Here is a 57,671-nt window from a genome sequence, read left to right as displayed (position 1 = left end):
AGGCTGATCTCGTCTTCCGTGAGGACCGGCCAACAGCCGGGCAGCGGCAGCGCAGCCAGTTCGACGGCGGACTGGGGTTCGGGAACCTTGGTGATAAAATACCGCCGGAGCGCCGTGGAGCGGCGAGCGGCGTCCACGACAAGGTAGCGAGCGAGGTCGTTGGCGCGGTCAGTCATGGCCGCACCTCCGGGTCGGACGATAGGCCGCCGCGTAGCTGGCCAGAGCACGCTTTAGGTCGAGAAGGCGGCAGAGGTCGAAGGCGCGGTTAAGCGCGATAGCCGATCCCACACCCTCACTTCGTGGCAAGCCATCCTCACCACCCCCACCCACCCCTATAAGGGGGTGGTGGTGAGGAGTTTTTGTCCTCACTTCCACACCGTTCCTCACCTCACCTGGGGAGGTGGGGAAAGGCTCATTCGCCAGCATCTGAGGCATGCTTGCCGACCTCCACAAAGTCCCGGTTGTTGCCCTTCGCGTCCTTCCCCTGGACGACCGCGAACATGCCCGTCTCAATCCACACTTTGAGCATGCGGTTGATCTTGCTGCGGTGAGCCTTGTCCTCGTGGTTGAGCTTAAGTGCGCGAGCGATGGGGATGCCGACCCACTCCGGCGACTGCAGGTTCAGCCGGAAGCGCGCACCAGCAGCCGTACAGCCAGCCACCTCGGCCTGAGCATCGCGCAGCTCGTCGGTGCCTACGCCCTCGAACGGGTCTGGCCATTCCCAGGGTTTGACAACGGCAACCTGATCGCCGCAGTCGTAGAAGTTAGGTGGCCCGTTGCCGAGTGACACGGACACGAGCTGAAACCAGTCGCTCTTGTCCGGCGGTGGGGCGAGGTTGGCCTTGCCGTTATCAACCCGGAAGAAGCCCCGGTTCGTCGGCAGTCCAGCCTTCTCGGCTTGGTCCTTGGACATGAGGTTGAGCACGCGGGCTGAGCGTGCCGCCGCGAGCAAGGCGCCGGCTCCACGGCCATCATCGACAGTATACTCGCCCTGACCGGCCTGACCTTTCCGCACGTGGTGCACGAGTTCGATCGAGGCGTTGCCGGCCTCGGCAACCCGGTTCCAGGCTTTGGCGACGATGTCGATCTCGTCGTTGGCGTTCTCGGTAACGCGATGGGAAGAAACGAACGGGTCAATCGCGAGGTGGTCAATCTCGTTCTCGGCCATGCTGGCAATAACGTCCTCGATCACCGGCTCGGCGATCTTCACACCGTCACGCTGCCGGGTCGCGATGATGATCTCGGCCGTGCGTCCACTGTCGAGGAAAAGGCGGCCTTCCAGCTCGCGAGCATCAATCCCGTAATGCAGGCAGATCGCAGCGACGCGGCGCTCGGTCTCTTCCAGCGGGTCCTCTAGGTTCACGTACCAGACGCGCATGCAGCGGACCGGCATAACCCCGAGCAAAGCCCTGCCAGTGACCATGGCGATGGCCTCGACCAGCACGAGACTTGATTTGCCGACCGCGCCGGGCGCAACGGTCGTGCTGAGGAAGCGGCGGATCAGGTGCCGGCCATAGACCCACTCGCGGGGCGGGATCAGGGATGGGTCTCGGTAGACGAAGGGCGTCGCTCGGATGCGCTTCCGCTCGCTAGCGGATGCTGTCTGCGCAGTGAGCGCATCACGCGCCCCATCACTGTTGGCCTGCTCGCCACCCTTCCAGCCGATGTCTTCTGGCCGGGTGCCCAGGCGCTCGCACAACCACAACGCAGCAGCTTTGGCACTGTCGGCTGGGAGGTAGTCGCGAACAATGTTGATTGGCGTCCGAGCGCCGCCACGGTCATCGCCCATGTCTCCACAGCCGAAATCTCGGATGCCGTCTGGGTGGAGCGATAGATCCTCTTCGTATCCCTCGTCGAGGTCCCGCTGGCTGACTCGATAGGCGCCGGTCCCGGATTGGTATCGGGCACGCGGAAACACGTACTGCACCCACGCGCCAAGGTTAGCCAAGGCGCGGTCGTTGACCGTCTTCCAGAAGTCCGGCCCCTCATGAGGGCCGCGCTCGCGGGCTGGCGCCGAGGCGCGCTCGCTGGTGGTGCGCTTGGGGGGCTCCTGCGCCTGTCTCTCGGCCTTCTTGCGTTCCAATTCGCGGACGCGTTCAACGGCAGCGCGCTCGGCTTCCCGGAACTGCTCGGCCCGCTCGCGTAGGAAGGCGAGCGTCCTAGGTGCCTCGCAGATTTCTTCCGGGGTGCCGGGGACGTGCTGGCCCGTGATGGTCAGATACCGGCCGTCAGGATAGATCTCGACGTGAGCGGCATCGTTTTTCACCGTCTCGGTCTTGCCGCGCATGAACAGCCGCAAACCGGCGCCGGAGGGCGAGACTTCCGTGTAGGTCTCTGCGAAGTCCACAACCGTCTGAGCCCAGGCGTGCAGCTTACCGGTTTGAGGATCTCGGCACTTGTCGAGGTCGATGCCGCTACGCTCCTCCTCCTTCGTCAGAGCATAACCAACACCGGCCAGCCGCTTAGCCTCAACATGACGTGCCGCGCGGTCATAGGAAGCCCATGTGGACGGATCATTGGACTTGCCCGCCAGCCCCGTCTTGGCGTCGACCGGGGGCTTGTCCCACTTCTGCTTGTCCTCCTTCCATACGTAGTCCCAGGCCACCCACTGCGGTTGGCTCTGAAGCTCGCGAAGAGCAGCAAGGTCCGGCAAGCCAGCGAACGGCGGAACCCATGGCTTCGACGGTCGCACGGTATGTTCGTGTCCGGCCATCATGCGGCGGAGCCTCCGATCTTCGAGGACGAAAGCGCCGCGCCGCCCTGCGTGATGACTCGGTCAAGCCGTTCTTCTTCGACAGCGTTGAGGGTGGCGCGGAGGACGTGGGCGAGGTCGTCAAGATCCGCGTCGTCCATGTGATCCGGCGACAGGAAGCCGGGGATGCCGACGACAGTGAGAGCGATAGCGCGGCCGAAGTTCATGCGCGGGGCCTCCCGCGTTCGAAGACTATCGGGGCGAGCATCAGCGCTTGCTCGACTGAAACGCCGAGACGACGGCGAAGCCAATTTGCTTGAAGGATGAGGGCGGGTGCTGTATCTCTGGTGGTGTCAGCGGCCAAGCAGACACAGTTTCCAGAGCCCTCGCCGTTTGCCCCGGCGAGGGTTTTGACGTTCTGGGGCATGCGATTATGCGGCCTCCACGCTGTAGGAAGCGCGAGTCCGCGCCTCAAGCCAAGACATGACTTCGCTGCGGCGATAAGCGATGCGCTTCTCACCAAGGATAATCGGGGCGGGAAACTTACCTTTGCGTCGGAGCCGATAGATCGTTGGCTCGGACAGTCGGACTAACTCTCTGACTTCATCGGGTAGAAGCAGTTCGTTGCGCATGAGCCGTCTCCAAACGTTGGACGGCTTTTTTGGTATTCGTATGCTTTCATCGAAAAGAGGGGGTGGTCAGGGCAAGTTCTGCCCTCGCTTCGGCTTGAGACGACTCAGCCGTGGGTCATCCACTCTGAGGCGCCGCCATTCAGCCGCAGCATCCTTCACTTCCTCGTGGTTAGGCGGATCAAAACCTGCCGCCTCATGAACCAATTTGATAAAGTCGATAAGGACAGGCTTTCGGCGCTTTCCTGAACGCGGTTCTATTGAGTAGCTGACTTTCTTTCCCGAACGCTCCCATAGATAAAATAGTCGGCGCCATAAGCACGCTTGTATTGGCGACTTGTTAGGATGTTCGCCAGGCGATAATCCCACCGCTCTTCTCAAAAATTCTCCCTGCTTGGACATAAAACGCGCCTGTTCGATGATGTTCGATAACGTGTTTTGCAGAAACATTTCATGGTCTTGTATTTCTCCTCTCGAAATCAGGGAAAGCGGCCTGTCCGGTCCGGTGAGCAAGAGTTCTGTTAAATTGCCGCTCTCCCCAAGACCTTCGGACAATGCTTCAGCAGAATTGATAATTTTCGTCAGAAGACGTTTTGCATCTCTTTGCGTGCTTACTACTCGGACGGACCGTTCCTCGATATCTATCTTGGTTTTAAAGACGGCATCGGCGATCATGTTCAGAAAGTCGCGCGTCTCAATCATGCCTTGAAGCGAGATGTCGTGACCAAGCAAATATCGCAGGCTTGAGATCATGTCCGGCGAAAACATGCCTGCATAGTTCTGATTATCTTCGCTCACTGAGCCACCTTCCGGACCAGCGTCCCCTGAAGTTATTTTACAAGCGCAGCTAAGTGCTCTTCCCAAGTCACAAGTGCGCTCCTCTTCTCGCGTAGGCGTTCGTACTTGTCGTAGTGTTGGCCATGTACGTCACCCTCAATGTGCGCCAACACGGCTTTGCGATCCTCACGGGGTACGCCGAGGCGCGCCAGCCCGGTCGCCAGAGTGCGCCTCAGGTCGTGCGGCGTTGGCGGGCTTTCTTTCAGAGACCGACGCGCCTCGCTGTCCGGCCCGTCTACCGGTAACCGCTGGATAACTCGGGACAGTCCGTGTGACAGGCTGTGGCGCGCTATGGTCTTGCGCGACGTGAACTTGCTGGCGAAGACGCTTTGGCCGTCGCCGTCGATTGCTCGGCGGCTAAGAGCGCGCTTGAACAGCTCCATGCCCATAGGCGGAAGAGGGACGACGTGAGCGCGACCGGCTTTCGTGCGCCCAGCTGGAATTTCCCAACGAGCATCGACTGCGTCGCCAAGCTTGATAAGTTCAGATTGCAACGCACCAGCCACCTCGCCCGGTCTCTGTCCGAGCACCAAGATAAGTTTAAGCGCGTCAGCAACGTCGTCGGACAGGCCGCCTGCTCCGTCGAGCTTCTGCCACAGCACCCGGATCTCGGGATCGCTTAGCACTCGCTCTTTGGCCGTTTCCCTTGCTCGCTTCTTGAGACCGGCAATTGGGGTGGCTTCGAGAAGCTCCCCTTCGACGGCCCAGTTGAACAAGGTGGTCAGAATCGTGTGCGTGCGATTTGCGCTAACCGGGGCTTCAGCCCTGATTGCGTCGAGAAGCGCGATGACATTCCGCCGCGTGATCGTACTAGCCGCTCGGGCGCCCCACGCTGCCTGCGGCCGCTTTAGATAGCCCTCATCATTGCGCCAGCTTTTTTTGTTGGGCTTGGCGTACTCATTTAAGTAGCGCTGCGCGAGACCGTCGAACGTGAGGGCCTGTGACGCGGCGTGACGTCGCGCTTTCCGCTCGCCCTGAGGATCACCGCCATCGGAGACCGCGACGCGGTGGCGGAGCACTCGCTCCCGTGCCTCGGCCAGCGTGAGCTCGTTCAGCTTGCCGAGCGTGATGCGCTGGAATCCCGCTCCCTCGCGGGGGCGATAGCGGAAGGTCCATGTTCCCTGACCCGTAGGACTGACGCGAAGGCAAAGCCCCGCAGTCAGGCTGTCCCAGTACTCCACTCTTCCACTATCGGGCGGCTTTGAAGTTAGAGATCGGATGAACGCCGCTGTCATGTTGACTACCGCCATGCTGAGTCCCTAGTCACCGGCTCTGGGGTTCAGCGGGGGTTCAAAAAACCGACGCTACCCGAAACCTCCTGACAGCAGATGACAACGAAAAGCGCGACATCACAACCGCTTACGAAAGCGAGTGATCGGGGATGACAACGCTTAACGGTGTATATGGCTAGTCTGGGGGACTAGGGGTCGGAGGTTCGAATCCTCTCGCTCCGACCATTCGAACTCATTGCCCCCCACAATGAGACGCCCCCCACAATCAGATATCCGCCATCCTGACCGATGATGACGGGCCGGGCCTGCGCCCGGATGCCGGCCTCTGCCCGGTGATCGCGTGACGCGCCCGCGCCCGCGCCTCGGCACACTCCACGAACACGAAATCGTCAGTCGCCCTGCGCCCCACGAGGGTAGGGTCGTCGTCACCCGTGGCGTTGCGTCCTCAGCGGATTGACTCGTGCTCAAGCTTGGCCCTCTCACTCCCTCCGGTGCAGGGCGCCCCCAGGCGTGACCGCCCACCTGTGGCACGCCCACCAGCGAGAGGGACATCGAGACGATCGTCGACGCGGGCGCGCGACTCCAATCTGAAATTTGCCACGAATGGCGTCACACAAACAGGACGCGACTTGGCTAAGACAGTCGCGGCCGGAGCCCTCGACCTGTCCGATCTTCGGACGGGACGGACTTTGATTTGGCGAGACCCGTATTCCTGAACACAGCCTACCGCAATCCTCAGCATCCGGATCGCCCGATCAGGTCGTCCGGGCCACCCGCACGCCTCCAACCTGACCACTAGCGGCCAACCCGAAAGCACTTCTGCGGCACATGACCGGGACAAAGCGCACGATCGCGACCATTCTCGCGCCCCTCGGATTGCTGATCTGCGTGGTGGTCGCCGTTAGTCTCTGGCCCGCTCCGGTCATCAGCGTCGTTACGGGGCTGAGCGCGGCGATTCGTGAGCGCCTCGGGACGAGCGAGGCCGAGACCGCCGCGGGCGGCGATCCCCGCGCGGGCGGGCCGGCCCGGCTCTTCCGGCCGAGCCCGGCCCAGCGCGCCGCCCTGAACATCGTTCCGATCACCGCGGTCAGCTTCCGGCCGGAAGGGACGGCCGAGGGCCGCATCGCCCTCAACGAGGACGACAACGTGCCGGTGACCTCGCCCTATGCCGGCCGGGTGACCAAGGTGCTGGTCCGTGCCGGCGACGAGGTGAAGGCCGGCGACGTGCTCCTCACCCTCGAGGCCACGGACATGGTCCAGGCCCAGAACGACTACCAGACCGCCCTCAACACCCTCGCCAAGGCGACCGCGCTGCTGAAGCTCGACCAGACCATCGCCACGCGCCAGCAGGAGCTGTTCCAGGCCAAGGCCGTGGCGCTCAAGGACTACCAGTCGGCCCAGAACGACGTCATCGGGGCACAGAGCGACCTGAAGAGCGCCGAGGCGGGCCTGGAGGCGGTCAAGAACCGCCTGCGCCTTCTCGGAAAGACCGACGCGGAGATCGCGGCCTTCGAGAAGAAGGGCACCCTCAGCCCCGAGACCCAGATCCGGGCACCCATCGCCGGCACCATCGTCCAGCGCAAGGTCGGCCTGGGTCAGTACCTCTCCACCGCCAGCGACCCGGTCTTCGTCATCGGCGACCTCTCCACGGTCTGGCTGGTCGCCAACGTGCGCGAGAGCGAGATCCCGCGCATCCGGATCGGCCAGGAGGTCGAGGCGACGGTGGCGGGCTTCGGGGATCGCATCTTCAAGGCACGGGTCAACTACTTGTCCGCGAGCCTCGACCCGGCGACGCGGCGCCTGGCGGTGCGCAGCGAGGTGGAGAACCCGGACCAGGTCCTGAAGCCCGAGATGTTCGCCACCTTCACGATCTTCACCGGGCCGGGGCAGACGGCGCCCGCCGTGCCCGCCGCCGCCATCGTGTACGAGGGGGCGCGGGCGCATGTCTGGATCGCGCGGCCCGACGGGGCCATCGAGGCCCGCGACGTCACCCTGGGCCTGGCCGCCCGCGGGATGGTGCAGGTCACCGCCGGCATCGCGGCGGGGGAAGCGATCGTCACGCGCGGCGCGGTGTTCATGGATCGGGCGACGAGCGGTGACAAGGCGTCCTGACCCGTCGGGCCTGGGGCCCCTTCCTCGTCCTCGGGCCTCGGCCGGAAGAACTCTGCCATGAACAGCCTGATCGTCTTCGCCCTGCGCCAGCGCGTGCTGGTCTGCCTGCTGTTCCTGGTGATGCTGGCGCTCGGCTATGCCAGCTACACCCAGCTCAACATCGAGGCCTATCCCGATCCGGTGCCGCCGCTGGTCGACGTCATCACGCAGAATCCCGGGCAATCGGCCGACGAAATCGAGCGCTACATCACGATTCCCCTGGAGGTGCAGCTCGCCGGCATCCCCAATGCGACCGTGGTGCGCACCATCTCGCTGTTCGGCCTCTCCGACGTGAAGGTGCAGTTCAGCTACGCCTTCACCTACCAGGAGGCCCTGCAGCGGGTGCTCAACCGCCTGTCGCAGCTGCCGCCCCTGCCCAACGGCGCCCAGCCGCAGATCTCGCCCACCAGCCCGGTCGGTGAGATCATGCGCTACAAGGTGACGGGGCCGCCGGGCTACTCCTCCACCGACCTGAAGACCCTGCAGGACTGGGTGCTGCAGCGCCGGTTCAAGGCGATTCCCGGCGTGGTCGACGTGACGGCCTTCGGCGGCCGGACCAAGGAATACGAGATCGCCGTCGACCTGAACCGCCTCCAGGCCCAGGGCATGACCCTGGTCCAGCTCGTCACCGCGCTCAACAATTCGAGCATCAACGTCGGCGGCCAGACCCTGAACGTGGGCGAGCAGTCGGCGGTGGTGCGCGGCATCGGCCTCATCCGCGACATGGACGACATCCGCGACACGATGCTGACCCAGGTCAACGGCGTGCCGGTGCTGGTGCGCGATATCGCCGAGGTGCGGGTCTCGCACGCGCCACGCCTCGGCATCGTCGGCCATGACGGCGACAACGACATCGTCGAGGGCATCGTGCTGATGAGCCGCGACGGCGAGAGCCTGCCGACCCTGCGCCTCGTCAATGCCGAGATCGACAAGATCAACGCCAGCGGCATCCTGCCCCCGGACGTGCGGGTGGAGCGCATCTACGACCGCAGCGGGCTCATCCACACCACCACCCACACGGTGATGCACAACCTCGTCTTCGGTGTGACGCTGGTCTTCGTGGTGCAGTGGCTGTTCCTGGGGAGCCTGCGCAGCGCGATCATCGTGGCGGCGACGATCCCCTTCGCGCTGGGCTTCGCCATCCTGATCCTGGTCCTGCGCGGCGACTCGGCGAACCTCCTCTCCCTCGGGGCCATCGATTTCGGCCTCATCGTCGACGCCACCGTGATCATGGTCGAGAACGTGTTCCGGCACCTCGCCGAACCGGAACACGGCGCGGGCCAGGCACCACCGGGGGGCCTGGCCGGGCGCCTCGGCACGATCGCCATCGCGGGTGCGGAGGTGAACCGGGCGATCTTTTTCTCGGCCACGATCATCATCGTGGGCTTCCTGCCGCTCTTCACCCTGACGGGCGTCGAGGGACACATCTTCGGCCCGATGGCCAAGACCTACGCCTACGCGCTGCTCGGCGGCCTCATCGCCACCTTCACGGTCTCGCCCGCCCTCTCGGCCCTGATCCTGCCCAAGCACGTGGAGGAGCGCGACACCCTGGTGGTGCGGCTCCTGCGCTTCGGTCACGTGCTGATCCTGCGCTTCGGCCTGCGCAACAAGGTGCTGTCGCTCCTCGTGGTCGCCGCGGTGCTCGGCGTCTCGGGCATCGCCGCCCGCACCCTCGGCCTCGAATTCCTGCCTAAGCTGGAGGAGGGAAACCTCTACATTCGCGGCACCATGCCGGCCTCGATCTCCCTGGAGGCCGGCAACGCCTACGTGGAGCGCCTGCGCAAGATCATCGCCGAGGTGCCGGAGGTGGTCACGGTGCTCTCGCACCAGGGCCGCCCGGACGACGGGACCGATGCCACCGGCTTCTTCAACGTGGAGATCCTGGCGCCGCTCAAGCCCTTCGACACCTGGCGCAAGGGCCTCGACAAGGAGGGGCTGGTCCGCGACCTCTCGGCCAAGCTCGACGAGGCCTTCCCGGGCATCGAGTTCAACTTCTCCCAGTACATCGAGGACAACGTCCAGGAGGCCGCCTCCGGCGTGAAGGGCGAGAACTCGGTCAAGATCTACGGGAACGACCTCAACGACCTGACCAAGACCGCGGAAGCGATCAAGGCCACCCTGGCGAAGGTGCCGGGCATCGCCGACCTCGCGGTCTTCGCCTCCCTCGGCCAGCCCACGGTGCGGATCGACATCGACCGGCGCAAGGCCGCCCGCTACGGCCTGTCGCCGGGCGACGTGAACACCACCGTCCAGGCGGCGATCGGCGGCCAGACGGCGGGCGACCTCTACGAGTACGGCTCGGACCGGCACTTCCCCATGCGGGTGCGCCTCGCGCCACAGTACCGCCGTAGCCTGGAGACCATCCGCAACATCACCGTCGGGGCGGCCAACCCCGCCGGCGGGGTGATCCAGGTGCCGCTCTCGGAGATCGCCACCGTGGAGCTCGTCTCCGGCGCGGCCTTCATCTACCGCGAGAACCAGGAGCGCTACATCCCGGTCAAGTTCTCGGTGCGCGGGCGCGACCTCGGCGGCGCGGTGCTCGAGGCACAGGGCCGCATCGCCGAGGAGGTGACCCTGCCGCCCGGGTTCCACCTCGAATGGGTGGGGCAGTTCACCAACCTGCAGGATGCCGTGCAGCGCCTGACCATCGTGGTCCCGGTGACGATCGCGCTGATCGCCCTGCTGCTCTACGTCAATTTCAGCTCTGTCACCGACATGGTGCTGACGCTGAGCGTGATCCCGATGGCAATGATCGGCGGCATCTTCGCGCTGTTCCTGACGATGACGCCGTTCTCGATCTCGGCGGCGATCGGGTTCATCGCCCTGTTCGGCATCTCGACCATGGAGGGCGTGATCCTGCTCTCCTACTACAACCAGCTCATCGACGAGGGCTGGGCCCGGACCGAGGCGGTGTGGCACGCCGCCAACGTGCGCATGCGCCCGGTGATGATGACCTGCGTCGCCGCCTGCGTCGGCCTGTTGCCGGCCGCGATCTCCACCGGCATCGGCTCGCAGGTGCAGAAGCCGCTCGCCCTGGTGGTGGTGGGCGGCATCCTGCTCGCGCCGAACCTGATCCTCGTGGTGGTCCCGATCCTGATCGCCCTGTTCTCCCGGCGGGTCCCGGCCGCGATCCCGTCGCAAGCGGCCGCCCGGGCGGCGGCCCAGGCGGAGCACGCATGATGGACCGGTCACAGCTCCGCGCGCACGCCGCCGGCCGCGTTGACTTCGATCCCGGCCCGGCGCCTCTACGGCCAGGGACGGCGACAGGATTCCTTGGCACCATGGCGGCATCCTCCCCGATCGCGGCGCGCGCCGGCCGGAGCCATGCGCGCGCCCTCCGTGCGAGCCTGCTCGCTCTGGCAGTCACCGGCCTCGGCGGCTGCGTCGTCGGCCCGGACTACGTGCCGCCGGCCGATCCGCCGGCCATCCGCTACACCCGCGAGCCCCTGCGCAACCCGACCGCCACCGACACCATCCGCACCGCCCATGGCGGCTCGGCCGACCAGACCTTCGTCTCCGGGGCCGACGTGCCGGGTCAGTGGTGGACCCTGTTCCGCTCCCCAGCCCTCGACCGCCTGGTGGCAGAGGCGCTCGCCAACAACCCGAACCTCGATGCCGCGCAGGCCTCCCTGCGGATCGCGCAGGAGAACGTCGAGGCGCAGAGGGGCACGCTGTTCCCGGTGGTGAGCGCCAACGGCCTCGGCTCGCGCCAGAAGGCGCCCGGCGGTGCCCTGCAGGGGCCGCTCAACGACACCCGGCAGCTGTTCTATAGCCTCTACACGCCGCAGGTGACGGTCTCGTTCACGCCCGACGTGTTCGGCGGCAACCGGCGCCAGATCGAGTCCCTCGAGGCCCAGGCCGAGAACCAGCGCTTCCAGCTCGAGGCGACCTACCTGACGCTGACGACGAACGTCGTCCTGGCGGCGATCCAGGAGGTGTCGCTGCGCGCCCAGATCGACGCCACCCGCAAGGTGATCCAGGCCCAGACCGAGGTCCTGAACCTCTACAACAAGCAGCTCGCCCTCGGGCAGATCGCCGGGGCCGACGTGGTGGTGCAACAGGCCGCCCTCTCGGTCTCGATGCAGCTGCTGCCGCCCCTGGAGAAGCAGCTCGCCCAGCAGCGCAACCTGCTGACCGCCCTGGTCGGGCGCCTGCCGAGCGAGGAGATCGCGCCCATCTTCACCCTGGCCTCCCTGCGCCTGCCCACCAACCTGCCGGTGAGCCTGCCCTCGCGCCTCGTGCAGCAGCGCCCGGACGTGAAGGCGGCGGAGGCCAGCGTCCAGCAGGCCAGCGCGGCGGTGGGGGTCGCGGTGGCCAATCGCCTGCCGCAGTTCAACATCACCGCCAATGGCGGTGCCAGCGCGGTGCGGATCGCGCAGCTCGCGACCTCGGCCGCCTCGTTCTACGGCATCGTCGGCACCGTGGCGCAGCCGATCTTCGACGCCGGGACCCTGTTCCGGCGCCAGCGCGCCGCGGAGGAGACGCTCAACGAGGCCCAGGCGCAGTACCGGGCCGTGGTGATCGGCGCCTTCCAGAACGTCGCCGACACCCTGCGGGCGCTCCAGTCCGACGCCAGGGCGGTGGCGGCGGCCTCGGCCGCCGAGCGGGCCACCAACGAGAGCCTCGGCCTCATCCGCAAGCAATACGCGGCCGGGGCCCTGAACAGCACGCAGGTGCTGATCGCGCAGCAATCGTACCTCTCGGCCCTGGTGACCTCGGCGGGCGCGCGCGCCAACCAGTATGCCGACACCGCCGCCCTGTTTCAGGCCCTCGGCGGCGGCTGGTGGCACCGCGCCGATGTGAAGCCGGCCCCGCCGAGCACCGATCCGGCGAAGTTCCTCTAGGGACGGGGTCGGCGTGCCCCGGCGTCCAGGCGCGGCTCGCGCAAACCGTTCGTTACCAGGGGGTTAAGCCGCGATTTGTTGGCCTGAACGGACGAGATGCGCTATAGCTTTGGGCAGAACACCGCACGGTCCGGCTCAGCCGCCGGAGACGCGCGCGACAACGCCGTGAGCGGGCGGCGCCCATCCTTGCCGCCGACGCTCCGGCCCCCGGACAGGTAGAGACCGAAGACCTTGGCAGAGAACGACATTCCGGGCGCCGGCACGCCGCCGCCCGCCTCCGACATCAAGCCCGTCTCCATCACCGACGAGATGAAGCGTTCCTACCTCGATTACGCCATGAGCGTGATCGTGAGCCGGGCGCTTCCGGACGCGCGCGACGGCCTCAAGCCGGTGCACCGGCGCATCCTCTACTCGGCCTACGAGAGCGGGCACCTGCCCGAGCGCAAATACGTCAAGTCGGCCCGCATCGTCGGCGACGTGATCGGTCTCTACCATCCGCACGGCGACCAATCGATCTACGACGCCTTGGTCCGCATGGCGCAGGACTTCTCGATGCGGCTCATGCTCATCGACGGGCAGGGCAATTTCGGCTCCGTGGACGGCGATCCGCCGGCCGCCATGCGCTACACCGAATCGCGCCTCGCCAAGCCGGCCAACGCGCTGCTCGCCGACATCGACAAGAACACCGTCGACTTCCAGCCGAACTACGACGAGTCGCGCGAGGAGCCGACCGTCCTGCCGGCGCGCTTCCCCAACCTCCTCGTCAACGGCGCCGGCGGCATCGCCGTCGGCATGGCCACCAACATCCCGCCGCACAATCTCGGCGAGCTGATCGACGCCTGCGTCGCCCTCATCGACGATCCCGGCCTGTCGATCGAGCAGCTCACCGAGTACGTGCCCGGTCCCGACTTTCCCACCGGCGGCTCGATCCTCGGCCGCGCCGGCACCCGCCAGGCCTACGCCACGGGCCGCGGCTCGATCATCATGCGGGCGAAGTCCCACACCGAGGAGCTGCGCAAGGAGCGCGAGGCGCTGATCTTCACCGAGATCCCGTATCAGGTGAACAAGGCGACGCTCATGGAGAAGATCGCCGAGCTGGTGAAGGAGAAGCGCGTCGAGGGCATCTCCGACCTGCGCGACGAATCCGACCGCGACGGCATGCGCATCGTCGTCGAGATCAAGCGCGACGCCATGGCGGACGTGGTGCTGAACCAGCTCTACCGCTTCACGCCCCTGCAATCGTCCTTCGGCTGCAACATGGTGGCGCTGAACGGCGGCCGCCCGGAGCTGATGAACCTCAAGGACCTGCTCCAGGCCTTCGTGGACTTCCGCGAGGAGGTGGTGTCCCGGCGGACCAAGTTCCTCCTCAACAAGGCCCGCGAGCGCGCCCACGTCCTGTGCGGCCTCGCCATCGCGGTGGCCAACATCGACGAGGTCATCCGCCTGATCCGGACCTCGCCCGATCCCAACACCGCCCGCGAGGCGCTGATGGACCGCGACTGGCCGGCCCACGACATCGCGCCGCTCATCGCCCTGGTGGATGATCCGCGCCACCGGGTCGCCGAGGACGGCACCTACCGTCTCTCCGAGGTGCAGGCCCGCGCCATCCTGGACCTGCGCCTGCAGCGCCTCACGGCCCTGGGTCGCGACGAGATCGGCGACGAGCTGAAGAAGCTCGCCGACGAGATCGCGGACTACCTCGACATCCTGCGCTCGCGCCTGCGCATCATGGGCATCGTCAAGGACGAGTTCGCGGAGGTCCGCGAGGCCTACGCCACCCCGCGCCGCACCGTGATCCTCGACTGGGACTCGAACGTCGAGGACGAGGACCTGATTCAGCGCGAGGACATGGTCGTCACCGTGTCCCATGCGGGCTACGTCAAGCGCGTGCCGCTCTCGACCTACCGGGCCCAGCGCCGCGGCGGCAAGGGCCGCTCCGGCATGTCGACCCGCGACGAGGATTTCGTCACCCGCCTGTTCGTGGCCAACACCCACACGCCGGTGCTGTTCTTCTCGAACCAGGGCCAGGTCTACAAGGAGAAGGTCTGGCGCCTGCCGATGGCGGCGCCGAACGCCCGCGGCAAGGCCTTGGTCAACATCCTGTCGATGGATGCCGGCACCGAGCGCATCACCACCATCATGCCGCTGCCCGAGGACGAGGCCTCCTGGGAGACCCTCGACGTGATGTTCGCCACGGCGAGCGGCAGCGTGCGCCGGAACAAGCTCTCGGACTTCGTCCAGGTGAACCGCGCCGGCAAGATCGCCATGAAGCTCGATGCGGGTGACCACATCGTCCACGTGGAGATCTGCCGCGCCGACCAGAACGTGCTGCTCACCACGCAGGCCGGCCAGTGCATCCGCTTCCCCGTCGAGGACGTCCGGGTCTTCAAGGGTCGCGATTCTACCGGCGTGCGCGGCATCAGCCTGGGCAAGAACGACCGCGTCATCTCGATGACGATCCTCAACGCCTTCGACGCCTCGCCCGAGGAGCGGGCGGGCTACCTCAAGATGCGCCGCGCCGTGATCGGCGACGGGGTCGAGGGCGAGGAGACGGCGAGCCCCGAGGCGGAGGAGGGCGTGGCCGAGGCCAGCGCCATCTCCCTGGACCGCTACAACGAGATGGGCGCCGCCGAGCAGTTCGTCCTCACCCTCTCCGAGCGCGGCTTCGGCAAGCGGACCTCGTCCTACGAGTACCGGACGTCCGGCCGGGGCGGCAAAGGCATCACGGCGATGCGGGTCAATGCCCGCAACGGCAGCCTCGTGGCCTCCTTCCCGGTCCAGCCGTCCGACCAGATCATGCTGGTCACCGATGGCGGGCAGCTCATCCGCGTTCCGGTGGACGACATCCGCATCGTCGGCCGTGCCTCGCAGGGCGTGACGGTGTTCAACACGGAGAAGACCGAGAAGGTCGTGTCCGTGGAGCACATCGAGGGCGAGGACGAGAGCGAAGCCGGCGACGAGGCCGTGCAGGGCTGATCGCACCCCCTCAAGCGGACGGCCCCGGGGCCGTCCGTATCGCCGGGCGTGGAGTTAGCCCGTTTTCGTGTCGGGACCGGAGGTTCCGTTTCGGGTGGAAATGCTCTACCCCGGGCCGCGATGATCCGCACCGCCCTCTACGCCGGCTCGTTCGACCCGGTCACGAACGGACACCTCGACGTCATCCGTCAGGCGTGCCGGCTCGTGCAGACCCTCGTCATCGCCATCGGCGTGCATCCCGGCAAGGCGCCGATGTTCTCGCCCGAGGAGCGGGCGGAGCTCCTGCGCGCCACCTGTACGCCCCTGGCCGAGGCCGAGGGCACGGCGCTGACGATCGTGACCTTCGACGACCTCGCGGTGACCGCGGCGCGGCGGGTGGGGGCCAGCGTCTTCATCCGAGGCCTGCGCGACGGCACCGACCTCGATTACGAGATGCAACTCGCCGGCATGAACGGCGCCATGGCGCCGGAGGTGCAGACCGTGTTCCTGCCTGCCTCCACCGGCGTCCGGCCGATCACCGCCACCCTCGTCCGCCAGATCGCCGCCATGGGCGGCGACGTCTCGCCCTTCGTGCCGCCCCTGGTGGCGACGCGCCTCGCGCAGCGCTTCCGGGCGGCCTGAGCCCTCCTTCGCCACGACCAACGAAAGCATGCTGACCCCATGGCCTTTGGACTGAATCGCCGCATCGCCCTCCTCGCCGTTGCCGGCCTCCTCGCGACGGCACCCGCAGCCTGGGCGGTGGACGACAACACGGTGTACCTCGACACCAAGGATGGCCGCGTCACCATCGAGCTGCGCCCGGAGATCGCCCCGAAGCACGTGGCCCAGCTCAAGACCCTGATCAAGCAGGGCTTCTACAACGGCCTTAAGTTCCACCGGGTGATGGACGGCTTCATGGCCCAGACCGGCGACCCGAAGGGCAACGGCACCGGCGGCTCGAGCCTGCCGAACATCCCGGCCGAGTTCTCGCAGGCACCGTTCCGCCGCGGAACGGTCGGCATGGCCCGGTCGTCCGACCCGAACTCCGCCAATTCGCAGTTCTTCATCTGCCTCGGGGACGCGCCCTTCCTCAACGGGCAGTACACCGTGGTCGGCCTCGTCTCCTCGGGCATGGAAGCCGTGGACGCGATCAAGAAGGCGGCCCCCGGCGCGGCGGGCGGGGCGGTGCAGAATCCCGACAAGATCGTCAAGATGCAGATGGCGCAGGGAGCCAAGTAGTTTGCGAGGCGGCGCCCACCTGGGAGCTCTCGCGGCGCTCGTCGCCGTGGGGCTCCCCGCGCGGGCGGCGCCCTTCACGGGCCCGCTGACCCTACCCGAAACCCTGCGCGGCACCGTGCAGGTCCCGCTGAGCGGCCTGGCCGACGGCGCGAACCCGGCCGATACGCTGCGGGACCTCTATCCCGCCCTCGCGGCGTGCTGGGAGGTTCCCCGGGGCCTGTCCCCCTCGGCCCGGGCCGAGATCACCACCCGCTTCGCGCTTCGGCGGGACGGCAGCATCATCGGGACACCGCGCGTCACCTTCTCGGCGCAGCCTTCAGACACCCGCGCCCACCGCATCCTGTTGGATGCGACCCTGGCGGCGATCCGGCACTGCACCCCGGCCCGGATCACCCCCGCCCTCGGCGCGGCCATCGCGGGGCGCCCCATCGCGCTCCGCTTCATCTACCAAGGATCCAAGGGAAAAGGAGTCTAGACCCATGGCAGAGACCGAGACCATCATCCTGGAGACCACCAAGGGCCGCGTCGTGATCGGGCTCCGCCCCGACCTCGCCCCCAACCATGTCGAGCGCCTGAAGACGCTCGCCGCCCAGGGCTTCTATGACGGCGTCCCGTTCCACCGCGTGATCGACGGCTTCATGGCCCAGACCGGCGACCCGACCGGCACCGGCTCGGGCGGCTCCGACCTGCCCGACCTCAATGCCGAGTTCAACGCCGAGCCGCACGTGCGCGGCACCTGCTCGATGGCGCGCACCAACTTCCCGCACTCGGCCAACTCGCAGTTCTTCATCTGCTTCGGCGATGCCCGCTTCCTCGACAAGCAGTACACCGTCTGGGGCAAGGTCGTCGAAGGCATGGACGTGGTCGACACCCTGAACAAGGGCGAGCCGCCGCGCTCCCCCGACAAGATCGTCAAGGCGACCGTCGGCGCCGCCTGATCCGGCCCGCACAATCCGGGTTCAGAGGGAAGTGTCCGCGCGAAAGTGCGGACACTTCTTTCGTTTCAGGGCCCGCCACGGCTTGGCAGGCCGCTCGCCAACTGGGACATGGCGGCCCATGACCGGCACCCTCCCGCTTCGCGACATCCTCCTTGCCCTCGCGGTGGTGGCGGTCTGGGGCACGAACTTCGTCGTGATCCGGATCGGGCTCGACCACCTGCCGCCGCTGTTGTTCGCCGCCCTGCGCTTCGTGCTGGCGGCACTGCCGGGCGTGTTCCTTCTGGCCCGCCCGGCGGTCCCTTGGCGCAACCTCGCCGCCTATGGCCTGCTGATCGGGGCCGGACAGTTCGGCCTGCTCTTCATCGCCCTGCGCGGCCACATCGCCCCCGGCCTCGCCTCCCTGGTGATCCAGGTCCAGGTCTTCTTCACCATCGGCCTGTCGATGCGGCTGACGGGAGAGCGCGTGCCCGGCCACCAATGGGCAGCCCTCGGTCTCGCCGCCGCCGGCCTCGCCGTCATCGCTGCCCATACCGACGCCGCGACGACACCCTTCGGCCTCGGGCTGGTCGTCTGCGCCGCCGCGAGCTGGGCCGGCGGGAACATGGCCGCCAAGCGCAGCGGGGCGAGGGCCATGCTGCCCTACGTCGTCTGGGCGAGCCTGTTCTCGGCGCCGCCGCTGCTCGCCGCCTCGTTCCTCCTCGAAGGCTGGGAGGCCATCCGCGACGGGCTCCTGCGGGCCGACCTGACGACCTGGGGCGCGGTGGTCTGGCAGTCCGTCGGCAACACGATGTTCGGCTATGCCATCTGGGGCCGGCTGCTCGCGCGCCACCCCGCCGCCCAGATCACCCCGATGGCCCTGCTGGTGCCGGTCTTCGGCATGGGGGCTTCGGCCTTCTGGCTCGGCGAGCCGCTGCCGGCCTGGAAGCTCGGCGCCGCCGGCCTGGTCCTCGGCGGCCTCGGCCTGGGGCTCCTCTACCCGCGCTGGCGTGCCCGCGCCGCGGTCGGGAGCGCCCCGACCTGAGGCGTCAGGGGTCGTCGGTCCCGGCGAGGCGGGCCTCGGCTGCCGCCAGGTCCTCCGGCGCGTTGATGTTGGCGAAGGGGTCGGAGGGCTCCACCGGCCAGGACACCGCCACCGCACCGTGGCGCCTCAGGAAGGCGCCGACCCGGCGCTCGCCGCGCGTGACCAGGGCCTCGCGCAGCTCCGCCCGCAGGGCCACCGGCCAGAGCGCCACCGTGAAGTGCTCGCGCCCACCCGACGCCGCCATGGCGATGGTACCTTCCCGCCCGGCCGCTTCGGCGAGACGGGCGACGAGATCGTGGGGCAGGAACGGCGCGTCGCCGGAGACGCTGGCGACGTGGCGCGTGCCCGGATGATGGGCCGCCGCATGCTCCAGCCCCGCGAGAATGCCGGCCAGCGGGCCCGGATTGTCCGGCACGCCATCGGGCACGATCATGCCCGGGAAATCCGGGAAGCGGCCCGGATCGCCGTTGGCGTTGAGGATGACACCGGCCCCGCACTGGGGTGCGAAGCGGGCGAGCACGCGGTCGAGCAGGGTGCGGCCACCGAGCGTCCGCAGGGGCTTGTCGCCCCCGCCCATGCGGCGCGCCAGCCCGCCGGCGAGGATCACGCCCAGCACCGGCGCCATCGGGGCTACTCGATGACGATGCGGGGCGCCGTCCGCGGCGCGGGGCCGCCGGTCAGGTTGCCCCAGAGCTTGGCGGCGATGCCGCGATAGACCTGCGCGTGCGGCCCGTCCGGGTCCACCGCCACCACGGGGCGACCCGCATCGGAGGTCTCGCGGATCGTCATGTTCAGCGGCACCTCGCCGAGGAACGGCACGTCCAGCCGCTCGGCCTCGGCCCGCGCACCGCCATGCCCGAAGATGTGCGAGGCCGTACCGCAATGCGGGCAGATGAAGGTCGCCATGTTCTCGATGACGCCGAGGATCGGAACCGCGACCTTGCGGAACATCGTCACGCCGCGGCGCGCGTCGATGAGGGCCAGGTCCTGCGGGGTCGAGACGATGACCGCCCCGGAGAGCGGCGTCGCCTGGGCCATGGTCAGCTGCGCGTCGCCGGTGCCCGGCGGCATGTCGACCACGAGCACGTCGAGCTCGCCCCAGGCGACCTCGCGCAGCATCTGGGTGATGGCCGACTGCACCATGGGGCCGCGCCAGATCATCGCCGTCTCGGGCTCGATCAGGAAGCCGATCGACATGACCTTGATGCCGAACCCTTCCATCGGGGCCAGCAGGCGCTCCTCGATGACGCGGGGCTTGCCCGACAGCCCGAACAGCTTGGGCACCGAGGGGCCGTAGATGTCGGCATCGAGCAGGCCGACCTTGAGGCCCTGGGCCGAGAGGGCGAGCGCGAGGTTACAGGCCGTGGTGGACTTGCCGACGCCGCCCTTGCCGGAGGCGACGGCCACAATGTGGCGCACACCTGGAAGGGCCGGGCCGGTCCGCGGCGGCGGCGGTGCGGCGGGACGGCCGGGGGAGGGCGGCTGCGGAGCCGCGGCCTGCGGGGCATTCTGGGCCGGCTGGTTCGGGCCGCGCTCGGAGGTCAGGCTGGCGAACACGCCCGAGACGCCCGGGGTCGCCAGGATCGCGCCCTCGGCCCGACGCCGGATCGGCTCAAAGCGCTCGGCCTCGCTGGGGTCGATCAGGATCGAGAACATCACTCGGTTGGTGGGGTCCACCACCACCTGGGACAGGCGCCCGGAGGCGGGCAGGGTGGTGCCCGCGGCATCGACGGTCACGGTCGAGAGCACCTTCAGCACGTCGTCACGGGTGATCGCCAAGGTTCGGGCTCCTTGCCGCGTCCGACCGGAGGGCCGAGGCGCAGCGACAAACGGGGGTTCGCGGACGCTGCGGCCTTGCCCGGCCCACCCGCGACGAACCCATGCGACAGCACAGGCGGTGCCTGAGCGCAAGCGCTTCCCTGGGCTGCCGAGGGCGAGACCCCTCGTCGCGGCCGGGTCTCGACCGTTCGGAGACGCGGCGCCGCGCCGGACTTCGGCGCCGGAGTTTTCCGCGAGGGCGTTCAGGTTTTGCTAGGCATGAGTCGACGGGAGCGCCACTGTTTTGCGTCCGCTCGGCCCGCCGCGACGTTCGCTGCAACACAGAGAGATCGCCCGGCGGCGGCCTCGACCGTTGCAGGATCGCCCATCCGTGTACGCCTGGATCCGAAACAGGGTTTCCGCTCCCGCGCGGCCGTCGCGGCTGCGTTCGCGGGGCGACGTCGCCCAGGGCGACCTGACCATGAGCCCGTACCTGCTGCGGTTCTCCCGCCCCGTCTCGGCGCGCTACGAGATCGATACCGGCCGGGAACGGGCGCTCCATCTGCGCCGGACGATCCTGATCGGGCTCATCTTCCACAACGCCTACAACCTGACGACCGCGCTGCTGATGCCGGGCATGCTGCCCCTGGCGATCGCCCTGCGGCTGTTCCTGGTCACGCCCCTCGGGCTGCTGCTCGCCTGGTCCGTCACCCGGATGCCGGGGCCGCAGCGCGAGCGCATGGTCACCGCCACGATGCTGCTGGTGACGGCGGTGCCGATCCTGCTGTTCAGCCTGGAGCGGGAGGCGATGAGCGCCATCTGCTACATCGAGTACCCGCTGATGATGGTGTTCGCCACCATGATGCTGGTGCTGCGCTTCCCCCATGCGCTCATCCTGACCGGCCTCAGCGCGGCGGCCTCGTTCGCCAGCATCGCCCTGCGCACGGATCTCGCCCCGGAGCTCGCCCTCTGCCTCGCGTTCCAGACCGTGGCGGGCGCCTTCTTCGTTCTCTACGGAAACCACCAGATCGAGGGCGTGCGCCGCCGGGCCTACCTCGTCTCCCTGCGCGAGATCCTGCGCTCGGCCGGCCTCGAGCAGGATCGCCGGGTCCTCACCGTGCTCTCGGAGACCGATCCCCTGACGGGCCTCGCCAACCGCCGCGCCCTCGATGCCGCCCTGGCCAAGACCACCCGCGAGGCCCGGGGTACCGCCCTGCTGATGATCGACGTCGATCACTTCAAGCGCTTCAACGATGCCTACGGCCACCCGGCCGGCGATGCCTGCCTGCGCCGGATCGCGGAGGCGATCGCGGGAGAGACGCGCGGCGGGCGCGACTGCGTCGCCCGCTACGGCGGCGAGGAGTTCTCCGTGCTGATGCGCGGCTGCGACGCCCGCGCCGTCGCTCGGGTCGTCCGACGCCTGCGCGCCCGCATCGCCGGCCTCCAGATCCCGCACGTGGCCCGGGGCGACGGCCAGCCCTTCGTTACCGTAAGCATCGGCGTCGCCGTGAGCCCGGCCGGCCGGACCACCACGCCGGCCGAGCTCGTGGCGGAGGCGGATGCCGCCCTCTACCAGGCCAAGGGCCTGGGCCGGAACTGCCACGTCGTGCGGGCCATCGGCGACGCGGCCGTCATCCTGGACGATCGCCGCCTCGGCCAGTTCGGCGCGATGCGTCGGAAGCCCGCGCGATCCGCTCCCCCGGCGGCCCTCGCGCCGCCGGCCCCGGCGCGCCTCTCCGAAACCAATGCGGTCCTGGCTCGTTGAGCACACGATCCGGCTGCCGATCACCGCGCCGGAAAGCCTTTCGACGAGTTGGAGACTGCAATCCCATGCACCAGGGCAACCACCGCGACCACGAGGGCGCCAAGAAGCTGTTCGCCCTCATCCAGGACGTCAAGGTCGCGATGATGACCACCGCCGACCAGGACGGGAAGCTCTACAGCCGCCCGATGTGGTGCCAGGAGGCGGACGAGAACGGCGACCTGTGGTTTTTCACCAAGCTGCACTCCCCCAAGACCGCCGAGATCAGCAAGGACAACCAGATCAACCTGGCCTACTCGGATCCGTCGAACCAGACCTACGTCTCGATCGCCGGCAAGGCCGAGATCGTGACCGACCAGGCGGTCATCGACGACAAGTGGAGCGAGAGCCTCAAGACCTGGTTCCCCAACGGCAAGGACGACCCCGAGGTCGCCCTCCTGCGCGTCCATCCCGAGAAGGGCGAGTACTGGGACAGCCCGAACGCCACGATGCTGCACATCTACGGTTACGTGAAGGCCGCCCTGACCGGCGAGTCGCCCAAGACCGAGACCAAGAAGGTCGACCTCGCCTGACGCTCAGGCGCGGGTCTGGGCGGGGGCGGCGTGCCGAGGGGCGCGCCGCCCTCTTCGTTTGGGCGGTCCCGCATGGGGACGGGCCAGGGTGCCGCGTCGGGATCGCCTTACGGTCGTGCGGAGACCGCGTCCATGCCGGGTGCCCGCAAGATCCGGTGCCAGGCAAAAAACAAGCGTCCCGTGGGACGCTTGCGTCCTTTCATCGAAGGGTCGTGCCGCTCACCGGCGTCGGCCTCAATTCGCCCGGGCTACCTCGACCAGGTTGTCCGAGAAGGACGGCGCGTGGCCCATGTCGGTGAAGGCGTGCGACGAGATGCTGTTCACCGTGCCCTCGTTGAGCTGGCGCCAGTAGCCCAGCGTCGCCACCACGATGCCGGCCTTCACGTCGTCGGTGATGCGGGCCACGCCCTTGAAGGCGCCGCGGTCGTTGGCGACCTGGACCTTGTCGCCGTCCCGGATGCCGCGGGCGTCCGCGTCGACCTGGTTGATCATCACGAACTGCTCGCCCTGGCCCTTCTGCTTGTCCTCCATGTTCGCGTAGCAGGAGTTCAGGAAGTAGTGGCTCTTGGGCGAGACGATGTTGAGCGGGAAGCGCTTGGCGAGCTCCGGGTCGTTGGTGTGGGATTCGCGCGGACCCAGGTAGTCGGGCAGCGGATCGAGCGCCTCGCCGGGCTGGAAGCCCTCGTACATCTGCCGGAACGGCGGTGCGACGAAGTTCGTGGCGCCCTCGACCATGAACATGCACTTGCCGGTCGGCGTCGGGAAGTTGCCTTCCTTGTGCGGAGCCCGATCGTCGGGCGTACCGACCTTGAGGCGGGCAAAGCCGTGCTCGCGCATGTACTGCAGGTCGATGCCCTCGCAGGCCGGCGCGTTCCAGTCGACGTAGTGCTCCAGGCACTCCGTGTCGGTCCACTTGAAGTTCTCTTCCTCGAAGCCGAGCCGGGTGGCGAGCTGGCGGAAGATCTCGTTGTTCGGGATCGCCTCGCCGGGCGCCTCCGCGCACTTGGTGTTGTAGGTCAGGTAGAGGTGGCCCCAGGACAGGATCATGTCCTCCATCTCCGCGCCCATCGTGGCGGGCAACAGGATGTCGGCGTAGGAGGCGGTGTCCGAGATAAAGTGCTCGGCGGAGACCATGAACAGGTCCTCGCGCATCAGCCCCGCGACGATCTTGTCGGTCTCGGGCGCCTGCGTCACCGGGTTCGAGTTCCAACACATCATCGACATGATCGGCGGGTCGAGCTGCAACTCGCCGGTGAGCGCGCGTCCGATCTGCAGGTTGCTGACCACGCGGGTCCCCTCGGGGATCAGGTCGGGCCGGCACATCACGTCGAACTTGTAGGGGTGCTCCCAGACGCCGAACTGCGTGACGCCGCCGCCGACATGGCGCCAGGCGCCCGTCAGGGCCGGAATGGACGAGACGGCCCGGATGGTCTGGCCGCCGCCGTAGTGCCGCTCCAGCGCCACGCCCATGCGGATGCCCACCGGCTGCTCGGTCGCCATTTCGCGGGCGAGCTTGCGAATGTCGTCGGCGGAAACGCCCGTGATCTCGGCGGCCCATTCGGGCGTGCGGGTGCTGGCCCGCTCCTTCAGCTCCTCGAAGCCGACCGTGTAGTTATCGACGTAGTCCTGGTCGACGAGGCCCTGTTCGATGATGGAGTTGATCAGCGCCATGGCCAGCGCGCCGTCCGTGCCGGGTTTCGGCGCGATGTGCCAGTCGGCCGCCTTCGCCGTGCGCGAGGCATAGGTGTCGATCACGACGACCTTGGCGCCCTTCTTCTGCGCGTCCTTGACGATGGCCCAGTGATGCAGGTTCGTGCTGACCGAGTTGCAGGCCCAGATCACGATGTACTTGGAGTGGATGTAGCTGTCCGGATCGAGCCCGGCGGTCGGGCCGACGGTGAGCAGCCATGCCGTGCAGGAGCCCTCGCCGCAGAAGGTGCGCTCGGTCACGGTGGCGCCCATCCGGTTGAAGAAGGCGTCACCGCCGTTCAGCCCGTGCACGAGGCCCTGGTTGCCGAGGTAGCTGTACGGCGCGATCGCTTCGGGGCCGTACTGATCGATGATCGCCTTCCAGCGCGTCACGATGGTGTCGAGGGCCTCGTCCCAGGTGATGCGCTCGAACTGTTTGGAGCCCTTCGGCCCGACCCGCTTCATCGGGTAGAGCAGCCGATCCGGGTGGTAGTGGCGCTTCTCGTAATCCTTCAGCTTCACGCAGAGACCGCCCCGGGTCATCGGATGGTCCGGGTTGCCGCGCACGCCGAGCAGCTCTCCGTCCTTGACCTCGAACAACATCGAGCAGGTGTCGGGACAATCGTGCGGGCAGCCGCCGAAGAAGGTCTCGGTCAGGCTCTCGGCCTGAGCGACCAGCAGGGAGTCGGGCTTGACGATCTCGTTCATGTTTCCTCCACGGCCGAGCGTCCCGCCTTATTGTTCCTGGCGGGCCGGCCCGATGCGCGCACACAATGCACTCAAGTGCTAACAATTCCAAATTTTGGCATGGCGAAAGGGCCAAAAGAGTGCCGGGATATGGTACCAACCGTTTTGTCGCGGCTGCGGACCGAGCCCTCGGACCCGAAGCGTCGCGGTGCGGACAGGGCTGCGCTGCGGGTCGCACGAAGCCGGACGGGATGGCACGTGTGGACCTGACGCTGACGCTGGACTTCGGGTCCGAGACGCCCCTTCAGGCGCAGGTCTTCAATCAAGTTCGCGAGATCATCCTCGACGGCCAGCTCAAGGCCGGGATGGCGCTGCCGCCGAGCCGGCTGCTGGCGGAGCGCCTTCGCGTGTCGCGCAACACGGTGATGCTGGCCTACGAACGCCTGACGGCCGAGGGTTACGTCAAGGCGCGCGGGACGGCGGGCCTGTTCGTGGAGCCGATCCCGCCGGACAGTCTCCTGCTGATCCAACGCGGCAGTCGCTCGCTCACGAACGGGCCGGTGCCGGACGCGTCGAGCGAGCCACTGCTGTGCTTCGCGGGCTCGCCCGGCGGCGGTGGGGACCGGCCCGAGTTCGACTTCTGGGTCGGGCGGTCCGATCCGGCCGGGTTCCCGCTGCCGATCTGGCGACGGATCGTCATGCGTCTCCTGGGGCGGGAAACGGCCTATCTGACCGATTACTGCGATCCGGCCGGTCTCCCGGCTCTGCGCACGGCCATCAGCACCCACCTGCGGCGGGCCCGGGCGGTGGCGGTCACCGAGGATCAGGTCATCGTGACCACGGGGGGTCAAGAGGCTCTGAACCTCGTCTTCACCCTGCTGAAGGGGCATACCCGGCAGCTCTGCATCGAGAACCCCTGCTACCTCGGCGCCTCGCTGATCTTCAGGAATGCCGGCCCGGCCATCCATCCGGTCCCCGTCGACGGCGATGGCCTGCGGACGGACCTCCTGCCCACCGCCAAGGGCAGCCTGCTCTACGTCACGCCCTCCCACCAGTTCCCCACCGGGTCCACCATGCCGTTGACGCGGCGCCTGGCTCTCCTGCGATGGGCGGAAGAGACCGACAGCTACATCGTCGAGGACGATTACGACAGCGACTTCCGGTACGACGGGCCGCCGCTGACCGCCCTGGCCGGCCTCGATGGGGGACGGCGGGTCTTCTACGTCGGGACGTTCTCCAAGTCCGTCGGGGCGGGCCTGCGCCTCGGCTACGCCACGGTCCCGCGCCTGTTCTGGGACGAGGCCCGGATGCTGAAGGCCCGGATGAGCAACGGGCAGGCCTGGCTGGAACAGGCCGCCCTGGCCGCCTTCATCGACGAGGGGCATTTCGACCGGCACCTGCGCCGGTTGCGGCAGGTCTACAAGGCACGACGGGACTGCCTCGTCGCGGCGCTGCGGGCGGCGTTCGACGGGGCCGTCGTCCTGGGCAGCGAGAGTGGCCTGCATCTGGTCTGGCGCCTTCCACCCGGTTTTCCACCCGCCCGGCAGATCCAGAGCATGGCCCGCGCGCACGGCATCGGCGTCTACGCCCTCTCCAGCGGAGCCGCCTACGACTTCGATCCCGAAGCCCGGGACGACATGCTGGTCTTCGGGTACTCGTCGCTCACCGAGATGCAGATCGAAGCGGCGATCGGCACGCTGCATCGGATGCTTCAGGCACCGGGCTGAAGCATCCGATGCAGTGGCAGTCCAAGGCATCGATCGGTCCAGAGGGCGTGTCGCCGGCATGGCCTCGACGACCGCTCCCCGATCCCGCCCACGGCGTGACTCCAGCCTCGGGGTCGAACGACGCGGCGCCCGCCGCGGCGCCATCGGTCGTCACCATCCACCGTCACTCCGTGGGTCTGGGGTCGGCGATGCGCCCCCGGCCGCACCCCCACCCCGCGTGGCGACCGATTGACTTGACCCGCGGTGCCGTGCGCCTCTGCGGCCGCGCGGACGCCGGGGCGTCCTCAGAAGGACCGTGATCCGAACCATGCTCGATCTTGCCACGCGGGTGTACAACCACAGCTTCAAGATCGACCCGATCGTCCGGTCGCTGCTCGACACGGACTTCTACAAGCTCCTGATGGCGCAGACGATCTTTCGCCGCCACCGCGATGCCCGCGTCACCTTCGGAATCCAGAACCGCTCGCGCCAGGTCCGGCTTGCCGAGTTCGTCGATGTTGGCGAATTGCGCGAGCAGCTCGACCATGCCCGCTCGGTGCGCCTGAGCCGGGGCGAATCCACGTGGCTGCGCGGCAACACCTTCTACGGCCAGCGCCAGATGTTCTCGGCCGATTTCATGGACTGGCTCGAGGGGTTTCGCCTGCCGGACTACGAGCTGGAGGCCCGGGACGGGCAATACGTGCTGACCTTCCACGGCCCCTGGATCGAGACTACCATGTGGGAGGTGCCGGCGCTCGCCATCCTCAACGAGCTGCGCACGCGGGGCGTGGTGCGCCACCTCGGCAAGCTCGACCTGCAGGTGCTCTATGCCCGCGCCATGACCCGGGTCTGGGAGAAGATCGAGCGGCTGCGGCGCCTGCCCGGCCTCTCCATCGCGGATTTCGGGACCCGGCGCCGTCACGGCTTCCTGTGGCAGGACTGGTGCGTCGAGGCCATGCACGAAGCCCTGGGCGACCGCTTCCTCGGCACCTCGAACTGCCTCATCGCCCTGCGCCGCGAGGTGGAGGCCGTGGGCACCAACGCCCACGAACTGCCGATGGTCTACGCAGCGCTGGCCGACGACGATGCGGGCCTCGCCCGCGCGCCCTACGACGTGCTCGCGGACTGGCAGCAGGATTACGCCGGCAACCTGCTGGTGATGCTGCCCGACACCTACGGCACCACGGGCTTCCTGGCGAACGCCCCCGACTGGATGAACGCCTGGACGGGCATCCGCATCGACTCGAAGGAGCCGATCGCCGGCGGCGAGGAGGCCATCGCGTGGTGGCGGTCCCGGGGCTCCGACCCCCGCGAAAAGCTCGCGATCTTCTCCGACGGGCTCGACATCGACACCATCGAGGCGATCCACGCCCATTTCCACGGCCGGATGCGGATCGGCTACGGCTGGGGCACGCTGCTCACCAACGACTTCCGCGGCCTGGTGCCGGACGGCCGCCTCGACCCGATCTCCATCGTCTGCAAGGTGATCGCCGCCGACGGCCGCCCCACCGTGAAGATCTCCGACAACCCGTCGAAGGCGATCGGCCCGGCCGGGGAGATCGCCCGGTACACCCGCGTCTTCGGCGATGCGGGGCAGGCCGCGATGCCGGTCCTAGTCTGAGCGGCCCTCACTCCGGCGACTGGACGATGACGCCGTACCAGCCGAGGCCCGCATAGGTCTCGTAGCCGGGCGTGCGGTGGAAGGCGACGATTCGGCCGGTCCGGGGATCCTGGTCGGCGCCGCTGATCCGGCCGCCGGCCGCCAGCGGCAGGGTCTCCTCGAGAACGCCGCGCCCGTCCGAGGCGGCGATCACCCGGTGGCGGGCATCGACGAGGAGCACGCGGGTGCGGGCCCGGTCCTCCTGCGCCACCCGCACGCCGTCGACGATGGCCCGGGCCTGGGCCTGCCAATCGAAGTGGATCGCCAGGACGCCGATCGGCCCGGCCCGGCTGTCGCCGTCCTGGCGGACGCTGGCGCAGTAGGTCGCCACCTGCGCCCCGCCGAGGCCGGGTTGCCCCATCACGTCGGCGGCGACGTAGGCGTCCCCGTCGGGGAGGGCGGCCGCGCGCCGGAACCAGTCCTGGTCGGCGACATTGCGCCCGACGAGACCGGGATAGCGGTTCGGGCGTCCATGGGCGATCACGTTGCCCTTCAGGTCGCAGAGCCAGAGGTCGAGATAGACCGTGTAGGCATCGAGGATGATGCCCAGGCGCCGGGTCGCGTGGGCGGCGGCATCGGTGCTCGGCTCCGCCGCGCAGGCGACCAGGGCCGCGTCGGTGGCCCACCAGCGCACGTCGCAGGTGCGCTCGTAGAGGTTGCGGTCGATGAGTTCGACGGCGTTGAGGGCGAGGTCGATCAGCCGTTGGGTCTGGGACGCGTCGGCGAAGCTTCGGACCTGGACCTGGAGGCCGGCGATGCGGTTCGAGAGCTCGACCTCGAGGGCGCGGGCCACGGTCTCCACCTCGGCGCCGATCGCCCGCACCTCCTGCGCCACCACCGAGAAGCCGCGGCCCATATCTCCGGCGCGGGAGGCCTCGATCAGGGCGTTGAGGGCGAGCATCTTCACCTGGCCGGTGATCGACTGGATGCGCCGGCTCTTGTCGGAGGCGATGCGCTGGAGCTCCGCGATCTCGGTGGCAATGCCGCGCAGGTTGGTGGCATCCGCCGCGCTGGGTCCGGTGCCAGCATCACTCGCCGTCTCGTGCACAACTGCCTCCAGACAAATCCGGACGGGCCCCGTCCTCTCGCTGTCGAAGAGCTTACGCAACTCAGCTTATATTTCCATTAAAACCAATCGTTTCGCGTGCACATCGGGTCCGATCACCAGACTTATCTTATGTTTAGCGCCGATCCCGCAGCAGTCCCACAGACGTCAGCCGAGCCCTGTGCGTGTTGTTAAGGCGATGAACACGATCGAAGCGTCCATTTTGTGCACGCCTGGGTCGAACCGGCCATGGTTCAAGAAACGCGCGAGGATCGACGGAGCGCTCGTCCCTCCGCGGACACGCAAACGCGCAGGATGACGTCGCCCGGGTTGCCAGATACGCTCAGGATCGGGCCGAACGCTGCGATCACCTGGGCGACGCCAGCGCTCAGCTATGCAACGAATGCAGGCCGGACCCGCCTCGATCACGGTTTCGCGACGCGATGAACCCGGGGGAGGGATCGATTCTCGCAAGCGCGTCGTTCTCTACGCCGCAATGCCCGCCACGCCGGCGGCCCGCGCGTCGCGTCTCGAAAACGGAATCGGAATGGCCCTGCGATCCCCCCCGAAGCCGTCCCTCGTCCCGCCGCGACCCACGCGCATCGCGGCCGCCGGCACCCCGACCCAGGCCCTGACCTCGCCGATCATCGTCGCTGCCCTGATCATGGCGGGCCTGTATGTCGGCCGTGACGTCCTGATCCCGATCGCCATCGCGATCCTGCTCTCCTTCGTCCTCGGCCCCCTGGTGAACCTCCTGCGGCGCTGGCATTTCGGCCGCTTCCTCTCGGTGGCGGCCTCGGTCGTCCTGGCGCTGGGCACCGCCGCGTCCCTGGCGACGCTGATCGGCGTTCAGCTCGCCGACATCGCCAAGGACGTGCCGCGCTACCGCAGCACCATCGAGCGCAAGATCGAGGGTCTGAACGACACGCCCGCCGGACGCCTCGCCGGCTACGTCGCGAGCATCGGCCGGACGATGCACGAGAGCCACGAGGAGCCCAAGCCCGAAGCCAAGCCTGAGCCGAAATCCGACTCGCAGGCCAATCCGGCCCCGCCCGAGAAGGCGATCCTGGTGGAGGTCAAGGAGCGCGTTCCCGGACCGGTGACCATGGCGGGCACGCTGATCTCGCCGATCCTGCACCCCCTCGCCACCATCGGCATCGTGTTCGTGGTGCTGCTCTTCCTGCTGATGCAGCGCGAGGACCTGCGCGACCGCATGATCCGGCTCGCCGGCTCCAGCGACCTCCACCGCACCACCGTGGCGATGGACGACGCCGCCAAGCGCCTCAGCCGCTACTTCCTGGTCCAGCTCGGGCTCAACGCCGCCTTCGGCCTGGTGGTGGGCATCGGGCTCTACGGTCTCGGCGTGCCGAACCCTGTCCTGTGGGGCATCTTCTCGGCGCTGATGCGCTTCGTGCCCTATGTCGGCGCCTTCGTGTCGGCCCTGTTCCCCCTGGCGCTGGCCGCCGCGATCGATCCCGGCTGGTCGATGGTGATCGGGACGCTGATCCTGTTCCTGATCCTCGAACCCCTGGTCGGGCACTTCATCGAGCCGATGCTCTACGGCCAGTCCACCGGCATGTCGCCCTTCGCGGTCCTGGTCTCGGCCCTGTTCTGGACCTGGCTCTGGGGACCCGTCGGCCTGCTCCTGTCCACGCCGCTGACGGTCTGCCTCGTGGTGCTCGGGCGCCACGTGGACAAGCTCGAATTCCTCGACGTCCTGTTCGGCGACCGGCCGGCCCTGACTCCGGTGGAGAACTTCTACCAGCGTATCCTGGCCGACGACCCGGATGAGGCGCAGGAGCATGCCGACCTCATCCTGAAGACCTGCTCGCTCACCACCTACTACGACGAGGTGGTGGTGAAGGGCCTCGAACTCGCCGCCCGGGACGCCGCCCGCGGCGTGCTCACCACCGAGCAGAAGAACGACATCCGGGCCAGCGTCGGCGGCCTGATCGAGGAGATGGCCGACCGCGACGACCTGCGCAGCGACACCGAGGCGAAGGCGGATCCCGACGCGCCGCGCCCGGACCCGGTGCCGGAGGCCTGGCGGCCCGACGGCACGGTGCTGTGCGTCGCCGGGCGCAGCTTCGTCGACGAGTCCGCCTGCGCGATCCTGGCCCAGCTTCTCGCCAAGCGCGGGATCGGCACGCGGGTGGTGCCGTTCGCCGACGTGGCGCGGGCGCGGATCGATGCCTTCGACCCTGGCCCGGCACAGCTCATCTGCATCGTCTCGATGGCGATCAGCGGCGAGCCCACGCACCTGCGCCGGCTGGCCGACCGCCTGCGTCGCAAGCTCCCGCGGGCCTGCTTCGTCCTCGGTCTCTGGCAGGCGGACGATGCCAGCCTCGACGAGGCGACCCGGCGCCGGGCGGTGGAGGCCGACATCCACGTGTCGTCCCTCAAGGCCGCCGTGGAGGCCGTTGTGGCCACCGCGCACGGCACCCGGAGCCCGGCCGAGACAGCGCCCGAGGTCGAGACGGAATTCGCCCGGGTCCAGCCGATGCCGGTGTGACGACGCGGTTTTGGGCTTGACCGTCGCCCCCTCCGTCCGCTTCGCTCGCCAGCGATCCCGATCGGGATTGGCCTGACAGGCACCTGCCGGAAAGAGGTATGCCGATGAGCGTCGTCGATCTCGCGCGGTTCATGGACGATCTCGCCGCGGCCTCGGGGCATGCGATCCTGCCCTTCTTCCGCGCCGCCTTCGGCATGGACGACAAGGCGCGGGGCGGGGCCGCCTTCGATCCGGTGACGGAGGCCGACCGGGCCGCCGAGGTGGCCATGCGCGGGATGATCCGGCGCGACCTGCCGACCCACGGCATCCTGGGCGAGGAGTTCGGCGCGGAGAACCTCGATGCCGAGTGCGTCTGGGTGCTGGACCCCATCGACGGAACCCGCGCCTTCGTCGCCGGCCTGCCGACCTGGGGCACCCTGATCGGGCTGACCCATCACGGCGCGGCGGTGCGCGGCCTGATGCACCAACCCTATCTCGGCGAGCTGTTCGCCGGCGATGGCGCGCAGGCCCGCCTGCGGTCGCCCCGCGGCGAGCGCACCCTGCTGACCCGTCGCGGCACCGCCCTGGACCAGGCGGTCCTCGCCACCACCGACCCGCGCCTGTTCGCCGAGGGTGTGGAGCGGGAGCGCTTCCTGGCCCTGGAGCGCGCGGTGCGCCTGTCCCGGTACGGCACCGACTGCTACGCCTATTGCATGCTGGCGGCCGGACAGATCGATCTGGTGGTGGAGGCCGGCCTCAAGCCCTACGACATCGTCGCGCTGATCCCGATCATCGAGGGGGCCGGCGGCATCGTGACGACCTGGGACGGCGGGCCGGCCACCGGGGGCGGGCGTATCGTCGCCGCTGGGGACCCCCGCCTGCACGAGGCGGCGCTGCGCCACCTCAATCCCTGAGGCGCCCGCCCCGAGTGGCCCATGAGATCCTGCGCCCGGCGGGCTGAGGCCGACGCTTCGTCCCCATGCGTGAGGTCCGCTGCGGGTGGTTTGCGGTCGGTCCGCTGCCGGTCGTAAAGGGTTCGAAGCGGGCACTGCAATTGTCCGGCTGAGGAGCATCCCATGCCGATCGAGCAAGTCACGATCCGGACGCGCGACGGCGATTGTCCTTCACACGTCGTGACCCCCGCAAGCGGCGGACCGTGGCCCGCGGTGGTCTTCTACATGGACGCAGGTGGAATCAGGCTGGCGATGCTCGACATGGCTCAGCAGCTGGCTGAGGCTGGCTACATCGTCCTGCTGCCGGATCTCTTCTACCGCTACGGACCCTACGGGCCGTTCGTGCCGAAGGAAGTGTTCGCGGGCGACTTTCGCGCAGTCCTCAGGCCGCTGATGGCCACAACAAGTCCCTTGAAGGCCGCTGAAGATGCAGGGGCCATGCTGGCTTACCTCGATACGCGTGCCGACGTTGAAGGCCACAAGATCGGGGTGGTGGGCTTTTGCATGGGTGGCGGCATGGCCTTGGCCACAGCGGGAACTTATCCCGAGCGGTTCGCCGCGGCTGCAAGCTTTCACGGGGGCAATCTTGCGACCGATGCGTCGACGAGCCCCCACCTGTTCACTGACAAGCTAAAGGCGGAAGTCTACATCGGCGCGGCGGAGAACGATGGCAGCTACTCGCCTGCAATGGCCGAGCGGCTGGAGGGGGCTCTGACGGAGGCTGGCGTGCAGTTTACAACGCGGACCTATCCGGCCGCGCATGGCTGGATGATGCCGGACTTCCCTGTTTTCGACCCTGCTGCGGCAGAGCAGGGTTGGAGCGCAATGCTTGCGCTCTTCGGCCGGACCCTGCACGGCGGCGAGTGATGACATGGAAGCTGATCCAGCGTCCGCTTACCGGCAGGCCGTGAAATGGCCTCAACGGCGAGGTCGGGTCGAAAGCAGCCCCCGCGGCACAGGTCTCCCGCATCGGGGACCGCCAGACGTCCCTGACGCGCACGCCTCCTCTTGACCCCTCAGGTTACGCCTCCTGCCGAACGCGGGCGTCGGTCGGCTTGGTCGTGTCGGAGCCGGGCATGAAGGCGTCGAAGGCGGCCCAGAAGTCCTGACGGATGCTGTCGCGCTCCGACAGGATCTCGTGCCGGGCATCGGGCAGCACCAGGATGTGCCCGGCGCGCAGGCCGCGGGCGAAACGCTCGGTGGTGCGGGTACCGCAGACGGGGTCGGCGCCCGCCGCGACGATGAGCGTCGGCACCGAGATCCGGCCCGGCACGCGCGGATCGGCGAGGCGCTTCATCGCCCGGAAGGCGCTCGCGAGCCAGGCGATGCTCGGATCGCCGACGGCGCCGGCCCCGACATCCCGGGCGGCCGCCGCGTTGCGGGCATAGCGCTTCGGATCGCGGCACAGGCGATTGCCCGGATAGGGCTTCGTCGCGATCGAGACCGCCGAGCCGAAGGGAATGTAGCGCCGGCCCCAGCCGATCGCGTGCAGGGCAGCGGCGAGGAGGGCCGCCCCGGCGGGCCAACGCACCATGCGGATCGACAGCATGGGCGCCACCATGACGACGCGCCGGAACGGCAGCCAGCCGTCATGGGCCCCGGTCAGGGCGACGGCCCCGCCCATCGAGTGCGCGAGGGCCAGATGCGGATGCGGCATCAAGGGATGCAGGATGTCATCCTCGATCGCCTTCAGGTCGAGACGGTAATCGTCGAAATCCGCGACGTGGCCCCGATGCGGATCGTCGACCTGTCGCTGCGACTCGCCCTGGCCACGCCAGTCGAAGGCGACGACCGCGAAGCCCCGCCCGCGCAGGTCGGCGATGGTCTCGTAGTACTTCTCGATGAATTCAGCCCGGCCCTGGAGGAGGCAGACGGTTCCCTTCACCAGGCGGGTGGTCGGGCGCCAATGGGCGGCGCGCAACTCGATGCCGTCGTCGGTGCGCACCGCCTTGAGGGCACCGCCCGGCGGAACGGGATTGTCGGGGGTGGAGCGCAGAGTCAGCATCGACGAAGTCTCAGGTAGAGGAAGGAACCAAATTTTTTCGGTCGAGGCACCGGCTCAGGCTCTTGCGAGGCTGAAACCCAGCGCCGATATCACGGGAGCACCGGCCAATACGGCGGCGCGACTGGTCCGGCCCACGGGCGGACCTGAAACCAGCATGTTGCTTCTTACGGAGAATATGTGATGCGTCAGTTCGACCTTGCTCCCCTCTATCGCTCCACCGTCGGTTTCGACCGCCTCTTCTCGGCCCTCGACCAGCTCGTGAGTGCCGACGCGGCCCCGACCTATCCGCCCTACAACATCGAGCGCACCGGCGAGAACGCCTACCGGATCACGGTGGCGGTGGCCGGCTTCACCGACTCCGATCTCGCGATCGAGGTCAAGGAGAACGCGCTCACCCTGAAGGGCGAGCGGAAGTCCGATCCCGCCAAGCCGGCGGAATTCCTGCACCAGGGCATCGCGGCCCGCGCCTTCGAGCGTCGGTTCCAGCTGGCCGACTACGTCCAGGTGACGGGTGCCGCCCTGGAGAACGGCCTCCTCCACATCGATCTCGTCCGCGAGATTCCGGAGGCGAAGAAGCCCCGTCAGATCCAGATCGCCACCGGCCGCACCCCGCAGGCCCCGGTGATCGAGGGTTCGGTGCAGCAGGCCGCCTGATCGGCGCGTAAGGACGTTCGGAGCGCCCCGGCCGCACGGCCGGGGCGTTTTTCTGTCCAGAAACCTCTGTCTCTCCGATGACCTCTTCCGATCCGGAGACCGCGTGCCCGGAGGGACGGTTGGCTCAGAAGTCGCCGTCGAATCCATCGTCGCGGCTCGGCTCCTTGCAGCGATAGCCGATGAAGCAGCGCGGCGTATCCTGCGCCGGCACGAAGGCCGGGATCGTGATCTCGGTGACCTCGCAGAAGCTGCGGTCGCGCACGAAGCGGTCATAGGTCTGCCCCCCGGTTCCGAGGACGAGGCCGCCCCGGCGGTCCACCAGCGTCTTGGCCTGGCCGCAGGACATGGCTGTCGTTGAGGCCCGCTGCGCGTGCGCCGGTGCGGTGCAGAGGGCAAGGACGAGGGCGGCGCGGGCAATGCGGACTGGCATGGCGGGCCAACGCGCTCGGCGACCGGTCGATCCCGACGCGAGACGCAGGACGCGGCGCGCCCCATGCCTCAGGCGCCTCGGCCGCTGCGTGCGCTCACAGGTCGCCGAAGATCAGCTGTCCCTGCGGGCTCGGACGCCGCGCGGCCGGATTGCCCTTGGCGCGCTTGGCCGCAGGCTTGCCCACGGTCCGGCGTGCGGCCGGGCGCTCGGCCGGCGGATCGGCCCTGAGACGGGCTTTCGCCTTGTCGCGGGCTATCGCCTCCGGGGCATGGGGATCATCGTCGAGCCACTTTCCGCGCTTGATCACCTCGTTGACCCGGCCCTGGTTCACGCCGACCTTGAAGGCGATCTCCTGCTGGGTCATGCCGGTGGAGGCATGCAGGTCGAGGATCGCGCGGGCGAGCTCCGGGGTCATCTTCTGGCCGGTCAGGCGCCGGGCCGGCTTGATCGTCCGCGTCGCCCGGTCCCGCTCGCGCAGGCGCTCCAGCAGGGCGAGCGCCATGTGCATGCCGTGCTCGCGCAGGGACTCCTCGAATTCCTTCAACGTCGCCATGGTCGGCATCCTCATCGCCGCAGGGTTCCGTGAGGTCGGAACCGCGACTGTTCCATCAACGCGACCGAAACGCCAGGGTTGCTCCGGACAGGCCGTCAGGGTTGGGCTGGTTCGGGCATCGTGACAACCGGCAAGCACCGTCATCCACCGCTATCCGCCGGGACCGGCCCGGGCCAGGGCGGGCAGGGGGCCTCTGACGGACCGCCACGCCCGTGGTCAGCGGCGTGCCGTTCGGCTAAACCGCCGGTCCTGCCGCGGTTTTCGAGGATCCCCGCCCGATGATCAGCCCGATCGTATCCGTCTCACGCGCGGGGCCGCCCCCCGGCACGCCGTCCCTGGTGGATGCCCTCGAGGGCGGCGCGGTCCTGATGTTCCCCGATCTGGACTTTCCCTTGAGCCGCTTCGAGGAGCGCTTCGTCGAGCGCCCCTTCGCCGACGGCAAGGCCAAGAACGTCAATATCCGCGGACCGGAGGCCACCCTCCGGGGCGCGGCCGGCACGCCGGAGGAGCAGGAGGCCCTGCGCCAGGTCCTGATCCGCTACCGCACCTTCGCCGAGGCGCTGCTGGCCGAGCACCTGCCGGCCTATGCCGGCAAGGTCTCCTTCGCGGGCACGTCCTATCGCCCCTTCGAGGTCGACCAGCGCAAGCTGAGCTGGCGGCGCGACGACACCCGCCTCCACGTGGACGCCTTCCCGTCGAACCCGATCGGCGAGAAGCGCATCCTGCGCATCTTCCGCAACATCAACCCCAATGGCCAGCCGCGTCACTGGCGCGTCGGCGAGGACTTCCCGTCGATGGCGCAGAAATTCCTGCCGCGCCTGCCCGGCTACTCGCCGCTCTCGGCCCGGATGCTGGCGCTCCTGAAGATCACCAAGGCGCGGCGCAGCGAGTACGACCACCTCATGCTGCACCTGCACGACGCCCTGAAGCAGGACATGGCGTACCAGGAGACGGCGCCCCAGGCGGACGTGCACTTCTCCCCCGGCCAGACCTGGGTGACCTTCTCGGACCTGGTGATGCACGGCGCCATGGGCGGCCAGTACATGCTGGAGCAGACCGCCTACCTCGCGGTGGCCGACCAGGCCCGCCCCGAGCGCAGCCCACAGCGCCTGCTCGCCCAGGCCCTCGGCCGCCCCCTTCGCTGAGTCCCTTTCGCGAATCCCCTTTCCGCTGATCCCCCTCGAACCCTACGGCCGGAGACCCCCGATGATCCTCGAAATCGCGCAGATCGACGTCAAGCCCGGGATGGAGGCCGAGTTCGAGGCCGGCATCGCCAAGGCCTCGGCGATCTTCAAGGCCGCCAAGGGCTGCCGCAGCTTCGCCGTCCGCCGCTCCATCGAGAAGCCGCAGCGCTACCGCCTGCACATCGAGTGGGAGACCCTGGAGAACCACACCGTGGACTTCACCGGCTCCCAGGCCTGGAAGGACTACCGGGCCATGGTCTCGCCCTGCTTCGAGGCCCCGCCGAGCGTCGAGCACACCGAACTGGCCCTCCAGGCCTTCTAAGGGACGCGTCAGGAGCCGGAACCGCGCACCAGCATCTTGATGCGGTCGTCGAGCCGGCCGATCCGCGCGCGGACACCGCGCGCGGCGCATCCCGACAGGGTCTCGCCGGCGAAGAAACCGAACTGCGCGGCGCGCTCGCGACAGGCCAGGACGGGCGGGAGCGCGATCACCAGGGCGAAGGGCGCGGTGAGCAGGACGAGGTTGAGCAAGAGGGACGGCGCCCAGCCCAGGGCGAAGGACCGGACCTCCGGCTCCGCTTCGCCTTCGACATCCCGGAAGCGGCGCACCGTCCGGGGCGTGCGCAGACCCTCACGGATGATCGCCTGACGGACCCCGGCCTGCGCCGGCATCGCCGCCTCGACCTCGGGATCGTCCCGCGCCGGCCCGGCGCGCGTCTCCAGGGGCATCGTCCGAGCTCCGAGCGTCACCATGACCTCCCGCCGCGATCGCGATGATCCGTTCCCATCACGCCGCGCTACCGCAGGCCGCTCGCGACCGTTCGCAGGTCGCTGTCGAGATGGAGCATCCGGCCGGCCAGGTCGCGGCGGGCGCAGGCGGTGCTGCGCAGGAGGTCGGGGACCCAGGACCCGCGGGCGCTCCCCTGGCAATCCATCAGCAGGCTCGCGGCCAGCAGAATCGTCATCGGTCCGAGCATCAGGGTGACCTTCAGCAGACGGAAGAAGCCGAAACCGCCGCGCTGCCGGCGGGGTCGGGCCGGCGCACGATCCCGACCGGACGGACGCCGAGGCGGCCGGTCCTCCGACTCGTCGTCGCGCGGACCGAACTCCTGCTCGTAATAGGCTTCAAGCTTGCTGCGCTTCATCGGTGAGCGTCCGCCGACCTGGCTCGTGACATCCTCGTCGCACGAGATACACGCCGAGAGCGATAAGCTTGGCCTAAGATCGCCGGGCGCGGGAGGCGCGACCTACGCGCGTGGTTTCGGAATACTTAGCGGCCGGAGGACGATCGAACGCGCTCCCGGTGACATCGGCGCACGGACTGCGTACCTAGGTTCAGCAGGCCGAACCGGCCCGGTCCCCGGGCGCCGGACTCTCCCTACCACCGAGCGATCCTCGCCCATGATCCAACGCCCCCTCCGCATCGGAACGCGCGGAAGTCCGATGGCCCTGGCCCAGACCGGAATGGTCCGGGACAAGATCGTCGCGGCCAATCCGGGTCTCGAGACCGAGATCGTAGTGGTCAACACCGTGGCGGATCGCATCCTCGACCGCCCGCTCTCCGAGATCGGAGGCAAGGGGCTGTTCACCAAGGAGCTCGAGCAGGCGCTCTATGCCGACGTCGTCGACGTCGCCGTCCACTCAATGAAGGACGTGGAGACGTGGCTGCCCGACGGGCTGGTGATCGCCTGCATCCTCGAGCGGGACGACCCCCGTGACGCCTTCCTGTCGCCGCGGGCTTCCGGCTTCGCCGAGCTCCCGTCGGGGTCCCGGATCGGCACCTCGTCCCTGCGCCGGGCCGCGCAGGTGTTGATGCGCCGGCCGGACCTGCGGATCGTCCCCCTGCGCGGGAACGCCAACACGCGCATGCGCAAGCTGGAGGAGGGGACCTGCGACGCCACCCTCCTGGCGCTCTGCGGCCTGGAGCGCCTCGGCATGGCCGACATGGCCCGCAGCGTGCTCGACGTCGGCGAGATGCTCCCGGCCGTGGCGCAGGGCGCCCTCGGGATCGAGTGCCGCGAAGCCGACGCGGACGTGCGCGCGCTCCTGGGCCCCTTGGTCTCCGCCACCGCCACCGCCGAACTCGCAGCCGAACGCGGTCTCCTGGCCGAGCTCGACGGCTCCTGCCGGACCCCGATCGCCGCCCTGGCGCGGATCAGCGGCGACACGCTCAACCTCGACGGCCTGTTGTTCCTGCCCGACGGCAGCGCCCACTGGGCCGTCCAGCGCTCCGGCGCGGTGGCGGACGCCGCCGAGATCGGGCGCGAGGCCGGCGCCGAATTGAAGCGGGCAGCGGGCGACACCTACGCGCGGCATCTCCAATAGGCGCTCACGCCAGACTTCGCTCGATCGCCTCCTCGTCGCAGATCACGCTGGCCGCGCGTCGATACTCGCTGCCGAGGGGCTGAGTCAGGATCGGTGCTTTCGCCCGGGCGGTGAAGGCGTCGAGGAACACCCGCATCACGTGGGCGACCGCGCTGGGCGTAACCGAACGCAGGTCGTCCTCGTAGTAACGCCCCGCATTGGCGGTACTCGTCACGATTTCGTACGCGGGAAAGTAGACGGCGCGCGGCTCAGCCGCGGCGATCTCTTCGGCCGCCGCCCGCAAAGCGGCCTTGCTGTAGGTGTTGGAGACCAGCACGTGCTGATCCGCGTAGGTCGCGATCAGGGGCACTGGCGAGACCGTGAGAATCACCCGGGCGGCTGGATTGACCGCGAACAGCCGCTCCAGGAAAGTCAGCATGTCGTCCCGCACATCACCCACCCGCGCATTCACGAAGGCGTAGGCGTCCGGGTCGAAGCTACCGCCGATGACCCCTGGGGCTACCGGGAGCATCGCGCCGTCGGCGCGATGCATCCAGCCCTCGGTCAGGCCTAAGGTGAATACGAAGACGTCGAGGCTTTCGAACATGGCCCGTACCGCCGCAAGATGCCTCCGGCGATCGGCTTCCACCTCGGCCGCATCGGCGAAGCCGGCTGGCTCGATTCCAGGGCGAAACGGATCAACCAAGCGACCATCCGGACGCGTCCACGTCGACAGGGCAGGAGCGTAGGTGCCCCAGGCACGGTCGAAGAGCTGCAGAATCTGGCGGGCGGTGTAGATGTTGCCGTAGCGGGCCGAGTAGATCCCATATTGCCGGTCGGCGGCGGCTTCGGGTGCCATACCGTCGGGCCCTACCTCCGTGAGATAATGTCCGAACCCTGCCCGTGTCAGGGCGCGGGCGACGTGCTGGGCGAAACACGAGCCGGCGGTCGCCACCCGAGCTTCAGGGCCGATGGTGAAGCGGCTGCTCGGGGCGGGCGCCAAGGCGAAGGGCGCCACGCCTGCCACGGCCTTGCGCCAGAATCGCTCGGCCGGTAGATCGGCGTAAGGGTTCACTACCACGGCGGCATCTCCATCCGATCGCTCAGGCCATTGCCGCGCACGTTCACCAAGACCATGGTCTCGGACTCTTTCGCGGCCCTGGCTGCCTCCCTCGCACGTCCGGGTTCATCGTGGCGATCCTGGGCGGGAGCATGGCGCGGGCCCCGGATCGACCCCGGCCCGGTGCGGGACGGACCGCGGATCGCCGTCCTCGGCAACTGCCAGGCAGAGGGTATCGCCCAATCCCTGCGACTTCTGCTCCCCAGCGCGCAGGTCCACCTCGTCCCCTTCGACGGCCTCGGCAAACGGCATGGCACCCTGGAGCGCCTCAAGGGCTATCTCGCTCCCTTCGATCACGTCTTCACGCAGTTCTTCCCCCAGGGTTTCGTCGAGGGCGGAAACGTCCATGCTCTCGGCGAAGACGATCCTCGCTTGAGCCTGTATCCGACCATTCTATTCCCAGGCTACCAACCTGACATGGTCCTCGTGGGTGATGTCGGGGCGCTCTCTGCATCGCGCCTCATCGCCTCGCCCACAGGTCCCTATCACTCTGCCATCGTCCTGTGCGCCTATTTGGAAGGCCTGAAACCGGAGGAGACTGCAGAACTGTTCCGCGATTCGATCTATACGCGGCTCGGCTTCTATGAAGCCTGGAACGTGGCCGCAGCGGAACTCCTGGGTAGCGCGCGCGACATCATGTTTCCGCTGGAGGCGGAACTCGCCCGATGGTCCCGACGCGGTTGCTTCATGCACGTCCTGAACCATCCCAAGTTGTTCGTTCTGGCCGATATTGCCCGGCGACTCGCCGTAGAAGCGGGCCTGCAGCCCCTGTCAGCCCGAGTCGAGGATTACCTCCCGGATACCCTTGCCGCCGACGTGGTCTGGCCCCTCTACCCGGACCTCGCAGCGCATTATGGCCTGACGGGTACGATGCTGTTCAAGGACCGGGCCCGCCGGGGCGACCCGAAACTTTACGACCTACCGGCCTTCATCGCGGCGAGCTTCGCGATCTACCGGCGCCATGCACCGGAGTCCCTCGGGTGCATCCGAGTCGAGGGCTGGCGGGCAAACCCTGCCGTGCGGTCATTGTTCAAGGCCTGAGTGCGCTCCTCCCTCAGCTTGTCGCGCGCAGGATCAGCGACTCCGATCCGGCGGCGGGTTCACGCATCATCGAGTTGGCCAGATCGACCACATCCTGGATCCGAAAGGGCTTGGCCAGGAAAACGCTGTCCGGCACGGCACGGCGATCGTCGCATCCCCCGGTCGACGAATAGATGACCGGCCCGTTCGGATTGAGCATGCGGAAAGCTTGGGCGACAGACCAGCCGTCAATGAGGCCTGGCAGGTTGATATCGGTAAGCAGGAGCGCGAAAGCAGCGTCTGCTCTATCTTCTGCCGCAGTGGCCTGCCGGATGGCAGCCACTGCCGCCTCTCCGCTGGAGACCGAAACCACGGCGATGCCGTTCCGCTGGCACAGAGCGGTCAGCATCTCAAGAAGCAGGTAATTGTCCTCGACGACGAGGATCTGACGCCGACGCATGAATCGCACCAACTCTTTGCACAGCCGGCTTAGTCCGCTAGTGGTTAATTGCCGATCAACAGAAGCGACGGTTCGGCGAAGTCACGCCCCTGACCTAGTCTGGAAAACAAAATGCCGGACCATTCGACCCACGAGGCCGGGACGTCCGCAGCCCCCGATGCGCCCGTTGTGCAGGCGGGGTCGATCTACGAGCCCCGCACGCTCAAGGAGTTGGAGGACATCTTCGGCCGGGCCCGCTTAATGGATCTGCTTGATCGCTTAAGGACCGAGATCGGCCGACGGCTTCTGGCGCCGGCCTCGGAACGCATCACCCTTGGGCAGGATGCCCACATTCTGCTTTCCGCGAGCGGATCACTCGGCTTCTTTGATCTTTCCCAGCGCTGCTCGCAGATGGAGCGGGCCTGCCTGGAGGGAGCCGACCTTGCCGAGCCTCTCGCAGCGGTCCGGAAATCGGCCGAAGCCGCGGTGACGGCGATCCGGGCCATCCGAATCCAATCCTGAAGCCCTCGGGTTACGGCATGTTGCCATCCGGTCACGGATGGGACGCCCATGCATGCTTCGACGTCAGCGTCGCGCCGCCGCCGCAATCGGGGACGATTCCGGATCTCGTTTCACCGAAGCCATCGCCGGAGTGTTCTGGCGCCGGCTGGCGTGACGACTGCGTTACAAGAGACCTTGGCCGATTTCGGAAAGATCGCTTCAAGGTTGACGGAACCTTCGCTTAACCGAGACCACATAAGAACCGCCAATGTGTCCCCGAGGGGGGCACATGAGGCGACGTTGCCAGCCTGATTGACAGGAACCCGGCGGCTGTGCCCGAGGAGAACAGGATCATGCCCATGATTGCGCGCTTCCGCGTGTTTCCGCTGGCGGCCGCCCTCTGCGCCGCCCTCAGCGTCGCCGCCTGCACCAACGATAAGGATTTGGCCGATGCTTCCGGGTTCGGCGCCGGCGGTGGCATGAACGGCGGCGCAAACACACCCGGAAGTGCTCAGGACTTCGTGGTGAACATCGGCGATCGGGTGTTCTTCGAGTCCGATTCCACCGACCTGACCCCCACCGCCACCGCCACCCTCGACAAGCAGGCCACCTGGCTGCAGCGCTATCCGCGCTACACCTTCCTGATCGAGGGTCATGCCGACGAGCGCGGCACTCGTGAGTACAACTTCTCGCTCGGAGAGCGCCGCGCGCAGTCGGTGAAGGACTATCTCGCCTCGCGCGGGATCGCGACCGGACGGATCCGCACTGTTTCCTACGGTAAGGAGCGTCCGGTGGCCGTTTGCAACGACATCTCGTGCTGGTCGCAGAATCGCCGCGCCGTTACCGTTCTCGACCGTGGCGCCGGCTCCTGACCCAGGCTATGTTGGGATCTCCGGACAGATGCTCGCCCGGGATCCCGCATCCAGAACTATGCGCCGCAGTTTGGCATGGCCGCATTTTTGCCGCGTGGGACAGCATTTGCTATCGGCGGGCCGCGATCCTCGCGAGCGCACTTCCGCCCCCCGACCACCGGTAACGACCGCCATGCTTGCCCGCCTCCTCTTCGCGACCCGCCTCGGCACCGCAGCCGGCGTCGTCATGGGATCAATCCTCTGTGGGATGTCGGCTCCCGCGATGGCACAGGACGCCTCCGACTTCGTCGTCCGGCTCAACCGGCTGGAGAACCAGTCGCGCCAGACCGCCGGGCAGATCGAGACGCTGCAATACGAGAATCGCCAGTTGAAGGAGCAACTCCGCAAATTTCAGGAAGATGTGGAGTTCCGCCTGCAGGAAGCGAAGGGAGGCCGCAGCAGCGTCCCGTCCGGTACCAATCCGGCTCCGGCCAAGCCGCAGAAGCGCAGTGATGCCTTCGATCCCGAGCACAATCCCGGCCTACCGGGCGCGCCGATGCAGCTGGGCACCACAACGCCGAGCGGGGCGGTGGCCGAAGCGCCCCGGACACGCAATGTGCCTCCGACAGTCGTGGAGGCGGACGACGAAGAGCCCGGCCTGACGCCACCTGGTCTCGGCGGCCCCGTCGACCTCTCACCACCCGCCCGCGTTCCGACCACCGGTGCCCTTCCGAATCCGCCCCGGGCTGGCAGCGTCGCTGCCACGGGGTCAGGCGATGCACGCGGGGATTACGAGGCGGCCTACGCCTACATCCTTCAGCGCCAGTACGAGCAGGCCGAGATGGGCCTACGCCAATTCATTCAGTCTCATCCGCGCGACGCGCTGGTGCCATCGGCAACCTACTGGCTCGGCGAGAGCTACCTGCAGCGCAACCGCAATCGCGAGGCGGCTGAGCAGTTTTTGAAGGTCTCCACGGACTATGCCCGTTCGGCGCAGGCGCCGGATGCCATGCTGAAGCTCGGGGCCTCGTTGAACGCGCTCGGCGCCCGCGAGCAAGCCTGTGCGACCCTCGCCGAATTAGAGCGTAAATTTCCTTCCGCCAGCGCCAGCGTCCGTCAGGGCGTGACGCGTGAACAGAAGCGCGCTCGCTGCGCCGCTTGACCAAGGCGGTCGACGGGGTCGAGAACGCGCTCCGAGCCTACCTGTCGCGCGAGACGGTTCTTCTTGCGGTGTCCGGTGGTCCCGATTCGACTGCGCTGATGGCCGCGGCCGTGGCTGTAAAGTCTGCGGCAACCGTCCACGTCGCCACGATCGATCACGGCCTACGGCGCGAAGCGAGCGCGGAAGCCGCGGCGGTCGCGGCTCTCGCTGAGACGCTCGGCCTTCCGCACCGAACCTTGAGCTGGACCGGACCGAAACCGTCGCGGGGTCTTCAGGAGGCCGCCCGTGTAGCGCGTTACGCCCTCCTCGCGACCCATGCCGAAATCGTCGGTGCCAAACTCGTGCTCACTGGACACACCCGCGACGATCAGGCCGAGACGGTTCTGATGCGTCTGCTGGCGGGAAGCGGGCCCGCAGGCCTCGCGGGTATGCGCACCGAGCGCTCTCTCACACCGTCCATCAAGCTGGTACGGCCTTTCCTGACGATCGCGAAGGCCCAACTCGTAGATTATTGCGAGCGCCAAGGGTTCGCCTTCGTGCGCGATCGTTCCAACGACGACGATCGCTTCGCCCGGGCTCGCCTCCGCCGGCTCGTTCCGGGCCTCACCCGCGAAGGGCTGAGTACGGATCGGCTCTGCCGCCTGGCAGCGCGCTGCGCACGTGACGATGCCGCACTGAAGGAAGCGGCGCGGATCGCATTCGCTGTGGCACGGAGGCCAGAACTCCGCCCTGGCATCCGTCTGGATGGTCGACATCTGTGCTCGCTGCCGGACGCCGTGCTTCTTCGTCTCACCAGTCTCGCTGCAGAGCAGATGAACCCGGGTGGGCCGGAGCGGCTGGAACGGCTCGAAGCCCTTGTTCTCGACGACCTTCGACCCGCGCTTCATGCGCGCACTCCGATACGCAGGACGCTGCGCGGAATCTTGTTCGAAGTGACGCTGGCAGCGGATTTGGTCCTGACCTCGGCACCGCCGCGCCGGGGGAAGAAATCTTCGTAACCTTCCCATTGGATGCAGCCTTGCCGCGGCAGCATGCCCATGGCACGGCCTCCCCTTCGACTTGGCAAGGGGTGACTCGCTGCCTACATTGGCGGGGAGCGTCAGGAGCGACCCGCCCCAATTCGCGTGGTGGGCCCCGATGCCTCCAGGGATAGATCGATGAACCCGAATTTCCGCAATTTCGCCTTGTGGGTCGTCATCTTCCTGCTCGTGCTTGCCCTCGTGACCCTGTTCCAGAACCCGGGTCATCGTGGTGGCGGTTCCGAGATCGCCTACAGCCAGCTTTTGAACGATGCCGATTCCGGCAAGATTCAGACGGTTGTGATCTCAGGGCAGGATGTCAGCGGCACCTATGTCGGCGGCGGCAACTTCACCTCCTATGCTCCCAATGACCCGAGCCTGGTGTCCAAGCTGCAAAGCAAGGGCGTTCAGATCACTGCGCGTCCTCCGTCGGACAACACGCCCTGGTTCATCCAGTTGCTCGTCAGTTGGTTACCGATCCTCGTGTTCATCGGCGCCTGGATTTTCCTTTCCCGCCAGATGCAGTCCGGGGCAGGGCGCGCAATGGGTTTCGGAAAGTCGAAGGCTAAGCTCCTCACCGAGGCTTCGGGTCGCGTGAGTTTCGATGACGTTGCTGGCGTCGAGGAAGCCAAGGAGGACTTGCAGGAGATCGTTGAATTCCTGCGTGACCCTCAGAAATTTCAGCGTTTGGGCGGTCGTATCCCGCGCGGCGTGCTTCTCGTCGGCCCTCCGGGCACAGGTAAGACCTTGATTGCCCGGGCGGTCGCTGGTGAAGCCAACGTGCCCTTCTTCACCATCTCCGGCTCGGACTTCGTCGAGATGTTCGTCGGTGTCGGTGCTTCCCGCGTGCGCGACATGTTCGAACAGGCGAAGAAGAATGCCCCTTGCATCATCTTTATCGATGAAATCGATGCTGTTGGCCGGCATCGCGGCGCAGGCCTTGGCGGCGGTAACGATGAGCGTGAGCAGACGCTGAACCAGCTCCTCGTTGAAATGGACGGGTTCGAGGCGAATGAGGGTGTGATCATCATCGCCGCCACGAACCGTCCCGACGTCCTTGATCCCGCTCTGCTGCGTCCGGGTCGGTTCGACCGCCAGATCATGGTGCCGAACCCTGATGTCGTCGGTCGGGAGCGTATCTTGCGCGTTCACGTCCGTAAGGTGCCGCTGGCACCGGACGTCGATCTAAAGGTCATCGCGCGCGGCACCCCGGGCTTCTCCGGCGCCGATCTGATGAACCTCGTCAACGAGTCGGCCTTGCTGGCGGCCCGCCGCGGCAAACGAATCGTCACGATGCACGAGTTCGAGGATGCCAAAGATAAGGTGATGATGGGCGCCGAGCGGCGCACCCTGGTCATGACCGAGGACGAGAAGCGGCTCACTGCTTATCACGAAGGCGGTCACGCGATCGTTGCCTTCAATGTCCCGGCCACGGATCCTGTGCACAAGGCGACGATTATCCCGCGTGGTCGGGCTCTCGGCATGGTCATGCAGCTTCCGGAGCGTGACAAGCTGTCGATGTCTTACGAGCAGATGACCTCGCGGCTTGCGATCATGATGGGTGGACGCATCGCCGAGGAAATGACTTTCGGTGCCGACAAGGTGACCTCGGGTGCTCAGTCGGACATCGAGCAGGCGACCCGTCTTGCCCGCATGATGGTCACCCGTTGGGGCTTCTCACCGGAACTCGGGACCGTTGCCTACGGAGAGAACAACGACGAGGTCTTCCTGGGGATGTCGATGGGCCGTCAGCAGACGGTTTCGGAGGCGACCGCTCAGAAGATCGATGCGGAAGTCCGCCGCCTTGTGGAAACAGGCCTCGAAGAAGCGCGCCGCATCCTCGGTGACCACAAGGACGACCTGGAGGCGTTGGCGCAGGGCCTCTTGGAATATGAAACGCTGTCCGGCGACGAGATCAAGAACCTCATCGCTGGCAAACCTCCGATCCGTGATGCGGGCGATGGACCGACGACACTCCGTGGATCATCTGTTCCGTCCGCCGGTCGTGGTCGTCCGCGTGGGAGTGACGGACTGGAGCCTCAGCCTCAGGCTTGAACCATCAAGCTGCAGCCTTCTTCAACTAACGTCACGAGCCCGCCACCGGCGGGCTCGTTCGTATCTAGGCCCTCCTTAACGGTATGGGAGGTTTGGTCCTCCTGAACGGGATCCGGCAACGGGATTTTCAGCCCCTGGGGTGAACCTAATGCCGAAGCATCATCACCAGCGGTAAGCCAGAGGATTGCGTCTTGAGGCAGACTCAGTTCCCCTGCACCGAGAACAGCAGACAGGACGCGAAGAGCATGTCGCGCAAGTATTTTGGCACCGACGGTATCCGGGGACGGGCCAACGGCGTGATCACACCGGAACTTGCCCTGAAGGTCGGTCAAGCAGCAGGCCTCATTTTTCAGCGCGGCGATTACCGCCACCGCGTCGTGATCGGCAAGGATACGCGTCTCTCGGGCTACATGATCGAAACGGCTCTGATTGCGGGCTTCACATCAATGGGCATGGATGTGCTGCAACTCGGGCCGATGCCAACGCCGGCCGTGGCGATGCTCACGCGATCGATGCGCGCCGATATCGGTGTGATGATTTCGGCCTCGCACAATCCTTTCGAAGACAATGGTATCAAGCTGTTTGGACCTGATGGCTTCAAACTCAGCGACGATGTGGAGCGCGAGATCGAGGCGCTGATCGACGGCGAGTTGCATAAGCGTCTGGCGGGCTCGCGAGATCTTGGACGAGCCAAGCGCATCGAGAGCGTGCACGCCCGCTACATCGAATTTGCCAAGCGCTCCCTGCCGCGGAATGTCACTCTCGACGGCCTGCGCATCGTCGTGGATTGTGCGAACGGGGCTGCCTACCGGGTGGCACCTGAAACCCTCTGGGAGTTGGGCGCCGAGGTGATCGCCATCGGCGTGGAGCCCGACGGGTTCAATATCAATCGCGATGTCGGATCGACTGCACCTGCCGCGCTTGCGGCCAAGGTTCGGGAGCTTCGCGCTGATATCGGCATTGCCCTCGACGGAGACGCCGACCGGGTGCTCATCATCGATGAGAAGGGCCAGTCTGTTGACGGCGATCAGCTGATGGCCGTGGTCGCGCGGTCATGGAAGGAGGATGACCGCCTGACGCAGCCTGGGTTGGTCGCCACGATCATGTCGAACCTAGGCCTTGAGCGCTTCCTGGGGGGTATCGGTCTCAACTTGGCACGTACCGCTGTAGGGGACCGGTACGTGCTCGAGCATATGCGGGAACACGGCTACAATCTGGGTGGCGAGCAATCCGGGCACATCATCATGTCGGATTATGCCACCACGGGCGATGGCCTCGTAGCGGCTCTTCAGCTTCTGAGTGTGGTGAAGCGTCAAGAGCGGCCAGTCAGCGAGGTCTGCCACTGCTTCGATCCCTTGCCACAAATTCTCAAGAACGTGCGCTACCGGTCTGGCCAACCGCTGGAGGCAGACTCTGTCGTCACGGCGATTGCCCAGGCGCGTGAACGACTTGGTAATTCCGGCCGCTTGGTGATCCGCCCGTCGGGCACCGAGACGGTGATCCGCGTGATGGCTGAAGGAGACGACCGGCGCCTAGTGACGGAGGTGGTGGATGATGTGGTCGAGGCTGTCGCCAAAGCCGCAGCGTAAAAACACGCACCGGTTTGCCCAGGATGGGACGGTACGGAGTCTTCGGCTTCAGCGGATCCGTCCCGCCGCGTTATAGGGCGATCGGTCGGGATCCCTTTCATGTCGAAACGTCAGAGCTGGTCGTAAGCTGCGGGAGCGACTTCACGCCAAGCGGCCAGGAGGGCCGCGGCAAGCCTGTCCTCATCCGCCTCCCAGAGGGTGAGACTGGTCCACCCGCGCCGGCCCCAAGCACCGTCAACGGCCTCGAAGAGATTCGGCTCGGCCTCAATCCACTCGACCTGCTGCGCGTGCGACAGGCGCAGGACCAGTCGCTCCTCTTCGACCCAAAGCGTCGCGAAGATCCGTCCCAGAATCCGGAAATCGGGGTGCCCGTTGTGGGCCCCCTCGGTCACTTCCGGGAGAGATCCAGCCAAGCGGCGAACTTCCTCTGGTGTGCTGGGCACGTGCAGTATCTCCCTTGAGATCTGAGCTTCTACTCGAAGCGAGAGGGCAACCCTTGCTCGACACAGACCTAGCGTTGTGTGCTGACCGTCAACTCTTCCGCAAGGATAAGATTTAACGTTAAATCGGATTTAACGCTTGGACTCCATGATGCTCTCGTCATCCCGCCGGCGCTCCAGGCTTCCGGCACACGGTCGATTGAAGGACATCCGATGCGCCGCACCAAGCTGTCTGCCTTGGCGCGCTCGATCACGCTCTTTGCGAGCGTGGCAGCGCCCTGCCTCGCTCAAGCGGCGGATCTGCTTCCGCCCCTGCCGCCCGAACCGCTGCCCCCGCCCGTCGAAATCGGCGGTGGCTGGTACCTGCGCGGCGACGTCGGTGTCGGCGCGGCAAGCGTTAGCGCCATTTCGACTACGGTCCTGAAGGGATCCCTTCCGGACGGATACCGCTACGATCAGAAGGCCATCGAGAGCCAGTTCTTCGCTGGTGGCGGTGTTGGCTATCAGTTCGGCTCCTACTTCCACGGCGATGTCACGGCAGAGTATCGTGGCGGCGGCAAACTGACCTTCCAGGACAGCTACGGAGCGGATTGCCTCTTGGCTGACTGCCGCGGAGTTAACGCGTACCAAGCCAATCTCGCCTCGGTGGTCGTCATGGCGAACGGCTACATCGATCTCGGCACCTGGTATGGCGTGACGCCCTTCATTGGCGGCGGTGTCGGCACTGCCTTCCATGAATTCTCCGGATTCAACGACCGCGGCTTCGGTACCGCAAGCGGTGGTTATGGATTCGCGAAGGACAAGCACTCGAACACCTTGGCCTGGGCAGCCATGGCCGGTCTCGCCTACAGCGTGACGCCCAACCTGAAGCTGGAACTCGGCTATCGCTACCTCAATTTGGGCGACGTGCGCTCTGGGGTCGTCAACTGCATCAACCAGGATTGCGGTGGCGCGATCTACAAGGTTAAGGAGGTCACCTCCCACGACGTTCGGATCGGCATGCGCTGGCTCCTCGGAGGGATTGTCGCACCGGCGGTCGCCGAGTATCAGCCTGAACCGACGCCCCTGGTTCGCAAGTACTGAAAGCATCCTTTTCTGGAAGGTGAGGGATCGCGTCGCTTCACGAATATGAACCAAATGGCCGAGCGCGTGAAATACCGCGCCCGGCCTTTTTTCGTTTTCGAACACCAGCAAAAGCGTCAAAATTCCTGGCAGCTCAATATGTTAGGGTTAAGTCCTCACTAACGGTTCAAGTGCAGACTGCTCTCGACGTTGATTCAAGGTGCACAGATAGAGCCTTCGATCGCGTCGCGTCCTCCAGTGTTCGAGACCGTCATGGCCGCATTCAGATTTCGCACCGTCACGGCTTTCGGATTGATGCTTGCCGCGCAAGGGCAGGTGGCAATCGTCCATGCAGCGGATCTCCGATTGCTGCCGCCGACATCCGCGCCCGTCGCCATCGGAGAGGGGTGGTACCTCCGAGTCGACGCGACGGTCAGCGACTATGCGCGCCCACGTGATGCAACGTCGGCTCCGTCTGATGGAAGCCCGCTGGTTCCCCTTACACGTCTGAATCTCGACACGGCCCCTGGCTACGGCGGTGGCGTCGGCTACCGCATCACCGATTGGCTTCGCGTCGATGCAACGATCGATCAACGGACCCCCTCGCGCTACAGTGCCTATTCTTCGGGCTCTGGGTTCGTCACCGGCTACAACATCGAGTCGGGTCAACTCGACATTCTCACGGGGCTGGTGAACGTCTACGCTGACCTTGGAACCTGGTGGGGCCTGACGCCCTATATCGGCGGTGGCATTGGTATTGCGGACAAGCACTTTGCCAAGGCCTACACTCAGACGACCTGTATCCTCGAATTCTGTGACAACAATCCCGGGACCGGTTTGCGCGACGTGGTGCGTCGGCCGAGCCGTTCGGTGACGTCAATGGCCTGGTCGTTGACGGGCGGCGTTGCCTACGAGATCGGCGGTGGCCTGAGCCTCGACACCAGCTACCGTTACGTCGATCTCGGCCGCGCCAAGACGGGGCGCGACACCTTTGGTTTTGATTCGCGTTTGAAAGACCTCGCCTCTCACGAGGTTAGGGTTGGCCTACGCTACAGCTTCGCTAACGGCTTAGGTCGACTCCCCGGGCTCACCAGCGTGACTTCGTCCCAAAATCCCTACGAGTGACCCTCAAAGAGAGGGCTGCGCTGCTTCGGTAGGCCGAAGGTATCTTCTCGGAAGCGTATTTCAACGGATTATTAAGGTTACCCAAGTAAAACTAAACCTACAGGCTCGGCCCCCCAAACCATCGGCCTGACGCCCTGAGGACGATATCAATGCGTACCGTAACCCTTGCGCTCATGGCTAGCTTTACGCTCGGCGTCGTTGCCCCGGTGCAGGGCGCAGACCTAGATTATGGGGTTCTTCGCGGCGCTGATTACGAACCCGAGGTTCAAGTTATTGATTGGAACGGCGTCTATTTCGGCGGGCACGGCGGATACACGTCGACATCCCTCAATCAGAACAACGTGTTCCAGAAGATGCTCGCCGAAGAGTTCAGGGTGCGCGACATCGAGAGCCAATTCAGTGTTTCATCCTTCCTTACCGCGCCTTCGGCCCGCGTAGACGGAGCGAGCTACGGGGCCTTTGCCGGCTTCAACTATCAATTCGACGAAGTCGTAGTTGGCATCGAGGCCGACTACACGCGCTTCAACAAAGCAGGCGAAGTCAGCAACGGTATCAGTCGTATCATGACGACCACCGGTGGCATGACCGAGGTCGTCAACTTGAGGGGCCTTTCGTCCACGAAGATCGAGGATTACGGAACCATCCGTGCCCGCGGTGGCTGGGCATTCGGGAGGTTCCTACCCTTTGTAACGGCCGGGCTCGCGATTGGCCGTGCTGCTGTCACCGATACGGTCGCCGTACAAAACTACGGCTACAACTCTCAGACCTATGCGTCCAACCTGACCGCGACAGTACCCGCCTACGTCGTCAGGCATGATTACGCGAGCTTCAATCCTGCCTATCCCGGAAATTATTCATCCCCGTACGGCCAAGTTCAAACCGCTCCCAATGCGCCCTACACCATAGGCAAAACCACGATCAAAACGGTCGGCGGATTAGCCCTCGGAGGCGGATTGGAGTTCGCTGTGACGGAAAACATTCTGGTTCGTGGTGAGTACCAGTACGTTCAGCTTAACGATTTCGACGGACACAAGGTAAACCTGAACACGGTTCGCGGTGGCGCGGCCGTGAAGTTCTGAGAGTCGTTAACAGAACGCTGGTGTTTCACAGTCTAGCATCGCCGCTCGGCGGATCGACCGGCCGGGAGTTCGTTGATGCATCGCCTCGTCGTCATTGGTTGCGCTGTGGTCGTGTCCATGGGCGTCGACCCAGTCCAGGCGGGCGGTGAGCCGACCGCCGCGTACAAGCGCCTGACTCTACCGCCCCACATCGCTTATCGCGACCCGGCCTACGTTGCTCGGCAGCGCCCGGTCGTCTTGATTCCGATCCGTCGGTTGCCGCGTTCCCTGGCATTGCCGCTCTACAACGAGCCGCCCACGCGCTTTCAGGCGCTCTGACCGTATTCAGGTCTCCAGCTCGGTATCCCAGTAGAGATAGTCGAGCCAGGTGTGGTGATACTCCCGGTGATCGAACTCCGGCTGACGGCGGTGTAGTTCGTGCCGCGTCGGACGGTGCGGCTCGTGGAGCAGCGGCATATCCGCTTCCGCCGGAGTGCGATTGGCCTTGCGCAGATTGCAGGGGGAACAGGCCGCAACGACGTTCTCCCAGCTCGATAGGCCGCCGCGGGACCGGGGCACCACATGGTCGAAGGTCAGGCCGCCCGCCGGAAGGCGCAAGCCGCAGTACTGGCACGAGAAAGTATCGCGCAGGTAGATGTTGTAGCGAGTGAAGGCCGGGCTACGCGCCAGCGTCACATAGCTCTTCAGGGCGACGACGCTGGGTACGCGCAGTGAGCGAGACGGGGACCGGGCCTCGACGTCGTAGCTGGCCACGAGCGTCACTCGATCGAGGAACAACGCGGTGAAAGCGTCCTTCCAGCACCACAAGGAAAGCGGATTATAAGAGAGCGGCCGGTAATCCGCATTCAGGACGAGCGTTTGAAGATCCAGCATCGGCGCTACCCTCTCGACGGGTCAACGGAGGGACAACGCGCAGGAATCGGTGAGCGCGTCGTCCCAGGTTGGTGAAAGATCAAACATCTCCACAACCCGGGGAGTCGTGACACAGCCGGGGATGGGGATAGGGACCAGCCGCTCCAAGAGCGCCGACGAAGGGCAGGGGAGCCGGTCTTTGGCCAAAAGCCGTCGCATCGGGCGAAAACGCCCGGTTCGTGGCGACGTTCATCGGCGCGGATGGTCGTCGCCACCTCCTCGCACGGGAACGAAAAGGCCAAGTCCATCGGCGCTTAGTCTAATATCAGCGTGACACGCTTGTGAAGGTCAACCCGGCTTCCCACGAGGTCGCGCCCACAGGTCGGCAGCCACGTCGGCTGACCGCCTGAATCTGCGGTACCGTCAGCCTTTCGCCCCATTGCTCGGCGATGGGGCTGTCCCTGGTCGCTCCCCGTCCTTCCGGGTCGCGCAGATTCTGCTCGTGCCGTTCAGGCATGCGGGTTGCCAGCGGCCCAACGAGGCGAGGCGCGACGACGCGCCATGACCGCGCTATGGCTCAGCGCAAAAGGATCATCATGGGCGATTCCCCGACCGGCCAAACGACTTGCGGCATTCGAAGGGCGGCACTGATCGCCGCGTGGCTCGGCGTCTTGGTCTTGGCCCCCATGAGTGCCTTGGGGCAGGGTACGCCGACCGCACCGCCTGCCACGGTCCCTTCGAAAGCTGCCCCGGCCAATGCGCCGGCGGCTACCGCAGATGGCAAGCCCGCCCCAAAAGCGGTGGTACCGAAGCCGGCCGTGTCGGAGCAGATCCAGAACGTTCGCGACCAGCTCGACAGTGCCAAGGTCGATCTGGAGCAACGCGAAAAAATTCTGACCGGACCGCATGTGGGAAGCGGCGACCTGACCCGTGCCCGCGATGGCATCGAAGCCATTGCAGACAAGATCCGCCACGTCATCGACATCACCACCCCGCGCCTTGAGGCGGCTCGCGAACGGCTGACACAGCTCGGTCCAAAACCGAAGGAGGGGGAAGAGGGCGAGGACGTAGCGCGCGAGCGGTCGGAGCGGGAGCACGCGGTCGCGGAGATCGACGAGACGCAGCGCCTCGCCCGCTCCCTGCTGGTTCAGAGCGACCAGATCGTCGATCAGGTCTCGAACCGCCGACGCGCAGCTTTCACCCGCGGCCTGTTCGAGCGCTCGACTGCCCTCGTCAGTCCAGACCTGTGGATGCGGATCGCAGCGGACATCCCACGCGACATACGCGCATTGCAGAGCGCCGTGGAGGATACGGCAGACCTGTTCGCCCGCAACGGCACCATCGGAAATCTGCTGCTGCTCGGGATCGCCTTCGGCATCTCGATTGCCCTGTATTTCGGGCGCCGCAACATCGCCCCGCGCCTCGGGCGGCGCGATGCCAAGGCCGTCGATCCCTCACAGCGCCGGAAGCTCCTGGCCGCTTGGCGAGTGTTCCTCCTTGGCACCATTCCGGCCTTCATTGGCAGCTACGCGGTCTATTACGCCCTCGACGCCACCGATCTCCTGCCCCTACGCCTGTTGCCAGTGGCGGGCGCCATCCTGGGCGGCCTCGCCTTCATCGCCTTCGTGGAGGCCCTGGCGGACGCTCTGCTCTCTCCCGACAAGCCGTCCTGGCGCGTTGCGACAATGAGCGACGCCGCCGCTGCGCGGGTGACCCGCCTGGCCGTCGGCATCGCCATCGTCATCACGGTGGTTAAGTCGATCGAGGCGCTGAATTCGGGTATCTCCGCGGCTCTGCCCATCTCCATCGCCACCCGCGGTATTGGCGCGCTCGCCACCGCGCTGATCCTCGCCATCGGACTGCATCGCTTCGCCGACTCAGCTGAGCAGGAGGAGGCGTGTTTCGGCCCCTACGTGGCCCCGGAAGCCACCACCGGGATCGGCGGCCCCGCGCGCCTTCTCGGCTGGGCGGCCGCGGTGGTCATCGCCATCGCTCCCATCGTCGGCTACGTGGCCTTCGCGGCCTTCGTCATCGATCAGCTCGTCTGGACGGCGGGGCTCTTCGTCCTGCTGTTCCTGCTGATTTCCAGCGCTGACACCTTCATCGGGGGGACGCTCGGGGACGATACCAAGATCGCCACCGCGCTCCAGGCCAATACCGGCCTGCGCAAACGCTCAATCAATCAGATTGCCGTGCTGGCGACCGGCCTTGCGCGGGTGGTGCTAGTCCTCGTTGCCGCGCTGCTGGCCCTAGCCCCGTGGGGCCTCGACTCGACCGACGTGTTCAGCTCGGTCCGCAGTGCCTTTTTCGGCTTCAAAGTCGGTGATGTGACGATCTCGCTCTCGACGATCGTCCTCGCCATTGGTCTCCTGCTCCTTGGCATGGCGGTGACGCGCGCGATTCAGCGCTGGCTCGAGCAGACCTACCTACCGGCCACTGACCTCGACGCCGGCCTGCGCAACTCGATTTCGACGATTGCGGGTTATATCGGCTTCCTGCTCACCCTAGCGCTTGCATTTTCCTACCTAGGCCTCAGCCTGGAGAAGCTCACCATCGTGGCCGGTGCCCTCTCCGTCGGTATCGGTTTCGGCCTGCAATCCATCGTCAACAACTTCGTCTCTGGCTTGCTTCTCCTCTGGGAGCGCCCGATCCGCGTCGGCGATCAGGTCCTGATCGGAGACAGCGAAGGCATCGTAAAACGCATCTCGGTACGTTCGACCGAGATCCAGACCTTCGATCGCTCGGCCGTAATCGTACCGAACTCGAATTTGATTTCCGGTATCGTGAAGAACCGCGTCCGCGGCGATCGGACCGGCCGTGTCAGCATCACGGTCAGCGTTCTGCGCAACCAAGACCCCGTCCACGCGGCCGAACTCCTGATGCGCTGCGGTCAGGCCCAGCCGGACGTGCTGAAGGAACCGCCGCCCCGCGTCGTCTTCCGCAAGATCGGCGATCCCTTCCTGGAATTCGAGCTGATCGTCATGATCGTCGATGTCAGTCTGGGCCTGAAAGTGCAGAACGATTTGAACCTTACGGTCTTTCAGACCTTGTCGCAGGCTGGAATGATCCCCGCTCTCGGGCCCGGGTCCAGCGTGGTCACCGTGCAAGGACTGGATTCCTTCCAAAGTGCCGTGGGGCAGATCGCCAGCGCGTTCACCCAACCGCAACGCTCTGGAGATCAAACCTCACCGCAGCGTGCCGAGGAGCGGTTCGACGAGGCCGAGCCTATGCACTCCGCGGAGGTTGCAAGGCGGCGCGCGGGGAGTTGACGCGGTACGTAGGGAGATGGGGACGTGGGGCGTAGAACGGTACTGAGTTTTGGCACCGGCATGGCGGCGGCTGGTCTGACGCTGCTCGCGGGCTGCG

Annotated in this window: 52 protein-coding genes (2 of these 52 cut by a window edge); 33 read left to right on the top strand and 19 right to left on the bottom strand. The window is 66.8% G+C overall.

The features are described from left to right. From CRT23_RS12880 to CRT23_RS12860, 6 genes are all read right to left on the bottom strand, one after another. On the bottom strand, window positions 1-176 hold the 5' portion of the coding sequence (locus tag CRT23_RS12880; RefSeq protein ID WP_103710016.1) for a hypothetical protein. 97 nt of this gene lie to the left of the window's left edge; the window shows 176 of its 273 coding nt (coding positions 1-176); the start codon lies at window positions 174-176; the stop codon falls past the left edge of the window. 236 nt (window positions 177-412) lie between these two features. After that, entirely contained in the window at window positions 413-2,716 is a 2,304-nt protein-coding gene (locus tag CRT23_RS29085; RefSeq protein ID WP_245436176.1) for an AAA family ATPase, read from the bottom strand. Continuing rightward, a complete protein-coding gene (locus CRT23_RS12870; protein ID WP_103710015.1) occupies window positions 2,713-2,919 on the bottom strand; it encodes a hypothetical protein in 207 nt (68 codons plus the stop codon). The genes CRT23_RS29085 and CRT23_RS12870 overlap by 4 nt, the downstream gene beginning before the upstream one ends. Before the next feature lie 204 nt (window positions 2,920-3,123). Continuing rightward, window positions 3,124-3,324 carry a helix-turn-helix domain-containing protein gene (locus CRT23_RS12865; protein WP_103710014.1) on the bottom strand — a complete coding sequence of 67 codons (201 nt, stop codon included), beginning with the start codon at window positions 3,322-3,324 and terminating at the stop codon, window positions 3,124-3,126. Window positions 3,325-3,390: 66 nt separating this feature from the next. Then, entirely contained in the window at window positions 3,391-4,119 is a 729-nt protein-coding gene (locus CRT23_RS27790; protein WP_146056375.1) for a hypothetical protein, read from the bottom strand. Between the two features lie 32 nt (window positions 4,120-4,151). Beyond that, on the bottom strand, window positions 4,152-5,408 hold the full coding sequence (locus CRT23_RS12860) for a site-specific integrase (protein ID WP_103710013.1): 1,257 nt from the start codon (window positions 5,406-5,408) through the stop codon (window positions 4,152-4,154). Window positions 5,409-6,218: 810 nt separating this feature from the next. Between CRT23_RS12860 and CRT23_RS12850 the strand changes: the two genes are divergently transcribed. The 9 genes from CRT23_RS12850 to CRT23_RS12810 all read left to right on the top strand — a co-directional run bounded on the left by CRT23_RS12850 (window position 6,219) and on the right by CRT23_RS12810 (window position 18,538). Next, window positions 6,219-7,502 carry an efflux RND transporter periplasmic adaptor subunit gene (locus CRT23_RS12850; protein WP_103710012.1) on the top strand — a complete coding sequence of 428 codons (1,284 nt, stop codon included), beginning with the start codon at window positions 6,219-6,221 and terminating at the stop codon, window positions 7,500-7,502. 57 nt (window positions 7,503-7,559) lie between these two features. After that, window positions 7,560-10,721: a CusA/CzcA family heavy metal efflux RND transporter gene (locus tag CRT23_RS12845; RefSeq protein ID WP_103710011.1), complete on the top strand. Its 3,162-nt coding sequence runs from the start codon at window positions 7,560-7,562 to the stop codon at window positions 10,719-10,721. A 101-nt stretch (window positions 10,722-10,822) separates the two neighbouring features. Continuing rightward, a complete protein-coding gene (locus CRT23_RS12840; protein WP_103710010.1) occupies window positions 10,823-12,385 on the top strand; it encodes an efflux transporter outer membrane subunit in 1,563 nt (520 codons plus the stop codon). Between the two features lie 231 nt (window positions 12,386-12,616). Further along, window positions 12,617-15,361, top strand: coding sequence for a DNA gyrase subunit A (gene gyrA / locus CRT23_RS12835; protein ID WP_103710009.1), 2,745 nt, complete (start codon window positions 12,617-12,619; stop codon window positions 15,359-15,361). Between the two features lie 120 nt (window positions 15,362-15,481). After that, window positions 15,482-15,982 (top strand): pantetheine-phosphate adenylyltransferase, encoded by a 501-nt coding sequence (coaD, locus tag CRT23_RS12830; RefSeq protein WP_055950541.1) that lies wholly within the window; start codon window positions 15,482-15,484, stop codon window positions 15,980-15,982. Window positions 15,983-16,033: 51 nt separating this feature from the next. Continuing rightward, window positions 16,034-16,579 carry a peptidylprolyl isomerase gene (locus CRT23_RS12825; RefSeq protein WP_055950670.1) on the top strand — a complete coding sequence of 182 codons (546 nt, stop codon included), beginning with the start codon at window positions 16,034-16,036 and terminating at the stop codon, window positions 16,577-16,579. Between the two features lie 46 nt (window positions 16,580-16,625). Beyond that, complete coding sequence (locus CRT23_RS12820) at window positions 16,626-17,054, top strand: hypothetical protein (RefSeq protein ID WP_103710038.1); 429 nt, start codon at window positions 16,626-16,628, stop codon at window positions 17,052-17,054. Between the two features lie 4 nt (window positions 17,055-17,058). Next, complete coding sequence (locus CRT23_RS12815; RefSeq protein ID WP_055950543.1) at window positions 17,059-17,517, top strand: peptidylprolyl isomerase; 459 nt, start codon at window positions 17,059-17,061, stop codon at window positions 17,515-17,517. Window positions 17,518-17,635: 118 nt separating this feature from the next. Then, window positions 17,636-18,538: an EamA family transporter gene (locus CRT23_RS12810; RefSeq protein ID WP_103710008.1), complete on the top strand. Its 903-nt coding sequence runs from the start codon at window positions 17,636-17,638 to the stop codon at window positions 18,536-18,538. Between the two features lie 4 nt (window positions 18,539-18,542). Here CRT23_RS12810 and mobA read toward each other — a convergent pair whose 3' ends face one another. Beyond that, entirely contained in the window at window positions 18,543-19,163 is a 621-nt protein-coding gene (mobA, locus tag CRT23_RS12805; protein WP_103710007.1) for a molybdenum cofactor guanylyltransferase MobA, read from the bottom strand. Window positions 19,164-19,168: 5 nt separating this feature from the next. Continuing rightward, entirely contained in the window at window positions 19,169-20,317 is a 1,149-nt protein-coding gene (locus CRT23_RS12800; RefSeq protein ID WP_103710006.1) for an Mrp/NBP35 family ATP-binding protein, read from the bottom strand. Window positions 20,318-20,687: 370 nt separating this feature from the next. Here CRT23_RS12800 and CRT23_RS12795 point away from each other — a divergent pair, with 370 nt between their 5' ends. Both CRT23_RS12795 and CRT23_RS12790 read left to right on the top strand, forming a co-directional pair. Then, entirely contained in the window at window positions 20,688-22,061 is a 1,374-nt protein-coding gene (locus tag CRT23_RS12795; RefSeq protein WP_103710005.1) for a GGDEF domain-containing protein, read from the top strand. A gap of 65 nt (window positions 22,062-22,126) precedes the next feature. After that, entirely contained in the window at window positions 22,127-22,630 is a 504-nt protein-coding gene (locus tag CRT23_RS12790; protein WP_055950557.1) for a pyridoxamine 5'-phosphate oxidase family protein, read from the top strand. A gap of 234 nt (window positions 22,631-22,864) precedes the next feature. Here CRT23_RS12790 and CRT23_RS12785 read toward each other — a convergent pair whose 3' ends face one another. Then, window positions 22,865-25,027 carry a molybdopterin oxidoreductase family protein gene (locus CRT23_RS12785; protein ID WP_103710004.1) on the bottom strand — a complete coding sequence of 721 codons (2,163 nt, stop codon included), beginning with the start codon at window positions 25,025-25,027 and terminating at the stop codon, window positions 22,865-22,867. Window positions 25,028-25,257: 230 nt separating this feature from the next. On the opposite strand from CRT23_RS12785, the gene CRT23_RS12780 reads away from it, so the two are divergent. Together CRT23_RS12780 and CRT23_RS12775 are read left to right on the top strand one after the other, a co-directional pair. Further along, window positions 25,258-26,733, top strand: a complete 1,476-nt coding sequence (locus CRT23_RS12780) for a PLP-dependent aminotransferase family protein (protein WP_181017339.1) — start codon at window positions 25,258-25,260, stop codon at window positions 26,731-26,733. A 307-nt stretch (window positions 26,734-27,040) separates the two neighbouring features. Next, window positions 27,041-28,333, top strand: coding sequence for a nicotinate phosphoribosyltransferase (locus tag CRT23_RS12775; protein WP_055950567.1), 1,293 nt, complete (start codon window positions 27,041-27,043; stop codon window positions 28,331-28,333). 7 nt (window positions 28,334-28,340) lie between these two features. On the opposite strand, the gene CRT23_RS12770 is transcribed toward CRT23_RS12775, so the two are convergent. After that, entirely contained in the window at window positions 28,341-29,363 is a 1,023-nt protein-coding gene (locus tag CRT23_RS12770) for a methyl-accepting chemotaxis protein (protein ID WP_280951980.1), read from the bottom strand. A 601-nt stretch (window positions 29,364-29,964) separates the two neighbouring features. On the opposite strand from CRT23_RS12770, the gene CRT23_RS12765 reads away from it, so the two are divergent. The 3 genes from CRT23_RS12765 (at window position 29,965) to CRT23_RS12755 (ending at window position 33,728) form a co-directional block, all read left to right on the top strand. After that, window positions 29,965-31,929, top strand: a complete 1,965-nt coding sequence (locus CRT23_RS12765; protein ID WP_103710037.1) for an AI-2E family transporter — start codon at window positions 29,965-29,967, stop codon at window positions 31,927-31,929. Between the two features lie 104 nt (window positions 31,930-32,033). Next, entirely contained in the window at window positions 32,034-32,822 is a 789-nt protein-coding gene (gene hisN / locus CRT23_RS12760) for a histidinol-phosphatase (RefSeq protein ID WP_103710036.1), read from the top strand. A gap of 162 nt (window positions 32,823-32,984) precedes the next feature. Further along, on the top strand, window positions 32,985-33,728 hold the full coding sequence (locus CRT23_RS12755) for a dienelactone hydrolase family protein (RefSeq protein ID WP_103710001.1): 744 nt from the start codon (window positions 32,985-32,987) through the stop codon (window positions 33,726-33,728). Window positions 33,729-33,882: 154 nt separating this feature from the next. On the opposite strand, the gene CRT23_RS12750 is transcribed toward CRT23_RS12755, so the two are convergent. Then, entirely contained in the window at window positions 33,883-34,866 is a 984-nt protein-coding gene (locus CRT23_RS12750) for an alpha/beta hydrolase (protein WP_103710000.1), read from the bottom strand. Between the two features lie 180 nt (window positions 34,867-35,046). Here CRT23_RS12750 and CRT23_RS12745 point away from each other — a divergent pair, with 180 nt between their 5' ends. Then, complete coding sequence (locus tag CRT23_RS12745) at window positions 35,047-35,520, top strand: Hsp20 family protein (protein WP_103709999.1); 474 nt, start codon at window positions 35,047-35,049, stop codon at window positions 35,518-35,520. A gap of 124 nt (window positions 35,521-35,644) precedes the next feature. Here the strand turns inward: CRT23_RS12745 and CRT23_RS12740 are convergent, their stop codons facing one another. Further along, a complete protein-coding gene (locus tag CRT23_RS12740) occupies window positions 35,645-35,950 on the bottom strand; it encodes a hypothetical protein (protein ID WP_103709998.1) in 306 nt (101 codons plus the stop codon). A gap of 94 nt (window positions 35,951-36,044) precedes the next feature. Then, window positions 36,045-36,503 (bottom strand): hypothetical protein, encoded by a 459-nt coding sequence (locus CRT23_RS12735; RefSeq protein WP_055950240.1) that lies wholly within the window; start codon window positions 36,501-36,503, stop codon window positions 36,045-36,047. A 278-nt stretch (window positions 36,504-36,781) separates the two neighbouring features. On the opposite strand from CRT23_RS12735, the gene CRT23_RS12730 reads away from it, so the two are divergent. After that, a complete protein-coding gene (locus CRT23_RS12730) occupies window positions 36,782-37,648 on the top strand; it encodes a Kdo hydroxylase family protein (protein WP_103709997.1) in 867 nt (288 codons plus the stop codon). 61 nt (window positions 37,649-37,709) lie between these two features. Continuing rightward, window positions 37,710-38,009, top strand: coding sequence for an antibiotic biosynthesis monooxygenase family protein (locus tag CRT23_RS12725; RefSeq protein WP_103709996.1), 300 nt, complete (start codon window positions 37,710-37,712; stop codon window positions 38,007-38,009). A gap of 8 nt (window positions 38,010-38,017) precedes the next feature. Here the strand turns inward: CRT23_RS12725 and CRT23_RS12720 are convergent, their stop codons facing one another. Continuing rightward, entirely contained in the window at window positions 38,018-38,416 is a 399-nt protein-coding gene (locus tag CRT23_RS12720) for a hypothetical protein (protein ID WP_146056373.1), read from the bottom strand. A 68-nt stretch (window positions 38,417-38,484) separates the two neighbouring features. Continuing rightward, window positions 38,485-38,832 (bottom strand): hypothetical protein, encoded by a 348-nt coding sequence (locus tag CRT23_RS12715; protein ID WP_055950251.1) that lies wholly within the window; start codon window positions 38,830-38,832, stop codon window positions 38,485-38,487. Between the two features lie 256 nt (window positions 38,833-39,088). Here CRT23_RS12715 and hemC point away from each other — a divergent pair, with 256 nt between their 5' ends. Then, window positions 39,089-40,012: a hydroxymethylbilane synthase gene (hemC, locus tag CRT23_RS12710; protein WP_103709994.1), complete on the top strand. Its 924-nt coding sequence runs from the start codon at window positions 39,089-39,091 to the stop codon at window positions 40,010-40,012. Window positions 40,013-40,016: 4 nt separating this feature from the next. Here the strand turns inward: hemC and CRT23_RS12705 are convergent, their stop codons facing one another. Further along, window positions 40,017-40,946 (bottom strand): GSCFA domain-containing protein, encoded by a 930-nt coding sequence (locus tag CRT23_RS12705; RefSeq protein ID WP_245436184.1) that lies wholly within the window; start codon window positions 40,944-40,946, stop codon window positions 40,017-40,019. A gap of 288 nt (window positions 40,947-41,234) precedes the next feature. Between CRT23_RS12705 and CRT23_RS12700 the strand changes: the two genes are divergently transcribed. Further along, the gene (locus CRT23_RS12700) at window positions 41,235-42,152 is read left to right on the top strand and encodes a WcbI family polysaccharide biosynthesis putative acetyltransferase (RefSeq protein ID WP_245436174.1); all 918 of its coding nucleotides are present in this window, start codon (window positions 41,235-41,237) and stop codon (window positions 42,150-42,152) included. A gap of 13 nt (window positions 42,153-42,165) precedes the next feature. Here CRT23_RS12700 and CRT23_RS12695 read toward each other — a convergent pair whose 3' ends face one another. Beyond that, window positions 42,166-42,591, bottom strand: a complete 426-nt coding sequence (locus tag CRT23_RS12695; RefSeq protein WP_103709992.1) for a response regulator — start codon at window positions 42,589-42,591, stop codon at window positions 42,166-42,168. 111 nt (window positions 42,592-42,702) lie between these two features. Between CRT23_RS12695 and CRT23_RS12690 the strand changes: the two genes are divergently transcribed. The 6 genes from CRT23_RS12690 (at window position 42,703) to glmM (ending at window position 49,747) form a co-directional block, all read left to right on the top strand. Next, complete coding sequence (locus CRT23_RS12690; RefSeq protein WP_103709991.1) at window positions 42,703-43,092, top strand: Hpt domain-containing protein; 390 nt, start codon at window positions 42,703-42,705, stop codon at window positions 43,090-43,092. Window positions 43,093-43,424: 332 nt separating this feature from the next. Continuing rightward, window positions 43,425-43,943 carry a peptidoglycan-associated lipoprotein Pal gene (gene pal / locus CRT23_RS12685; protein ID WP_103709990.1) on the top strand — a complete coding sequence of 173 codons (519 nt, stop codon included), beginning with the start codon at window positions 43,425-43,427 and terminating at the stop codon, window positions 43,941-43,943. 172 nt (window positions 43,944-44,115) lie between these two features. Then, window positions 44,116-45,084, top strand: a complete 969-nt coding sequence (ybgF, locus tag CRT23_RS12680; protein ID WP_103709989.1) for a tol-pal system protein YbgF — start codon at window positions 44,116-44,118, stop codon at window positions 45,082-45,084. Further along, on the top strand, window positions 45,081-46,082 hold the full coding sequence (tilS, locus tag CRT23_RS12675) for a tRNA lysidine(34) synthetase TilS (RefSeq protein ID WP_245436173.1): 1,002 nt from the start codon (window positions 45,081-45,083) through the stop codon (window positions 46,080-46,082). Before ybgF ends, tilS begins: the two co-directional genes overlap by 4 nt. A gap of 159 nt (window positions 46,083-46,241) precedes the next feature. After that, the gene (gene ftsH / locus CRT23_RS12670) at window positions 46,242-48,158 is read left to right on the top strand and encodes an ATP-dependent zinc metalloprotease FtsH (RefSeq protein WP_103709988.1); all 1,917 of its coding nucleotides are present in this window, start codon (window positions 46,242-46,244) and stop codon (window positions 48,156-48,158) included. A 245-nt stretch (window positions 48,159-48,403) separates the two neighbouring features. Beyond that, window positions 48,404-49,747 (top strand): phosphoglucosamine mutase, encoded by a 1,344-nt coding sequence (gene glmM / locus CRT23_RS12665; protein WP_103710034.1) that lies wholly within the window; start codon window positions 48,404-48,406, stop codon window positions 49,745-49,747. 110 nt (window positions 49,748-49,857) lie between these two features. Here the strand turns inward: glmM and CRT23_RS12660 are convergent, their stop codons facing one another. Beyond that, a complete protein-coding gene (locus CRT23_RS12660; RefSeq protein WP_245436171.1) occupies window positions 49,858-50,160 on the bottom strand; it encodes an MmcQ/YjbR family DNA-binding protein in 303 nt (100 codons plus the stop codon). Between the two features lie 240 nt (window positions 50,161-50,400). Between CRT23_RS12660 and CRT23_RS12655 the strand changes: the two genes are divergently transcribed. From CRT23_RS12655 to CRT23_RS12640, 4 genes are all read left to right on the top strand, one after another. Then, on the top strand, window positions 50,401-51,270 hold the full coding sequence (locus CRT23_RS12655) for an outer membrane beta-barrel protein (RefSeq protein WP_103709986.1): 870 nt from the start codon (window positions 50,401-50,403) through the stop codon (window positions 51,268-51,270). Between the two features lie 252 nt (window positions 51,271-51,522). Further along, window positions 51,523-52,374: an outer membrane beta-barrel protein gene (locus tag CRT23_RS12650; protein WP_103710033.1), complete on the top strand. Its 852-nt coding sequence runs from the start codon at window positions 51,523-51,525 to the stop codon at window positions 52,372-52,374. A gap of 149 nt (window positions 52,375-52,523) precedes the next feature. Further along, complete coding sequence (locus tag CRT23_RS12645; RefSeq protein WP_103709985.1) at window positions 52,524-53,453, top strand: outer membrane beta-barrel protein; 930 nt, start codon at window positions 52,524-52,526, stop codon at window positions 53,451-53,453. A gap of 75 nt (window positions 53,454-53,528) precedes the next feature. Further along, window positions 53,529-53,771: a hypothetical protein gene (locus CRT23_RS12640; RefSeq protein ID WP_103709984.1), complete on the top strand. Its 243-nt coding sequence runs from the start codon at window positions 53,529-53,531 to the stop codon at window positions 53,769-53,771. A gap of 6 nt (window positions 53,772-53,777) precedes the next feature. On the opposite strand, the gene CRT23_RS12635 is transcribed toward CRT23_RS12640, so the two are convergent. After that, a complete protein-coding gene (locus CRT23_RS12635; RefSeq protein ID WP_055950293.1) occupies window positions 53,778-54,326 on the bottom strand; it encodes an HNH endonuclease in 549 nt (182 codons plus the stop codon). A gap of 575 nt (window positions 54,327-54,901) precedes the next feature. Between CRT23_RS12635 and CRT23_RS12630 the strand changes: the two genes are divergently transcribed. After that, entirely contained in the window at window positions 54,902-57,574 is a 2,673-nt protein-coding gene (locus CRT23_RS12630) for a DUF3772 domain-containing protein (protein ID WP_181017338.1), read from the top strand. A 60-nt stretch (window positions 57,575-57,634) separates the two neighbouring features. Next, window positions 57,635-57,671, top strand: the 5' end (the start) of a protein-coding gene (locus CRT23_RS12625; RefSeq protein WP_103709982.1) for a CAP domain-containing protein. Its footprint extends 434 nt past the window's final position; only the first 37 of its 471 coding nucleotides appear in the window; its start codon is at window positions 57,635-57,637; its stop codon lies off the right edge, out of view.

Source organism: Methylobacterium sp. V23, assembly GCF_002917135.1.
Classification (GTDB): domain Bacteria; phylum Pseudomonadota; class Alphaproteobacteria; order Rhizobiales; family Beijerinckiaceae; genus Methylobacterium.
Note: the sequence above shows the minus strand (reverse complement) of the source record. Positions and strands in the feature narration are given on the sequence as shown.

Coding starts and splice junctions, on each gene's coding strand:
- CRT23_RS29085 (WP_245436176.1), bottom strand. CDS start 2,716: ATGATGGCCGGACACGAACATACCGTGCGACCGTCGAAGCCATGGGTT.
- CRT23_RS12870 (WP_103710015.1), bottom strand. CDS start 2,919: ATGAACTTCGGCCGCGCTATCGCTCTCACTGTCGTCGGCATCCCCGGC.
- CRT23_RS12865 (WP_103710014.1), bottom strand. CDS start 3,324: ATGCGCAACGAACTGCTTCTACCCGATGAAGTCAGAGAGTTAGTCCGA.
- CRT23_RS12860 (WP_103710013.1), bottom strand. CDS start 5,408: ATGGCGGTAGTCAACATGACAGCGGCGTTCATCCGATCTCTAACTTCA.
- CRT23_RS12850 (WP_103710012.1), top strand. CDS start 6,219: ATGACCGGGACAAAGCGCACGATCGCGACCATTCTCGCGCCCCTCGGA.
- CRT23_RS12845 (WP_103710011.1), top strand. CDS start 7,560: ATGAACAGCCTGATCGTCTTCGCCCTGCGCCAGCGCGTGCTGGTCTGC.
- CRT23_RS12840 (WP_103710010.1), top strand. CDS start 10,823: ATGGCGGCATCCTCCCCGATCGCGGCGCGCGCCGGCCGGAGCCATGCG.
- coaD (WP_055950541.1), top strand. CDS start 15,482: ATGATCCGCACCGCCCTCTACGCCGGCTCGTTCGACCCGGTCACGAAC.
- CRT23_RS12815 (WP_055950543.1), top strand. CDS start 17,059: ATGGCAGAGACCGAGACCATCATCCTGGAGACCACCAAGGGCCGCGTC.
- CRT23_RS12810 (WP_103710008.1), top strand. CDS start 17,636: ATGACCGGCACCCTCCCGCTTCGCGACATCCTCCTTGCCCTCGCGGTG.
- mobA (WP_103710007.1), bottom strand. CDS start 19,163: ATGGCGCCGGTGCTGGGCGTGATCCTCGCCGGCGGGCTGGCGCGCCGC.
- CRT23_RS12790 (WP_055950557.1), top strand. CDS start 22,127: ATGCACCAGGGCAACCACCGCGACCACGAGGGCGCCAAGAAGCTGTTC.
- CRT23_RS12785 (WP_103710004.1), bottom strand. CDS start 25,027: ATGAACGAGATCGTCAAGCCCGACTCCCTGCTGGTCGCTCAGGCCGAG.
- CRT23_RS12780 (WP_181017339.1), top strand. CDS start 25,258: ATGGCACGTGTGGACCTGACGCTGACGCTGGACTTCGGGTCCGAGACG.
- CRT23_RS12775 (WP_055950567.1), top strand. CDS start 27,041: ATGCTCGATCTTGCCACGCGGGTGTACAACCACAGCTTCAAGATCGAC.
- CRT23_RS12765 (WP_103710037.1), top strand. CDS start 29,965: ATGGCCCTGCGATCCCCCCCGAAGCCGTCCCTCGTCCCGCCGCGACCC.
- hisN (WP_103710036.1), top strand. CDS start 32,034: ATGAGCGTCGTCGATCTCGCGCGGTTCATGGACGATCTCGCCGCGGCC.
- CRT23_RS12755 (WP_103710001.1), top strand. CDS start 32,985: ATGCCGATCGAGCAAGTCACGATCCGGACGCGCGACGGCGATTGTCCT.
- CRT23_RS12750 (WP_103710000.1), bottom strand. CDS start 34,866: ATGCTGACTCTGCGCTCCACCCCCGACAATCCCGTTCCGCCGGGCGGT.
- CRT23_RS12745 (WP_103709999.1), top strand. CDS start 35,047: ATGCGTCAGTTCGACCTTGCTCCCCTCTATCGCTCCACCGTCGGTTTC.
- CRT23_RS12740 (WP_103709998.1), bottom strand. CDS start 35,950: ATGCCAGTCCGCATTGCCCGCGCCGCCCTCGTCCTTGCCCTCTGCACC.
- CRT23_RS12735 (WP_055950240.1), bottom strand. CDS start 36,503: ATGGCGACGTTGAAGGAATTCGAGGAGTCCCTGCGCGAGCACGGCATG.
- CRT23_RS12730 (WP_103709997.1), top strand. CDS start 36,782: ATGATCAGCCCGATCGTATCCGTCTCACGCGCGGGGCCGCCCCCCGGC.
- CRT23_RS12725 (WP_103709996.1), top strand. CDS start 37,710: ATGATCCTCGAAATCGCGCAGATCGACGTCAAGCCCGGGATGGAGGCC.
- CRT23_RS12720 (WP_146056373.1), bottom strand. CDS start 38,416: ATGCCCCTGGAGACGCGCGCCGGGCCGGCGCGGGACGATCCCGAGGTC.
- CRT23_RS12715 (WP_055950251.1), bottom strand. CDS start 38,832: ATGAAGCGCAGCAAGCTTGAAGCCTATTACGAGCAGGAGTTCGGTCCG.
- hemC (WP_103709994.1), top strand. CDS start 39,089: ATGATCCAACGCCCCCTCCGCATCGGAACGCGCGGAAGTCCGATGGCC.
- CRT23_RS12695 (WP_103709992.1), bottom strand. CDS start 42,591: ATGCGTCGGCGTCAGATCCTCGTCGTCGAGGACAATTACCTGCTTCTT.
- CRT23_RS12690 (WP_103709991.1), top strand. CDS start 42,703: ATGCCGGACCATTCGACCCACGAGGCCGGGACGTCCGCAGCCCCCGAT.
- pal (WP_103709990.1), top strand. CDS start 43,425: ATGCCCATGATTGCGCGCTTCCGCGTGTTTCCGCTGGCGGCCGCCCTC.
- ybgF (WP_103709989.1), top strand. CDS start 44,116: ATGCTTGCCCGCCTCCTCTTCGCGACCCGCCTCGGCACCGCAGCCGGC.
- ftsH (WP_103709988.1), top strand. CDS start 46,242: ATGAACCCGAATTTCCGCAATTTCGCCTTGTGGGTCGTCATCTTCCTG.
- glmM (WP_103710034.1), top strand. CDS start 48,404: ATGTCGCGCAAGTATTTTGGCACCGACGGTATCCGGGGACGGGCCAAC.
- CRT23_RS12655 (WP_103709986.1), top strand. CDS start 50,401: ATGCGCCGCACCAAGCTGTCTGCCTTGGCGCGCTCGATCACGCTCTTT.
- CRT23_RS12650 (WP_103710033.1), top strand. CDS start 51,523: ATGGCCGCATTCAGATTTCGCACCGTCACGGCTTTCGGATTGATGCTT.
- CRT23_RS12645 (WP_103709985.1), top strand. CDS start 52,524: ATGCGTACCGTAACCCTTGCGCTCATGGCTAGCTTTACGCTCGGCGTC.
- CRT23_RS12640 (WP_103709984.1), top strand. CDS start 53,529: ATGCATCGCCTCGTCGTCATTGGTTGCGCTGTGGTCGTGTCCATGGGC.
- CRT23_RS12635 (WP_055950293.1), bottom strand. CDS start 54,326: ATGCTGGATCTTCAAACGCTCGTCCTGAATGCGGATTACCGGCCGCTC.
- CRT23_RS12630 (WP_181017338.1), top strand. CDS start 54,902: ATGGGCGATTCCCCGACCGGCCAAACGACTTGCGGCATTCGAAGGGCG.